26 protein-coding genes and 5 pseudogenes are annotated in these 40,739 nt (G+C 63.2%); 18 read left to right on the top strand and 13 right to left on the bottom strand.

Annotated features, from left to right (window positions below):
• The 5 genes and pseudogenes from V2S85_RS23145 to V2S85_RS23125 form a co-directional block, all read right to left on the bottom strand.
• Positions 1-125: pseudogene (locus tag V2S85_RS23145) on the bottom strand (5-dehydro-4-deoxy-D-glucuronate isomerase); the annotation flags it as partial.
• 52 nt (positions 126-177) lie between these two features.
• Positions 178-1,002: a class I mannose-6-phosphate isomerase gene (locus V2S85_RS23140; RefSeq protein ID WP_330705158.1), complete on the bottom strand. Its 825-nt coding sequence runs from the start codon at positions 1,000-1,002 to the stop codon at positions 178-180.
• Positions 999-2,420 carry a DUF1593 domain-containing protein gene (locus tag V2S85_RS23135; protein WP_330705157.1) on the bottom strand — a complete coding sequence of 474 codons (1,422 nt, stop codon included), beginning with the start codon at positions 2,418-2,420 and terminating at the stop codon, positions 999-1,001. Before V2S85_RS23135 ends, V2S85_RS23140 begins: the two co-directional genes overlap by 4 nt.
• 99 nt (positions 2,421-2,519) lie before the next feature.
• A complete protein-coding gene (locus V2S85_RS23130; protein ID WP_330705156.1) occupies positions 2,520-3,698 on the bottom strand; it encodes a glycoside hydrolase family 88 protein in 1,179 nt (392 codons plus the stop codon).
• Positions 3,698-4,990, bottom strand: a complete 1,293-nt coding sequence (locus tag V2S85_RS23125; protein WP_330705155.1) for an oligosaccharide MFS transporter — start codon at positions 4,988-4,990, stop codon at positions 3,698-3,700. Before V2S85_RS23125 ends, V2S85_RS23130 begins: the two co-directional genes overlap by 1 nt.
• A gap of 204 nt (positions 4,991-5,194) precedes the next feature.
• Between V2S85_RS23125 and V2S85_RS23120 the strand changes: the two genes are divergently transcribed.
• From V2S85_RS23120 to V2S85_RS23105, 4 genes are read left to right on the top strand one after another with little or no spacing between them, the layout of a single operon-like run.
• On the top strand, positions 5,195-6,259 hold the full coding sequence (locus V2S85_RS23120; protein ID WP_330705154.1) for a LacI family DNA-binding transcriptional regulator: 1,065 nt from the start codon (positions 5,195-5,197) through the stop codon (positions 6,257-6,259).
• A gap of 48 nt (positions 6,260-6,307) precedes the next feature.
• On the top strand, positions 6,308-7,195 hold the full coding sequence (locus tag V2S85_RS23115) for an ROK family protein (protein ID WP_330705153.1): 888 nt from the start codon (positions 6,308-6,310) through the stop codon (positions 7,193-7,195).
• Between the two features lie 14 nt (positions 7,196-7,209).
• A complete protein-coding gene (locus V2S85_RS23110) occupies positions 7,210-8,937 on the top strand; it encodes a glycoside hydrolase 43 family protein (protein ID WP_330705152.1) in 1,728 nt (575 codons plus the stop codon).
• Positions 8,934-10,346: a glycosyl hydrolase family 28 protein gene (locus V2S85_RS23105; protein ID WP_330705151.1), complete on the top strand. Its 1,413-nt coding sequence runs from the start codon at positions 8,934-8,936 to the stop codon at positions 10,344-10,346. The genes V2S85_RS23110 and V2S85_RS23105 overlap by 4 nt, the downstream gene beginning before the upstream one ends.
• Before the next feature lie 101 nt (positions 10,347-10,447).
• Here V2S85_RS23105 and V2S85_RS23100 read toward each other — a convergent pair whose 3' ends face one another.
• Complete coding sequence (locus V2S85_RS23100; protein WP_330705159.1) at positions 10,448-13,336, bottom strand: TonB-dependent receptor; 2,889 nt, start codon at positions 13,334-13,336, stop codon at positions 10,448-10,450.
• Between V2S85_RS23100 and V2S85_RS23095 the strand changes: the two genes are divergently transcribed.
• The 6 genes from V2S85_RS23095 to V2S85_RS23070 all read left to right on the top strand — a co-directional run bounded on the left by V2S85_RS23095 (position 13,320) and on the right by V2S85_RS23070 (position 25,115).
• The gene (locus V2S85_RS23095; RefSeq protein ID WP_330705160.1) at positions 13,320-13,580 is read left to right on the top strand and encodes a hypothetical protein; all 261 of its coding nucleotides are present in this window, start codon (positions 13,320-13,322) and stop codon (positions 13,578-13,580) included. The two genes, V2S85_RS23100 and V2S85_RS23095, sit on opposite strands and share 17 nt — an antisense overlap.
• 362 nt (positions 13,581-13,942) lie before the next feature.
• Positions 13,943-16,765, top strand: coding sequence for a TonB-dependent receptor domain-containing protein (locus V2S85_RS23090; protein ID WP_330705150.1), 2,823 nt, complete (start codon positions 13,943-13,945; stop codon positions 16,763-16,765).
• Between the two features lie 46 nt (positions 16,766-16,811).
• Positions 16,812-19,253 carry a hypothetical protein gene (locus tag V2S85_RS23085; RefSeq protein WP_330705149.1) on the top strand — a complete coding sequence of 814 codons (2,442 nt, stop codon included), beginning with the start codon at positions 16,812-16,814 and terminating at the stop codon, positions 19,251-19,253.
• Positions 19,254-19,715: 462 nt separating this feature from the next.
• The gene (locus V2S85_RS23080; protein ID WP_330705148.1) at positions 19,716-20,981 is read left to right on the top strand and encodes a TetR/AcrR family transcriptional regulator; all 1,266 of its coding nucleotides are present in this window, start codon (positions 19,716-19,718) and stop codon (positions 20,979-20,981) included.
• Between the two features lie 289 nt (positions 20,982-21,270).
• Positions 21,271-23,415 (top strand): TonB-dependent receptor, encoded by a 2,145-nt coding sequence (locus V2S85_RS23075; protein WP_330705147.1) that lies wholly within the window; start codon positions 21,271-21,273, stop codon positions 23,413-23,415.
• The gene (locus V2S85_RS23070; protein WP_330705146.1) at positions 23,415-25,115 is read left to right on the top strand and encodes an alkaline phosphatase D family protein; all 1,701 of its coding nucleotides are present in this window, start codon (positions 23,415-23,417) and stop codon (positions 25,113-25,115) included. The genes V2S85_RS23075 and V2S85_RS23070 overlap by 1 nt, the downstream gene beginning before the upstream one ends.
• Here V2S85_RS23070 and V2S85_RS23065 read toward each other — a convergent pair.
• The 4 genes and pseudogenes from V2S85_RS23065 to V2S85_RS23050 form a co-directional block, all read right to left on the bottom strand.
• Positions 25,108-26,339 (bottom strand): annotated as a pseudogene (locus tag V2S85_RS23065) (MFS transporter). The gene V2S85_RS23070 and the pseudogene V2S85_RS23065 sit on opposite strands and share 8 nt — an antisense overlap.
• Before the next feature lie 904 nt (positions 26,340-27,243).
• Positions 27,244-27,378, bottom strand: coding sequence for a hypothetical protein (locus tag V2S85_RS23060; protein ID WP_330705145.1), 135 nt, complete (start codon positions 27,376-27,378; stop codon positions 27,244-27,246).
• A gap of 442 nt (positions 27,379-27,820) precedes the next feature.
• Positions 27,821-29,179: a HAMP domain-containing sensor histidine kinase gene (locus V2S85_RS23055; protein ID WP_330705144.1), complete on the bottom strand. Its 1,359-nt coding sequence runs from the start codon at positions 29,177-29,179 to the stop codon at positions 27,821-27,823.
• Positions 29,176-29,841: a response regulator transcription factor gene (locus tag V2S85_RS23050; RefSeq protein WP_330705143.1), complete on the bottom strand. Its 666-nt coding sequence runs from the start codon at positions 29,839-29,841 to the stop codon at positions 29,176-29,178. Before V2S85_RS23050 ends, V2S85_RS23055 begins: the two co-directional genes overlap by 4 nt.
• 256 nt (positions 29,842-30,097) lie before the next feature.
• Between V2S85_RS23050 and V2S85_RS23045 the strand changes: the two genes are divergently transcribed.
• From V2S85_RS23045 to V2S85_RS23010, 8 genes and pseudogenes are all read left to right on the top strand, one after another.
• Positions 30,098-32,467 (top strand): TonB-dependent receptor, encoded by a 2,370-nt coding sequence (locus V2S85_RS23045; protein ID WP_330705142.1) that lies wholly within the window; start codon positions 30,098-30,100, stop codon positions 32,465-32,467.
• A gap of 67 nt (positions 32,468-32,534) precedes the next feature.
• On the top strand, positions 32,535-33,749 hold the full coding sequence (locus V2S85_RS23040; protein ID WP_330705141.1) for a PepSY-associated TM helix domain-containing protein: 1,215 nt from the start codon (positions 32,535-32,537) through the stop codon (positions 33,747-33,749).
• Positions 33,750-33,754: 5 nt separating this feature from the next.
• Entirely contained in the window at positions 33,755-34,222 is a 468-nt protein-coding gene (locus V2S85_RS23035) for a nuclear transport factor 2 family protein (protein ID WP_330705140.1), read from the top strand.
• Positions 34,223-34,252: 30 nt separating this feature from the next.
• Positions 34,253-35,455 carry a lactonase family protein gene (locus V2S85_RS23030; RefSeq protein WP_330705139.1) on the top strand — a complete coding sequence of 401 codons (1,203 nt, stop codon included), beginning with the start codon at positions 34,253-34,255 and terminating at the stop codon, positions 35,453-35,455.
• The gene (locus V2S85_RS23025) at positions 35,452-37,047 is read left to right on the top strand and encodes a tannase/feruloyl esterase family alpha/beta hydrolase (RefSeq protein ID WP_330705138.1); all 1,596 of its coding nucleotides are present in this window, start codon (positions 35,452-35,454) and stop codon (positions 37,045-37,047) included. The genes V2S85_RS23030 and V2S85_RS23025 overlap by 4 nt, the downstream gene beginning before the upstream one ends.
• 201 nt (positions 37,048-37,248) lie before the next feature.
• Positions 37,249-37,509, top strand: coding sequence for a hypothetical protein (locus V2S85_RS23020; protein ID WP_330705137.1), 261 nt, complete (start codon positions 37,249-37,251; stop codon positions 37,507-37,509).
• A 241-nt stretch (positions 37,510-37,750) separates the two neighbouring features.
• Positions 37,751-38,632, top strand: a pseudogene (locus V2S85_RS23015) (tyrosine-type recombinase/integrase); the annotation flags it as partial.
• Positions 38,633-38,652: 20 nt separating this feature from the next.
• Positions 38,653-39,062, top strand: a pseudogene (locus tag V2S85_RS23010) (transposase zinc-binding domain-containing protein); the annotation flags it as partial.
• A 161-nt stretch (positions 39,063-39,223) separates the two neighbouring features.
• Here the strand turns inward: V2S85_RS23010 and V2S85_RS27295 are convergent.
• The 3 genes and pseudogenes from V2S85_RS27295 to V2S85_RS23000 form a co-directional block, all read right to left on the bottom strand.
• Positions 39,224-39,355, bottom strand: a pseudogene (locus tag V2S85_RS27295) (IS3 family transposase); the annotation flags it as partial.
• Between the two features lie 9 nt (positions 39,356-39,364).
• The gene (locus V2S85_RS27290) at positions 39,365-39,559 is read right to left on the bottom strand and encodes an IS3 family transposase (protein ID WP_419198229.1); all 195 of its coding nucleotides are present in this window, start codon (positions 39,557-39,559) and stop codon (positions 39,365-39,367) included.
• 127 nt (positions 39,560-39,686) lie between these two features.
• Positions 39,687-40,085: a transposase gene (locus V2S85_RS23000; protein ID WP_330705136.1), complete on the bottom strand. Its 399-nt coding sequence runs from the start codon at positions 40,083-40,085 to the stop codon at positions 39,687-39,689.
• Positions 40,086-40,739: the final 654 nt, after the last annotated feature.

Raw genomic sequence — 40,739 nt, 5'->3', positions numbered from 1 at the left:
GAGTAGTTGAGGTTGACCTCGCCGGCCTTGAACATGCCGGTGACCAGATAACGGTCGCGCAGTTCCTCGTTGGAGACACACTCCATCATGTCAGGATGGGTGGCGTGATACGTCTTGCAGAACACTGGTTTCCCTCCTTGGGGTATCGGATTGTCTGACGTTGTTCGAATTCGTGGTCTAGTCTCGCCCCGGCGGCGACACGCGGGCGACAAGCGCATGCATTGGCCCTTCGGCAGCAATGTCGCAGTGGCCCTCGGAAACCCAGCACTCGCCCGCGGTCCAGCGATGTCCGTCGATGAGACCGTGACCCTTGATCGGCACGAACCAGGAGACGTCGTCGGCGAGGGTGAACGTATCGCCATCCGCCTCGACGATGCTGTCCACGCTGAAAGGCGCATTACCCGGCTCGACCAGGCATTCGTGCTCGTTTGCGGACACCGTCCGTTCGGGCATGCAATAGGGGCCCAGCTGCGCCACGGCGAGGCCGCGTTCGAGGTGGAGCTCGCGGGGGCGGCCATAGTCGTAGAGGCGATAGGTAACGTCGGCGCTCTGCTGGATTTCCACGATCTGCAGGCCCGCTCCAATGGCATGGATGGTTCCGGCCGGAATGTAGAAGAAGCTGCCGGCGCTGACCGGCTTCCAGTCGAGGAGATCCTGCAGCGATCCGTCCAGAGCCGCGGACCTGACCGCAGCGGCATCCATGGATGCGAGCAGGCCTATGCCCAGCCGCGCATCCGCCTCTGCTTCGACGACATACCAGCACTCCGACTTTCCGAGCGGCAGGCCTACGGCCTGGGCATCGGCATCGTTCGGGTGCACCTGGACCGACAGTTTCTCGCTCGTGAACAGATACTTCACGAGCAGCGTCGAGGCATTCATCGGTGCATCGGTGAACCAGACCTCGCCGACCCGGTCTCCGGACAGGGACGGGAATGCGGACGGGACATCGGTGATCCCCCAGGGCTTCGAAACACTGCGTGCAGTGAGGCGATGGACGGTCATTGACTGCTGCCTTCCACGGCTCTCGCCGGATTGATGATCACCCGGCGGTACCGGGTCAGCGATGGCGATCCATGGTCGGTGATCTGCAGGATGACGTGGATCGGCTTCGTGGTCCCGGATGGAACGGCAACGGTCGTGATCGCCTTGTGGCTGTCACGGATCTGGGGTGAGGCCTCGGGGAACGTCGATCCTGCTTCGGGATAGCTCGACCATGCGAAATCGAGCTGGTCCCCGTCGGGGTCCTGCGATCCGCTGGCATCGAGCGTGATCGTGGTTCCGGGCCTGGCGGCGAGCACGAGCGGGGAGGGCGAATGCGTCCCCTTCAGCGCGATCCGAGGCGCATTGTTGGCGCAGGTGTAGCATCCGGTCAGGGTCCAGGCGATGCGCGCCGCGAAGTCGTTCTGGTAGGCTTTTCGCCACCGCCAGATCGTGGCCTGTCCGCTGCGATAGGTTACGCCGTCCATGCCCACGACGGTATCGGTGGCGTCGGCAAAGAGGCCCTGCTCGGGCGACACGCGGCCGTAGCGGCCACCCCAGCCTCCCCATTCGGGGCGTTCCGGAAAGGACAGACCGTTGCACACGAGGTTCATGAACGAGGGGGTGTCACCCTCCATGGCGTAGAGCCAGGTCGGATACAAAGTGCCGAGAGGACCCTTGCGGATGTTGCGGGACAGCCAGTCGTTCGTCACCAGTCGACCGTCGGGTCCGGTCAGCGCGGGAGCGACGACGTCGGGCTGTCTGTAGAGATCGCCCGAGAACCCGCGCCAGGTCGCGGCCGAATAGTCGCCGAAGGCGTGGATGCTGCCGACCCAGAACAGCCCGGGGAAATTCGTCCTGATCCACGGACCGGCATCGTCCTGGTCGGAGATCGCATAGACCCGCAGCCGGGCGACTGCCTTGTCGACGGCCTCGGGCGCGCGAGTATCGCGCAAGTCTGTCAGCGCCTGAGCCAGGTCCACACCGCCGCCCCACAGGGCGACCCAGAGCGGTCTGGCATCGTCACGGTCAAGGGCGGCGATGATGGCGCGCGAGCCTTCGGTCGCCTTACCTGGTCCGACGCCGGCGAGGCCGTAGCGGGAGCTTCCTCGCTTGACCATGCGCGCAAGGGCGCTGGCTTCAGGGTATCGGCAGTCGTGGACGCGCAGGTTTCCGACGACTTTCGCGTAGGCGGCAATCCGCTCGTCCACGAGTTCCGGGCGAATCTGTTCGTGCTGCCACACCGAGGTCGATGCGACCACCGCCTCGAGGTCTATCTCGTTGGTATAGAGCAGCAGCCGGATGAGCGATTCCGAATCGTCCGGCTCGTTGCCGATGTCCGTCAGGACGATGAGCCGCGCGTTGTCGGGTTCGCGCGGGCAGGCGGCCGCACCGGCCGTAGCCGCGCAACTCGCTATCGTCGCGTAGCCCGCTATCGCCAACGCGCCAAGGCAAGCGGCCCAGCGGGCGGCCCTCGCTCGGAGCCGACCGGGCGGCGACTTCGGGGAGCGTCTGATCTTGTGGTTACGCCAGGCCATGCGTCACGCCCAGTAGGGCGACCAGGGACGACGCAGGCGCATCAGGCCCTCGAGATAGAAGTAATCGCCCCAGATGCAGGCTTCATCGACGCCAGCCTTGTTAGGCATGTGGTAGACGCCGTGAAGCAGCAGCGCGTTGGACCCGTCGACAGGCGCGAGATAGTCGTCCGAGAGCGTCTTCATGATCGCGACGGCCCAGGCCTCGTAAGTCTCGCGAAGGGCATCGGACAGCGGCAGTGCCTGGGCCAGCTCGAGCAGGCCGCAGGCGGCGATGGCGGCTGCCGAGCTGTCCCTGTCGACGCCCTCGTTCTCGGTGAAGATCAGGTCCCAGCAGCAGATGCCATCGTCGGGAAGACGGTTGAGGAAATGGTTCGCCAGCCGCGAGGCGAGGTCAAGGTAGTGCTGCTTGCCGGTATGCCGCCAGGCGAGAGCGAAGCCATAGATGCCCCAGGCCTGTCCGCGCGCCCAGCTGCTGTCGTCAGAGTAGCCCTGGTGCGTGCTGCCGTGGCGCGGTTCGCCGGTGACGGTGTCGATGTAATAGGTATGGAACGTCGAGGCATCGGGGCGCACCAGCAGGCGCGCGGCCTGCTCGAGATGCTGGTCGGCCGCGGCCGCGAAGCGAGGATCGCCGGTCTCGCGGGTCGCCCAGTAGAGCAGCGGCACGTTGAGGTTGCAGTCGATGATCATGCGGCCGCGTTCGGCGGGCACGTCCATGTCGCCCCATGCCTGGATGACCTTCGCCACCGGATCGAAGCGCGCCAGCAGCTGTGCCGCCGCGGCAACGCCGGCATCCCTCGCGTTGCGATCGCCCGTCAGGCGATGACCGGCACAGGAGGACAGGGTGTACAGGAAGCCGAGATCGTGATGGTCGACGTTGATGCGCTTGTCGATCCGGTTGGCGAACGAGACGAGGTTCTGCGCCGCGATCTTGCGGTACTTGTCCGCCCCCGTGAATTCCCACGAGAGCCACAGCATCCCGGTCCAGAAGCCGTTGGTCCACTCGACGTTGTCGATGGGGCCGTAGATGTTGCTTTCGCTAGAGGGCGCGGGAAAATGGGTGTCGAACTGCGGCAGCATGCGATCGACACGGGCCAGTGCTGCGGTGATCCACGCGTCGATCAGGTCCGGACGCGGGCGTTCGAGCGCGCGGTGAGACAGGACCTCGAAGGTAACTTCACTCATCAAAGAGCATCCTCGTAGCGGCGAACGTCCGGTGCGGATGCGATCGCGGCGGTGTCGGGCGCCTGTCCGGCCTTGCGGGGGACAGGCGTGTATTCGGGCGGGGTCGGGGCAAGGGAAATCGCCGACCAGATCCAGAAGAAGAACGCGAAGCCCGCGATCAGGAAGTACGTGTGCTGGAAGCCGAACAGGTCGTAGCCGGTGCCGGCAAGCGGCGAGAGGATGGCGAGGCCAAGCGAATGGCCGAAGCTGACGCCGACCATGTAGACCGTCGAGGCGAACCGGCTCTCGAAGTGGTAGGCGATGTAGCGGAAGATCGAGACGGCCAGGATCGGCAGTTCCACGGCATGCGCCATCTTGCACATAGAGATCGTGACCGGACCGATCGCGAAGCCCGACCCGGCGATGCGAATGATCATGATCATCGCCGCCAGCAGCAGCCCGCGGGTGGCGCCGATCCGGCGCACGATGAGCGGAGCCACGAACATTCCCCCGGCCTCCACGAAGATCTGCGCCGCGTTGAGGTAGCCGAACATCGCGTTGCCTTCCTCGGGCGAGGGGAAGAGCGAGGAGAAATAGAACGGGAACTGCTGGTCGTAGACGAGGTAGAGGTTGGTGACCCCGAGGATCAGGATCATGAACCGCCAGAAGCGCGCCTGGCCGAACAGGGCAAGCGTGTCGCGCAGCTTCAGCTGGTCGGCCGCATGCTGCGCCTCCTCGTCCGGTTCGATCCGGGCAAGGCGGATCAGCGGAATCAGCGCCAGGCCGGCGAGGCTGGCAAGGAAGAAGTTGATCGCCGGATCGAGGTTGTAGAGCCGGCCAGAGAATGCAGCAGCCGTCGCGAAGCCGATCGAGCCCCACAGTCTGGTGCGGCTGTATTCGAAGCCGTAGCGCCGGCCGACGCGGTCGACATAGCTCTCGAGGGCATAGCTGCCCGCCATGAAGGTGAACCCGAGATAGATCCCGCCCGTGGCCGCGCCGAGCGGCAGGCTCCATCGCAGCAGCGGCGCATAGACATACAGGAAGAACGGCCCGGCAAAAATCACCAGCGAGGCGATCATGACCGGCACCACTTTGCGAAAGCCCATGCGATCGGACAGAAAGCCGTAGGCCGGCTGAGCCAGCATTGCGCCGATCGAATTGACTGCGAAGACCGTCCCGGCCTGGGCCCCGTTCAAGTGCAGCGATCGGGTCAGCCAGATCGACAGCAACGACATCGCCATGGCCTGCGCGAAGAAGAACGCAAACAGGAAGGCGCTCAGAACCGCATAGTTTCTTTGTCGATTGGCAAGCACGGCATCCTCGTTCGCTGCGTGGCGGCTGCTTCGATCTCGCGAACGCTCCACATTATGTTATCGATATCATGTATGCAGCTGCGATTCCCGTTTGGCAAGAGCCTAACTTGACACATGGCCAAGAGAGGTTATCGATATCAGTAAGGGAAGTGCGTCACCGTATCAGGTGCTCGCTGGCCGTGACGGCCCTGGAGAGGCAATTTGATGGCAAATGAGTCGAAGCGCAAGGATAGCGGCGCGAAGAGTGCGCATCGCCCTGTCGTGACGATCCATGATGTGGCGCGCCATGCCGGCGTGTCGTCGATGACGGTGTCGCGGGTGATGACCGGCAAGCGGCATGTCAGCGAAGCGATGCGCGAACGGGTGAATGCCGCGATCGCCGAACTCGAGTATTCGCCCAATCTCAATGCGCGCAGTTTTTCGAGCGCGGTGCGGGTAGGCGCGATCTATTCCAATCCCTCCTCGTCGAACCTCGGCACCTTCCTCATGGGCGCGTTTCGCCAGAGCGGGGAGAGCGGCTGCCAGTTCCTCATCGAGCCGGGCGCGAACGAGGCGGAAGCCATCGCCAGCCTCCATCGCCTCGTTGAGGCGCGCATCGGCGGGGTCATCCTGCCGCCGCCGCTGTGCGACTCGCAGGCGCTCCTCGATCTCGCGGCCAGCGCGGACGTGATCCCGCTCGCCTTCGCGACGGCCATCCCCCGTGAAGGCATCTCGGCCATCATCGTCGACGACTACAAGGGTGCCTTCGACATGACTCGCTATCTCATCGGCAAGGGGCACCGCGCGATCGGCTTCATCCAGGGCGATCCGGCGCACTCGCCGTCCCAGCGCCGCGAGCAGGGCTACCGCGCGGCCATGGCGGGCGCATCGCTGACAATCCGCGACGAATGGATCGCGCCGGGTCTGTTCAACTACCGCTCGGGGCTCGATGCCGCGCACACGCTGCTCGACCAGCCCAACCGGCCGACCGCGATCTTCGCCAGCAACGACGACATGGCGGCGGCCGTCACCGCAGTCGCCCATGGCCTGGGTCTGCGGATTCCAGGCGATCTCAGCATCGCCGGCTTCGACGACGCGCAGATCGCCGCCACCATCTGGCCCGAGCTTACCACCATCCGCCAGCCGATCTCGGACATGGCGTCGCGCGCGGTCGCGCTGCTGAGCGACCAGGTGCGCGAGGCACGGACCGGCGCACGGCCGGAAGTGAAGCATGTGCGCGAGATGCTGACACTGGTCGAACGCGCCTCGACCGGCGCACCGATCGACTGAACCGGCTGCGCCTGCAGCCATCCAGACATTTCGCGAAAGGAAAATCGCATGACCATCTTCGGCGCGATCGAAGCGGGGGGCACCAAGTTCGTCTGCGCGGTGGGCAGTTCGGATGGTGGCTCGCTTCGCACCGTCACCATCCCGACGCGCGATCCCGATGCCACCTTCGCGGACGTGGAAGCGTTCTTCCGCTCGGCGACGGACCTCGGGCCCCTGGCGGGCTTGGGTATCGCCAGCTTCGGGCCCGTCGGCGTCGACCCAGCCCAACCCCAGTACGGCCACATCTTGGCGACTCCCAAGCCGGGCTGGGAGGGCACCGACATGATCGTTCGCGCGCGCAAGTTTCTCGACGTGCCGATCGGGCTTGATACCGATGTCAACGCCGCGGCCCTGGCGGAGATCGCGGCGATCGGCGGCGGGCTGCGCGATCTTGCCTATGTCACGGTCGGCACCGGGATCGGGGTCGGTCTCGTGAGTGCGGGCCGTACTGTCCATGGCATCGGGCATCCCGAGGCCGGGCATATTCCCGTCAGGCGTCATCCCGCACATGGCGATTTCGCCGGACTGTGCCCCTTCCACGGGGATTGCCTCGAGGGCCTTGCGGCAGGCCCCGCCGTGGCCGCTGCCTGGGATCTCACGCCTTCCCACGTCCCTCACGACCATCCGTTCTGGGACGTCGAAGCGAGCTATCTCGCGCAGTTGTGTGCCTCGCTGTTCCTGACCACCGGGCCGCAGCGCATCGTGCTCGGCGGAGGGGTGATGAAGCAGGAGCGCCTGCTGCCACTGATCCGGACGCGAACGCTCGAATTGCTGGGCGGCTATGTCCATGCGCTGCGCAGACACGAGGACATGGAGCGCACGATCGTGTCGCCCGCATGCAGGGAGCCGTCCGGGCTCGTCGGAGCCTTCCTGCTCGCCGAGGCCGCCGCAGCCTGACCTGGGAGAAGACCATGCTTCGCACTAGCTTGCTTTCGCTCGCGGCTCTTGCCGCATGTATGACCGCAGGCGCATCCGCTGGAGCAGGCGCCGGAGCAGGTGCCGGTGAGGGACGCTGGATCGCCGATCAGGGCGACGGCACCTATCGCAACCCGGTGCTGGCGGGCGACTATTCGGACCCCGATGCCGTTCGCGTCGGCGACGATTTCTATCTCGTGTCGTCCTCGTTCACGGATGTGCCGGGCCTGCCGATCCTCCACTCGCGCGACCTCGTCAACTGGACGCTGATTGGCCACGCCCTGCGCCGTATTCCCCCTGACGACCATTATCGTACCGCCCGGCGCGGGGGAGGGGTGTGGGCTCCCGCGATCCGTCATCGCGATGGTCGCTTCGTGATCTACTATCCCGACCCAGACCGCGGCATCTTCATGGTCTCGGCGATCGATCCGAAAGGACCATGGAGCGAGCCGGTGCTGGTCGACGGTACCACCGGCGCGATCGATCCGGCGCCGTTCTGGGACGATGACGGCACCGGCTGGCTCGCCTACGCCTTCGCGAAAAGCCGGGCGGGCAAGGGGAACCTCATCGCGCTCAAGCGGCTGAATGCGGCAGGCACCAGGACCGAAGGCCCCGAACGCATCATCATCGACGCCGGGCGAATGCCCGAGGTCGCGACGAGCCTCGGACCGCGTCCCTGGCAGACGACCGAAGGTCCCAAGCTCTACAAGCGCGGTGGATGGTATTACGTGTTCGTCCCCAGCGGCAGCGTCAAGGGCGGCTGGCAGGGCGTCTTCCGCAGTCGCAGGATCACGGGCCCCTATGAGGGGCGTAACGTCATGGATCAGGGCGGCACGGCGATCAACGGGCCGCACCAAGGCGCGTGGATCGATACGCCGGGCGGCGAGGACTGGTTCCTTCATTTCCAGGATCGCGATGCCTATGGGCGGATCGTCCACCTCCAGCCGATGCGCTGGAAGGACGGCTGGCCGGTGATCGGGACCGACGCCGATGGCGACGGCCGCGGTGAGCCGGTGCTCGTGCATCGCAAACCCGGCGTGGCGACTCAGCCGGTCGCGGCGCCGGTCGCCGATGACGAATTCGATCAAGGCTATTCTCTCGCCTGGCAGTTCGGCAGTAACCTGGGAGACGACTCGGCCAGCGTCCAGGACGGATGGCTGAAGCTCAAGTCGGTGACGGGATCCGCGGACCTGTACGAGACCGGGGCGGTGCTGTCGCAGAAGCTTCCGGGACCGGCGTTCTGCGCGAGCACGCTGATGCGCTTTGCGCCTCTGCGGATCGGCGAGCGGGCCGGGCTGGCGGTGCACGGGGTCAACTTTGCTTGGATTGGCCTGGAAAATAGGCCGGAGGGCATGCGGGTAGTGCAGGTGCGCAAGGACGACGAGCGTCCCGGCATGCCGATCGTCGATACGGCAGGGCCGGTGCTGAAGCAGGATCGTGTCTGGCTCAGGGCCTGCGCCAGGCCGGTCATGGTGGATGTGCCGCCCCCCGACTTTGCGCCCTACTGGCCCTCGATGCTGCGCGATACCCGCATGGCGGTGCGCTTCGCCTACAGTCTCGACGGCGCGCGGTACGAAGAGCTGGGATCGACGTTCGAAGCCAGGCAGGGGCGCTGGGTTGGCGCCCAGATCGGTCTCTTCGCGCAGGCTGCCCTCGGCACGCCGGCCGCGGTCGCGACGAGTGCCGGATACGCCCGGTACGACTGGTGGAGGATCGGGCAGTGAAGCCCCTGGCGGTCGTCGCGCTCGGCGCGCTTGCCGTTGGACTTCCCGCACAGGCCACGCCGGCCGCCGCGCCTGGTGTTCTCGAGGTCTACCCACCGCCGCCGGGCAGCGACTACTACACCTCGTTCGACGACACTTTCACCGTGCGGGTACGACAGCCCGGAGGGGAATGGCGGAACCTGTACGAATACCGCGTCATGGTCGATCTCGACAAGCCGCAGCCCGCCTCGATGGTCACCTTCGGGACCAGCGGCCCGGTCGAGGTGGCGATCCAGAAGAACAACGGCGCGGTTCGTCACGTTGCCGTGCGGCCCGCTTCGCGAGGCATCGAGGCCAGGCTCGTCGGCGCGATCGCCTACCTGAAGCTGGATGGCCCGGCGAACCTGTCGGTCGAGTTCGACGATGATCGCCTGCACAACCTCCATCTCTTCGCCAATCCGATCTATCCGGCCGCCGGGCCCGCGAAAGGGCGCACGCTCGTGGCATTCGGTGCCGGCATCCACGTCCCGCCGCCAGGGCAAGACAGCTTCCGTTTCGAATCGAATACCGACGTGCGTCTTGCCGGAGGCGCGATCCTCAAGGGGCAGGTCGATGTCGCCAACGCGCACGATGTGCGCATCGTTGGGCCCGGCATCGTCAAGGGCGGCAAGGAGGGGATAACCGTTCTCCATTCCCAAGCCATCGAGATCGAAGGTCCGATCGTGATCAACCCGGGCCATTATACCTTGATGTGCGGACAGTCGCGTGGGCTGACGATCCGCAACCTGCGTACCTTCAGTGCGGGCGGCTGGACCGACGGCATCGACCTGATGGCCTGCTCGGACGTCCACATCGACGGCGCATTCCTGCGGACTTCCGACGATGCCGTGGCGATCTATGCCGATCGCTGGGACTATCACGGCGATGCGCGCAACTACCTCGTGGAGAACTCGACGCTCTGGGCTGATGTCGCCCATCCGGTGAACATCGGGCTTCATGGCAGCAAGGACGAGCCGCGCACGATCGAGAACCTAGTGTTCCGCAACATCGATATTCTCGATCACGACGAGGACGACCGCGACTATCAGGGCGCGCTGGCGATCACCGATGGTGACAACAATCTGGTCCGCAACGTGGTGTTCGACGACATCCGCATAGACCGGATCGAGGAGGGCATGCTGTTCAATTTCCGGGTGGTCTTCAACCAGAAGTACAGCCTTGCTCCGGGGCGCGGGATCGAGAACATCGTGATGCGTAACGTCCGCTCGAGCAGCGGGAACGCGAACCGCCCCGTCATCGCCGGATTCGACGCTCACAGGACCGTGCGCGATGTCAGCCTTGTCGATGTCGGCGGACCGGATAGGGCTTTGTCACTCGAGGATATCGATGTCGGAGCCTACGCGGAACGGGTCTCGATCTTGCCGCCGTGAAGTGCGGGCACTGTTAAAAAAGGGTCGCCGGCGGAGGAGCCGGCGACCCATCAGGTTTGAGAGGGTTTCTTTGGGAGGAGTCCCCTCTCGTCGCGGAAGCGTCAGCTTCCGAAATTGTAGCGCAGCGTTGCGCCGAAGTTGCGGCCGTTCATGAAATGCTGACGCTCGATCCCGGTCGCGAGATCGGGTTCACCAACGAAGCGGTCGGCCGCCTGATTGGTGAGGTTCGAGGCCGTGATCGCGAGCGAGAAGTTATGTGCCAGGTTGAAGTTGATCGAGGCATCGAGCAGCCCGAAGCTGCGGATGTAGCGGCCGTCGATCGGGTTGGCCGCCAGGCCGAACAGAATCGCTTTGGAACGCCAAGTGTAGACGAGGCGTGCCGAGATCGTCTCGTCTTCGTAAAGCCCGGTCACTGAGTAAGAATACTTGGACGTCAGCGGCTGCATGGTGGTCACCCGCTGGTTGTTGAGCGTCAGCGGGTTCTTTGTCTCGACGTAGGTGAACGAGCCCTGCACGCCGAAGCGGTGCGCGAAGTCGGGAAGGAAGTCGTAGTCGAAGAAGGTCTGCCCTGCCAGTTCGATGCCCCTGGCGGTTCCCTTTTCCGCATTGATGGTCTGGGTGATGAAGTACTGGTCGCCCGAGCAGCTGGTATTGGTGGTCGGCGTTGGGGCGCCGGCGACGCTCTGGCACGAGGATACACCGCTGAAGAACCCGTCGATCTTCTTGTAGAAGAGCGCGGCGGAGACGTAGTTCACCGGCGAGAAGTAGTGTTCGAACGAGAGATCGAAGCTGTTGGCCGTCTGGGGCTTGAGGTTCGGGTTGCCGATCGTGCCCACACCGCTGACCGTGTTGATGATCAGCGAGGGGTTGAGTGCGGAGAACTCGGGACGGGTGATACCCTTGCCGTAGCCGAAGCGCACCAGCGTATCGGGCGTGATGTAGCCTGTCAGGTTGAAGCTGGGCAGTGCGTAGGTATACGACGAGGTACTCTCGCTCGGCACCACGTTGCCAGTATTGAGCGGATCGACCATAGCACGTACGAACGTGTCCGTCTTGACGACGCGAACACCGGCATTGCCCTTGATCCGGTCGTCGAGGAACCCGAAGTCGGCGACGGCGTAGCCGGCGTAGCTCTTCTCGCTGAAGTAGCGTCGGTTGAGCACGATTTCGGCCAGCGAGTCCTCGGGCAGGATTCCCGCGTTGGGGAAACGCGAGCGCACGTTGTCGCCCAGCAGGGCATCGGGTGAGAACGTCAGGTAGCCGCCCCGGTAGCCCGCCTCGCCATTCATGAAGTTGGTGGGGGATGTCGCGACGAGATCCGCCATCGAGGCCACCGATATCGCGTTCGAGCGATCGGCAGCGAGCGCTAGGCCATTGGTGGTCAGGTTGCGGTTGCTGAACGAGTAGTTGCGGTAGCGGTCCTTCTGGGTGGCATAGCGTACTCCGACCTTGATGTCCTTGAGGAAGGAATCGTCGAACTTGTAGACCAGATCGAGCGCGGCAGAGATACCGTCATCATGCCAGGCCTGGTTGGTCGCGTTCGAGTAGTTGTTGAATACCCAGGAACTCGCCGACGACAGGTCGGGGCCGGTGATCGAGACCTGTTGCGGACGGCCGAGATCGCGAGTGATGTCCCAGATCAACCCGGCCGCCGAGGCCAGCGTCACGGCTCGGTTGTCCTGTGTCTGGTCGGCCTTGACGTAGGAGAAGTCGAAATCGACGTCGAGGTGATCGCTGGCCGCCCACTTCGTGCCACCTGCGATCACGAAGGTTTCGTAGCGGCGATGCTCGTCGCCGCCGGTCGTCGACATCCCGGAATTGAGGAACGTGCCGCCGGTGATGCGCTGGCCGGACAGTAGGTCGTTCGACCCGCCGTTCGCGTTGCGGTTGGCCAGCATCTCATCGATCGTGAAGGCCTTTGTCGTAAGATCCTGCGCGTACCGGCTGTCGGTTGCGTTGAGGAAACGATAGTTCTGGTGGTAGAGGTACGAGTTGTAGTTGCCCTCCACGTAGAACTCGAGCCCTGGGCCCGGGCGCCATTGCAAGGCGCCGTTGAGACCCTTGCGGGTGCGGGTATAGTCTTCTTGGGCAATGTTGTTCTGGACGCCGACCGACGTCAGCAGGTTCTGGCGCTCGTCGACCGGGACGGTGGCCGGATTGACATCCGCTAGGTAGGTCACGTCAGAGCGGCCAAGATAGGCGCCGTTGAGATTTAGCCCGGTTCCGACATTGGCGGCATACTCGGCGCTGTCCCCGCGAATGGCCCTGCGGAACTGCGTGCCGCCGACCGAAGGCGTGTTGTCCCCCCGGTTGAAGCTCTTGGAATAGCTCGCCGCCAGCAGAACGCCGATCTCGCCGCCGCCCGGCAGGTCCCAGCGGTTCGACACCATCCCGAAGTATTCGGGCGTGAGCTTCTTGCCGAGATCGTTGTAGCGTCCACCCGCTGCGGCAGACACCGACAAACCCTTGAAATCGAAAGGTTTGCGGGTCCGGATGTCGACAAGACCGCCGATCGCGCCCTCGATGTGCTCGGCCGACGGGTTCTTGAATACGTCGAGCCCGGCCACCATGCCCGGGCTAGCTCCCTCGACATTGAATTCGCGGCTGCCGGCGGTGAAATAGGCGCGCCCATCGACGCGTGATCCGGTCTGGCCCGTAAGGCCGCGAATGGTCAGGCCCGAACCGTTGCCGACGGGCGAAGACGCCTCGCCACCGAAGCGATAGGCCTGCACACCCGGGACGCGGGTCAGGGTCTCGGCTACGTTTGGGTCTGGCAGCTTGCCGATGTCCTGGGCAGTAATGGAATCCACGATCTCCATCGTGTTTTTCTTTGTCTGGACGGCACTCTGCAGACTGGCGCGAATGCCGGTCACGACGATGTCGGCGTCAGCTTGCTCTACGGCCTGCGGCGACGTTGCCTGAGCAGCAGGCGTCTGAGCGAACGCAGGCAGCGCCGCGCAACTTGCGAGCAGAATGGGCGTCAGGCGCATCTTATTCATTGTGATCCCCTCCGTATACCGGGCGCATCTCGCGCCTCGAATTATTGATCCGGTCCTCAGCGTCGCTGCTGATATCGATACCCATTCTGATATCGATATCAGAATGGGTCATCAACCGATTTTTTTATCGGGCTGGTTCTTGGTAATTTTATTGGATGATTTCAGCATCATATGGTGGTTTATCGCCCGTTGGGCACAGATTGTGCGGATTGCCAGGTTGCTGGAATTGAGATGACGGCGCCTTGCAACCATCCTTGCGCAGGTGCTTGTGAGTCGGTGAAGCGACCAGACGCTTTAGTGACAGGACTTGTAGCTCTATTCTGAGAGCAGGCTGAGTGTGCAGTGTGGCAAATTCGCGCGTGCCCGAGGATGGGGAGCGCTCGGCTAGCGCAGCAAAACCGGTCTCGCTTGTCTGCTGATCGACCCGCTGAGACCATAGAATACTGCTGATTTGCAAGGCAATTACTGAGGCGGATAATACCTCGTCGAAGTTTTCGAACGGTAGGATAGCAAAAAACTATTGCCGAAAATTCTGATATCGATATCAGAAATAGCGACAGCACGGCTGCCGAAGAAAATTCAAAACAGGAGAGGATGATGACGCGCTCGCGCATCACTACGCTTGCCGCACTTTCTGCTGGGGTCGCATACGTTGCGATCGCTCCCGTGGCCGCCGCACAGGCTGTTTCAACGAGCGCCGTTGCGCCGCAGGAAGAGGCCACTACGGAGGAAATCATCGTTACGGGCGTTCTTCGCGATACTACGGCCTCCAAGGCCCCGGTTGCCGTCACCACAGTGAGTGAAGAGCGGATTCGCGATACGGTCCCCGTCAGTGCTGCCGACCTCCTCACGGAGATTCCCGGGGTCGTCGTCAACAGTGACGCCGGAGAGACGAAGAATACCGTGTATGCGCGCGGCCTTTCCAATGGCACGGCATCCGGAACATACGGGTACTACTGGACAACAATCCTCGAGGACGGGATGCCCGTCGTCCCTGCGCCTTATTCGAATTTCCAGCCCGACATGTTCCTACGTGCCGACGCGACCATCAGGCGGGTCCAGGCTGTGCGCGGCGGATCTGCCGCCGTAACTGGACCGAACGCCCCGGGCGGCTTGTTCAACTATATCTCGAAGACCGGGCTCTCGGACCCCGGCGGACTGGCGATCGTGCGCCTCGGCATCGAGGGTGAGGACAATCCCTACCAAAAGTTCGATCTCTACTATGGCTGGCGCAACGAGGAACGTGATCTCGGCTTCTCGATTGGTGGCAATTATCGTCGCAGTTTCGGCTATCGCGACATTCCCTACCCGCTCAATCGCGGGGGGCAGATCAAGGCCAATGCCAACGTCAATTACGTTTCAGGCCTTGGATCGGGCGGTTTCCTTGTGAGTTTCAAGTACCTGAACGACCACACCGGCAACCTCGACAATTATCGCCCACTTGCCTACGGCTTCGACAATCCGCAGTTTACCGAGCAATTCGGCAACTCCGTCAATTTTCTGCCCACCGGCGATCTGTCGCATACCGTGCCGTTCGGCGGCAATGGTGACACGCGCGAATGGAATCCGAGCGACTTCAGCCATGAGAAATCGATCGCTGGAGGTATCAAATGGGATCATGAATTCGGTGGCGGCTGGTCGTTCACGAACAATTTCAGAATCCAGCGCAATCAGGTCAACCACACATACGCCACCGATATCGGCTACCAGAGCCTGCTGAATGCCGACACGTTCCGCCTGCTCGGGACTCAGGCCGCGGGGCTCGCGAACACGCCCGGCTTCTTCACGCTGAGCGACCGGTCCACCGGACAGGTTCTGGCCCGCGTTTATCGAATCACTGCCACAAGCCAGAACGGGGTCTGCGTCACGCCGGTAAGCAATGGCTACTGTATCGATCGCAACACGCCCAATATCCTGCCGAATCAGAGCATCGTCAACCAGGCGCCGATCGACAGTACAAATCTTATCCTGACCGTGGGATCGTCCAACTCGAGCGGCGTGATCCGCAGCCGCGACATCACCGACCAGTTTACCCTGACCAAGGACTTCGGTCCGGTCACGGTGACTGCGGGCAGCTACTTCAACCTGACCCGCTTCTCCAGGGACTTCGCCTATGCGGGGCGCGGGATCATGCCGCTGCAGAACAATCCGACCACGCTGGACGTCGACTTCCAGACCACGACGACGACTGCGGCCGGCGGCGCCGCCGGCACCGTCTACCAGCTGACCGATCCGACCGGCTTCGGCGCGCTGGGAAGCAGCACCGGCCTCACGCTTCGCGACCGGGCCAATGTCCGCGAGATTTCGCCGATGTTCGGGATTACCTGGGAGCCGACCAGCCGCCTGCTGTTCGATTTCGGCGCGCGCTACACGTTCTACCGGGGCTGGGGCGTCAACCAGCGCTATTCGACCAATCCGAATGCGGCGTCGCGCACCTTCGGCGGCATCGATGGCGATCCACTGACCCTGTACGACAATCTCTACGCGATCGAATCGGCAGCGACGACGTTCCGCTACGACAAGAGCACCAGGTTCCTGCAGTACAGCGGTGCTGTCAGCTACATGATCAGCAACCAGGCCGCGCTCTATGCCCGTTATACCAAGGGAAGAAAGAACAACGATGCATTCTGGGACGGATTCAATGTCTCCCAAACCCTCGCCGACCAGTTCTCGCTCGACCCGTTGCCTACGATCGAGCAGTACGAGCTGTCGCTGCAGTTCCGCAATAAATGGCTGACCTTCAATCCGGTGGTGTTCTACACCGACCTGACGAATGTGGCGGTGCGCAACAACGGTGGTCTGCTTGCCGATGGCGTCACGCGCTATACTACGCGGCCCTTCTTCAGCCATTATCGCTCGTACGGCCTGGAGCTGGACAATACGATCCGCTTCACGCGCTGGTTCGACATCCGCAATGTGTTGACCCTGAACAAGGGCAAGACCGTCTCGTTCGCCTCGATCAGCCTTGGAACCTGCAACGGGGTGCCTACGCCCGAGAAGTGCCCCAACGGTATCCTGCCTCCCGACGACGATACCGCCACTTATCTGTCCGGGCCGCAGGAGCGCGCGGCCGTCGTAACCTACAACGGAACCGCGAACGTCCATTTCGGCCCCTTCGCGGCGTACTACCGCTTCCGCTACATCAGTTCGCGCCCGGTGACCGTTCGCGACACCTTCCGCCTGCCTGCGCAGAAGCTTTCGGACATCGGCCTGCGCTACAACCTGAGCAAGGCGGTCACCCTCAACCTCAACGTCAACAACCTGTTCAACGACATGAACCCAACCCAGCTGAGCCAGGTCGGCACGCGCCCGCCGGAGCTTACGGAAGAACAGTTCCTGGAAATGTACCCCAATGCGCTGTCGCAAGTGCAGACGAACGCACCGCGATCCTACTTCCTGACCGTCTCCGCCCGCTTCTGATCCTTTGCGGCTACCGTCACGCCGCTGGTGCCGGTGCGCCGGTGGCGTGACCGCCCGCGTCGCAAGACAACGAGACACCGCAATGCACTCAGCGCGTATCATGGCCTCGACCTCCCTTCATTCCCTCGGCCCCGCCTTGTGCTGCGTCCTGGCCTGTCCCGCCTCGGCGCACGATGCGCAAACCCCAATTGATCGCATCGTGTTTGCCGACGCGCGCGATCGTGATGCGCATCATGTCGATCTGCGCGACGGCGCGATCGTGGCGGGGGGACTGGGGCAGAACGGCGTCCAGTTGCATGCGCCGCCGTCGGGCTGGCGCGGCGGGTCGATCGCCTTCCGCCTCAAGGTCAACCCGGATGAATTGAACTATCTCACTGTGCGCCTGTGGGGCGGCGAGACGGTGGACGGCAACCTGATCCTGTCGTGCGACGGCAAGCAGGTCGGGGACCGGGTCCTGAGCGATCACGATGCCCTCGACTTCGGATCGCACGCGCCGCAGTTTCCCGGCGCGTTCTTCTATCGCACGACCGCCTTGCCAATGTCCGTGACCCGCGGGCGCAACGAGATTTCGTGCGAGGTCGAGGCAACCGGCCCGATATTCTCCTACGGCGCGACCTTCGACAAGTTCCAGCGGCCGATGAGCGTGCCCTCGCGCATCATCTACGCTCTGGAGACCCATGCCTCGGCATGGGCGCCCGCCATTTCCGGACTGCCCGATGGCCGGACCGATGTGGCGCCCAGGCGTCCCGGGCCGGGCAGGATCGTGCCTCAGGCCGCGGGAAGCGAGGTGCTGTCGCAAATCCGCGCGCGCATCGAGAGTTCTGCGGAAGGACTGGTCAAGGCGCAGAGGCCGCTTGGCCAGCACGAAATTCTGTTCCTCGCCCAGCTCAGGCACAAGTCCTGGACACGGCTGGCGACAGATCCCCAGCTCCAGCGGGCGATCGTCAGGGGCATCGACCACTTCATCGCCGCCTATGCCGCCAACCCGGACATCGTACGCGACGAGAAGAGCACCTGGAACCCCGACTGGTTCGGGTTCGGTCCGATCGGCCAGACCCTCGCACTCGATCCTGCTTCGTTCGCACCTTATCTGGACGAGCAGGTGGCGTGGACGGGCGCAACGCGCATTTCGCGCCGCGCCGCGCTGACCCGGATGCTAATGGCGAGCCGGGATTGGCTGCGCACGCACCGGCGTTTCTACACCAATCAGTCGATGATCGTCGATTGCTACGGAATCTATCTCGCGAATCGGGGGTTGGCGGTGGTCTCGCCCCAGTCGGCTTTCTCCGAGGAGCGGGCACGGCGCTATCTCTACGAGGCGGTCGGCATCGAGGAATGGCGCGGCGACGATCTGCCCGACGGCGGGCACAGTTACGACGCAGGTGGTCCCGATGGCACCAAGGCGCAGCCCTACCGGGTTCCGCACGGCTACCATCTGGTGTCGCGCACCGGCCTTACGCGCGAATTGGGGTACGTCGGCAATTATGGCGAGGTGCAGGACTGGGTCGGCGCGATCTACGATGCGACGCGCAGCAAGCCCGGCGCGCCCGGCGACGAGAGGATCCGTGCCCAGCTTGCGAAGATCGCGCGTGCCCGCGCGCCGTTCCGTTACCCCGGGATCGATGACGATGGCTTCCTGGCCATGCGTATGATGAGCGATGTCGGCTGGCGCGATCTCAAGTCGCCTGGGGAAGTGACGTATCTGCAGCGGCCCCGGCCCGGTGCCGGAAGTCCGTTCGAGGCCGCGGTCTTCACGGACGATCCGCAACTCGTCGGCTATGCCCAGCAGATGATCGGCGACAACGCGCTGTGGCCGAGCCTCGCGGCAACGCTGGCCGACAGGAGCTTTCGCACCACGTACGGCCTGCTCAACGTCATCGATGACGTCGCGGATATCGCCAGCCACGCGTTGCAGGACGTTAAGCTTCCGATGGCGGCCGGTCAGCCCGATTTCGCGTTTGCGGATCCCGAAACCGGTGTCGTGGCGCTAAAGCGCGGCGAGGAGCGTTTCTACGCCTCGTTGTACTGGCGGGCGAATCGGGGCGTGAATAATCTGGGGCGGGTATGGCTCGGGTCACCTTCGGCGAACCGCATCGCGACCGTCGCGGTGGAGACTGGATTCGTTCCCGGCGGGGCTTTCTGGACGAGACCCGACAAGGTCGTTTTGGTGAAGGGAGAGGCCATCAATCGGGCCTATGGTAAGGCGCTCGCGGAAGCCGGCGAGCGCTTGCCGCTGGTACGCGCGCCCGAGGGGTTGACGGTCGTTCCCGGCGAGGACAGCGTCTTCGCGGGGCGCGGTGAAAGCTATGTGCTGCGCTATGGTGGCTATTTCGTCGCAATCAATATGAGCGAGACAAAGCCGCTTTCGATCACCGTGCCCCGGCATGAGGGTCCGGAGCTGCTGTCCCGCGCGAGCATGCCGCAGGGGCGCAAGATGACCCTTGAGCCATTGTCGAGCGTGATTTTCTTTGATCCAGCCGAACGATGACCACATGCCGGATCTGTCCGGCCCAACCAGTCAGATCGGTACGCCTTCGTCGCTGCGCGTACGCACGGCAAGCTGCTAGCGGACCGCTGTCCAGTGCAAGTTGAATGCAACATCTCCAGGCAGGGTGGGCCGGCAATTCAAATTTTCTGGCGGTTAGCTTTATTATCGATAACCCAACGGGGTATCGCGGTACGAGCGATGCCGGGGTCCGCATTCTTGGTGGTCAAGGCATGCGAGACGCCGCGCCGGGACGTCACCTGCCCCCGCAGCCACTGGCGACACGGTGCGCACGTCTCTGGTGCAACGGGTAATGAGTCTACGCCATAACGTCCGCACCTGGCCGTTTCCCACAACGCAGTGCAGAATTGGCGCAATCACTTGTCCATCTCCCGCATAGATACTGCATAAGAGCTGCGGCGCTTTGCTCTTGAGGCAGCACGCGCCGGAAGGCATGAGGCTTGGATGCCCATGAACCCGCGCAGTGACAATACCCCACCCACCGTGGCTGACCCGCAGGTGTCGCTTCGATCTGCTTTGCTCGAAGCTACGGTGGGCCTGGCCTATACGGAGGGCTTTGACGGTATCAGCCTGCGGTCGGTCAGCGGCAAGATCAGCAAGAGCACGACCGTGATTTTCCAGCACTTCGGCGGACGGCAGGGGTTGATCGACGCCGCGTTGGATCATGCACTTGCGCATGAGCGTCTACGCCATGATGCCTTGCTGGCCGAGATCGATGGGTTTCCAAATGAGCCGATGGCTCTAGCGGAGCTTGTGGCCTACTACGTAAAGGCTGCTGATCGGGATGCGAACGCCCGGTTCTGCCTGGAAGCCATGCTCCACCCGGAAACTCTGACCGATCCCTCCGCCCGGTTGCAGCAGTGGAGTGATGTGCGCGGCGCATTCTGGAAGACGGTGACGCAGTCCGCGTCCTCCATCATCCGCCTGCTGGCCGATTACACCGTGATGGAGCAGGCCTTCTGCACGGCGTTGCGTGGCGAACCGGCATACGATCAGTTGTTGCGCACCACTGCCCGCGCTGCCTGCCTGGGCAGAATTCCGTTCGACCCTGAAGCCGACGATCCCATTCTAGGCTGGGCGCGACAGAGGGCCTTTCCTGCGTTGGGAGAGAGTACGGCGAAGGACGCTCCGATGGAGCCCCTCGTGGTGACCGTCGCACAGCGGATCGCGAACGAAGGAATCAACGCCATCAATCTGCGCCGCATCGCTCTGGACGAAGGGGTTCCCCCGTCGCTCATCATCTATCACTACGGCGATTTTGCGGCCTTTCTGTCTGCTGCGATCTGGCGGGCGATGATGCATGAATTGCCAGCCTATCTGGACCAGACCGACCCGACGGATGACGAAGGTCGTGCAAACTGGCTGGCCGGATTGCGGGCGGCGGTCACGCCAGGCCCGACTGGCGCATCTAACGGGTTCTACGTGCGCTATGCCCGCATTCTGGGGCAGGTCTGCCTTCTGGCCCGCCAACGACCCGAGCTTGTGCCGCTGGTGCGGCAGTTGCGCGCGATCGAGGGCATGGGGATACATCGTGCCAGCCTCAACGCATGGCCGCGCGAGTTCCGCCTCGACCCTGCAGCCGCTTCTACCTTCTCGATTTGGATCAAGTCCCATGCTCTGTCGCGAATCAGCGCACCGGCCTCTTCCGGTTCCGAAGACGATATGGCGATGATCCTTCGCGCCCTGATTGGAAATGTGTCAAAAAACTGAACTGATGTTTTTATTCGCCCGCCAAACGTATGGATTTAAGCCGAAAAATCATCTGTTCTTCAGGATCTCAGCCCAGTTAGCCTCGATCAGAAATTTGAACTGATGTCACCGAACTGACGCAAAGCCCGTTTATCCGCGCCCTCATTGAATTGTCGTTACCTCTTCTTGTGGCGGTAATGCAGGGGCAGCGCTGATTCCTATAATTTTAAAGGGATATCGGGCATAAACAGGGAACTGTCAGTTGAACCACCGTTATATGAATGCAGTCCGTGCCGTATCGGGCACTTCCGTGATCGCCCTCTTGCTGGCGAACGCGATGCCGGCGATCGCGCAAGAAGCCGCTGGCGCTGAAGTAAGCGGCGACATCATCGTCACTGCCAACAAGCGCGAACAGACCTTGCTCGAAGTGCCCTCTTCCGTCCTTGTGATCGACGGCGAGGCCCTGCGCGAGCGCGGCGTGAAGACCTTCATCGACATGGCGCAGCAGACCCCGGGCGTCATTGTCTCGACATCGCTGGTCGGCGGCCCGACGGTTCAGAACTTCACCATTCGCGGCATCGGGTTCGATGACTTCCGCCCTAACGGCAATCCGTCCGCTGCCGTGCACTTCGATGGTATTTACCAGGGTTCAGGCGCGCTGATCGGCGGCCAGATGTTCGACGTCCAGCGCGTCGAAATCCTCAAAGGGCCGCAGGGCACGCTTTATGGCCGCAACACCACCGCCGGTGCAGTCAATGTGATTTCCAACAAGCCGAGCGACAAGACCGAAGGGTTCGCTACCCTCGACTATTCCAGCTTCAAGACCGTGCGCGGCGAAGCGGCCGTCAACGTGCCGCTGGCCGATACCGTGGCGCTGCGCGTCTCGGGCCTGTATGATCGCACCGATGGTTATCTGACCCTGCTCGGCGCCAACGGTGCCGGCGGCAACACCGCGCTGCCGGGCGTGATCCCCGGTAACACCGATCCCGGCCGTGACGACAAGACTGCTCATTCCGAATTTTATGGCGCCCGCGCGCTGCTGTCGGTCGGGATGGGCACCGGCACCGAGGTGTTGCTCAATCTGCACGGCTTCAAGGATCACGGCGGACAGGCGCAAGGCCAGCCGACCAATGGCAGCGCACCGCCCTACAGCTATTATGGCAACATCGACCCGTCGCGCAGCCGCAAGAACGCGGGCGGCTCGATCACGTTGCAGCAGGACATCGGTGACGACATCCTACTGACGGTTCTAGGTGGCTACGAGTGGATGAAGAGCCAGTTCTCCTGGGACGACGGGTCGACCGCGCGCACCTTCGACATCGATTATCGCGACAAGGTCCAGCAGGGCTCGATCGAAGCGCGACTGCAGAACCGCGAACAGGGCGACATCAACTGGACTGTCGGAGGCGCCTGGTTCAAGGACAAGATCCGCCTGTTCAGCACGCTCGACGGTTCGGACACGTTCCGCACCGTGTTTGAAGCCAATTATCTGCAGCAGCGCCAAAGCTTCGCCGGGTTTGCCGATGTGGACTTCAAGGTCGCCCCGCGCGTGCGTCTCGACCTGGGCGTTCGCGTCAGCCATGAGAAGAACCAGTTCAGCGGCTACACGCACGACCTCAATCCCTATGGCGTCTCGATCGGCTCGCTGGTCTTCGCGCTGCCCGCCGAATTCGACAACACGCTCAGCGAAACAAGCCCTTCGGGCCGCGCCACGGCCACGTATGAGCTGAGCGACAGCGCCCGGATCTACGCCTCGGTGGGCCGCGGCTTCCGGGCTGGCGGGTTCGATGGCAGCACGATCTGGTCGACGCCGGAGGCCGATGCCTTCAAGTCGGAACGAGTCTGGGCGTATGAAGGCGGCGTGAAGTTCATGCCCGCAAACGGCCCGGTGCAGTTCGAGGTCGCAGGCTTCTACTACGACTTCTCGAACATCCAGGCGAGCTCGTACCGCACTTATGACGGTGCCACCACGAGCGTGCGCACGAACGTGGGCAAGTCGCGCAACTATGGCGGTGAAGCCAACTTCACCGTGCGCCCAGTGCGCCCGATGACGATGACCTTCGGCGTTGCGCTGCTCGACACCAAGATCACCCAGATCGACGCGATCACCGCTGCCGAGCAGGCGCGCTTGGGCAACGACCTGCCGTTCGCACCGAAGATGACGCTGAATGGTTCGGTGCGCTACGAATTCGTCCTGAGCGATCGCATGACGCTGACGCCGCAGGTCGATGCCCGCTATGTCGACTCCTACTATGGCGATCTCGACAATACCGCGCCGGTCGGAGACTTCGCCCTGGTCAATGCCCGCATCGATCTAAAGATCGATGACCGCTGGATGGTCGCCGGCTTTGTGCGCAACATTGCCGATGTCGACTATACGACCGGTGGCTCCGCCACGCAGGCCTTCAGCGGGACGCCCCGCACGTGGGGCGTCTCTCTCGGGGCCCGCTTCTGATGGCGCTTACGCGGCGCACAATGCTTGCAGGTTCGGCGGCGGGCGGGTTTCTGCTCGCCGCCACCTCGGCGGCGGCGCGGACCGAAGGCGTGTTCGCTCACGGCGTTGCCAGCGGCGATCCGCATGCGGACAGCGTGCTGCTCTGGACACGGATCACCGACCCGGCGCGAAAGCCCGTGCATGGCACGTGGGAGATCGCGGAGGACGAGGTCTTCACCATAATCGCATCGCGCGGAACCTTCACGACCTCGGCGACGCGCGATCATACGGTGAAGGTCATCGCCGAAGGTCTGAAGCCCGGCCGGGACTACTTCTACCGTTTCAGCGCGTTGGACACGGTTTCCGCCACTGGCCGAACAAAGACGCTCCCGACAGGGCGGATCGAGAAACTCGACATCGTGCTTGCCTGCTGTGCGATGTACATGTTCGGCGAATTCCACGCCTACCGTGCGATCGCTGATCGTGAAGCGGTGGATGTCGTCCTGTTCGTCGGGGATTACATCTACGAATATGGCGCCAATTCGATGCCGGGGGTCATGGACCTGCGGCCGATCGAACCCTCGCACGACACGGTGACCCTTGCAGATTATCGCGCCCGGTACGCGCAATGGCGCCGTGATCCGGCCTTGCGGGAAGCCCATGCCCGTGCGCCGTGGATCTGCATGTGGGACGATCACGAGATTGCCAACGACGACTGGATGCACGGCGCCCAGCACCATGACCCTGCGGTCAACGGTGATTGGGAACAGCGCAAGTCGGCCGCCGTCCAAGCCTATCTCGAATGGATGCCGATCCGCGATCCGGCGCGCGCCGATCCTTATGGCATCACCCGCAGCTTCGCCTTCGGCGATCTTGCGACACTCGCCTTGCCGGAAACCCGCCTCATGGCGCGGCAGAAGCAGTTGTCCCTGGGCAGCGATCTCGACTGGCACCTGGTCGACCGTCGCGGTGCGGCCCCTCGCGTCATCACCGATCCGGTGGAGATGAAAGGACTGGACCCGAAGGCCCTTCCGCAGGGTGTGACCCGCGAGCCCGACATTGATGGCTTCCGCAAGAAGCTTGCCGATCCGGAACGCGAGATGATCGGTGCCGGGCAGCGGCAATGGCTGGCAGAGGAACTTGCCACGCACAAGGACGCAAAGCGCGCCTGGTTCCTGTTCGGGAGCGCCACGATCCTGTCGAGCTATGTCTATCCCGACCTCACCCGTTTCCCAGGAGGAAAGGCCGCGCTTGCGCCGATGTACAAGTCGACGCGCTACGGCCTACCCCTGCTCAACCTCGATTCATGGGACGGCTATGCCGGCGAGCGCGCTAAGGTCTACGACCTGTTCGACAGGAGCGGCGCCAACCTCCTCGTCCTTTCGGGCGACAGTCATATGGCCTGGATCAACGAGCCGCATCATGGCGGCAGGCGTATCGGCCTTGAACTCTCCGCATCGACGCTGACAGGCCCCTCCATCGGCGAACTGCTGCTGCCGCCCGGCCCGGTCGGTCGGGCCTTCGCCGATGACAACCGCGATGTTCGCTGGTGTGACACTAATGCCGTTGGCTTCGTGACGGTATCGCTCACTCACAATAGAGTGGATGCCGATTTCGTCCGCGTTCTCAACCCCCGGCAGGCTGCGGGCAAACTGGACGTCGTCCGGCGCGCCAGCGCTGAGATCGCGCAGGACGGCCCTAGCGCTTGGAACATCAGTTGACGATCTGATCTGATTGGCGCCGCAGCACCGGATTCATCCGGTTCACGGCGACCAGTCCGATCAGCCCGGCCGCGGAGGAGGGCAAGGCGTAGATCATACGCAGCAACGTATCGTCGCCCACCTGCACGCCTGCTTCGGGGACGAAGCCCTGCTCGCCAAGAGTCGCCAATGCGACCGCAACGCCGAAGGCACCCGCCAGCTTGTTGGCGACATTGAAGATGGCGTAATGCGTGGCGGCATAGCCATTCGCACCGCTGTCGCTTTCGGCCCCGCTTCCGGATCGCACCAGATCGGACACCATGGCGCGCAATATGAGGTAGTCGGCACCCCAGGCGAGACTGCGCGCCATAAGATACGCCACTAGCAGCAATGGCTGCCCGTCCGGCAGAAAGAGCGCAAGCGGAGCGACAATGGCGCGAATCCCCAGCGTAACCGCAAGCATACGGTGCCTGCCGAACCGTATCGCAAGGGCAGTCCAGACGGGAATCGCAAACAACCCCAGAACAGCGGGTACCAGCAGCAGGGTTCCCGTCCACGCCTGGATACCCAGGCCCCGTTCTATGAAGAACAGCATGGCCGCACCTTCGGCGGCATCGGCCGCGCCGAGCATCGCATAGAGCAGCAAAATAAACGCAAGATCGCGGCGAAGCAGCAGGCCGACCAATGATCGCCGTGCCGAGCGCCAAGGCTCCGCTGTTCGCGGCCCACCCGTTTCCGGCACTCTTGCGAGCACGGCAGTGATCGCAAGCGGAGCGATGACGATTACCAGAATGCCCATGGCGGCGATCTGCAACGGCAGGCCGCCTCCGACCGTCCACTCCACTGTTGCCGGAACGGCCAAAGTCAACGGCAGACCCAGCGCAAAGGCCCACATCTTGGCGCCCATGATCCGCGTGCATCGCTGGCATTGACCGCCAATTCGAGGCTCCAGCCGCCATGCGGCGTTACCAGCATAACGTGCCCGACATGAAGAAGCATCGCCGCGAACAGAATGTATCCGAACGAGGATTCTGGCCTGAGGAAGAACACTTGCATCGCGCCGGCCATCAGCAACGGTACACCAGCAGCCATCCAGGGCCTTCGGCGACCGAACGGACCGTGAAGATGATCGCTGGCAATGCCCAGGAGCGGCTCCAGAAAAGTGTCGAGCAGCCTGATCCAGAACATCAACCCTGCAGTCGCCGCAAGCGAAAGCCCTACGCTGGTGGTCAGGAAAGCGGGCATATACAGCCGCCAAGGTGTTTCAATCGCCTGATAGACCAGCATCGGTGATGAGAAGATTGCAAGATCGGCACCGCTTACCGGTCCATTTCTCACGCCGCGCATTGGCACCTCGTCTTCAAATCACGGTTAGCGCCTTGCAGTAATTTATGACATAGAGGTGACGCTTATGGGTGAGTTACAGTAGATTTTCCACGTCCATTTTAGATCGCTGACTAATGAAGTGCAAAACAGCACCTTGTGCTAATTCTACTAGCGTATGATATCTCAAAGCTAGATGGTTCGTCATTGAAGATGGGGCCTGTTCATGCGGGGTGCCATATCGATGTATGACGATTGAGCGGACTATCTGCACGTTATTCTACTTCGGCGCGTTTTACGTCATCTCGGTGGCGCAGTTCTCTTTCAATAGCGTGAACGCATAATTCGGCGGAGTTGTTTTGTAAAACCGTCAACGCAATAGGGCCATAGGCTTCTGCGACAATCCAGGCGTGCGTGAGCGGCATGGCACGCGTAAACTTCTGTCCCAGTGCGGGAGTGACGTTTGCGTCTGTACGCATCAACAGGAGATCGCCGATCCGCAACAAGCTCAAGTGGAGTGCGATAGGTGCGCTTGCTCGGTCTTTGAATTCGCATGGGGGTAGAATTGAGCCTGCCGAGTAGGCACAGCGTTGGACAGACAAGACTTCGCGCCGCCGCGACGATTCGGATGGCACTGGGCGAGGTCTGTAAATCTGCCGGGACGGCGAGTGCTTCCTCTGCCAGGATAGTGCTCATCGCATTCATCAGTGAGACTGCCCGCGCCCTCAAGTCGACACCAGCGCCCGCGTCTTCCGCGCGGTAGAGGAGGGGGCGGCGGCGCCCACCATGAATAGCGCGACCGCATCGTTGCCGAGCCGCGCTTCGATCATGCGCGTGGCACTCTGGCAAGCACCGCGACCTTGTCGACGATCTGGGCAAGGGTTCTGTCGCCGATGGTGGGGACGTCGGCGATGATCACGATTGCCTGGACGCTGCCGCTCTCGATCGCGACCGCGCGCACGTAGAGAGGGTGGCCACCGACTTGAACGGCGCCATCAGTTCATGCGCAGGCGGCGTGATGTCGATCCGGGCGGCGCCAACGCGAAGGCCTGGCGCCGCCGAGGCGGGGGGCGGCGCCCAGAGGTGACGCCAGAAAGCCGGCCACGAGCAGCAGCCCGCCCTGCAGTCGCATTACTTTCATGCCTGTTCTCTCTACGATGTTTTTCAGAACAGTCACTGCCGTGGGGCGATCGAGGTCGATTGCCAGGAGAGCACCAGCCAATGGCCCGGGCGCTTGACGTAGACGCCGGTGTAGCGAACCTCGATGCAGCGATCGCCGCCGACGTTTATGGAATGATATGAATGGCAATTCGGCCCATGCGCTGTTCAGGTAGCTGCTGCACCGTGTCCAATGACAACGAGGCAAGGGGAACCGCCTGCGTCCGCGCGGCACCTGTGTTCGATCAGGCGGCCGTGTCATGCACGGGCTGGTCGCCGGCCTGCGGCAGGCGTAGGCGGACGGCGAGCCCGCGCCGATGTTCCGACTGCGCCAGCGACATTTCGCCGCCGTAAAGTTCGGTCAGTTCCTTGGCGATCGCAAGGCCCAGGCCATAGCCCTTCTGCGTTTCGTCAAGGCGCCGTCCGGGCAGCATTGCCTGGGCAACGTCGTGTTCCGCGATGCCGGCGCCGTCGTCCTCGATGAGGAACTTCCACGAGCGGCCCTGACCAACGACGGCGCTCACCTGCACCATCGATTGGGTGTGCCGAAACGCGTTCTCGAGTAGATTGCCCAGGATTTCGCTGAAATCCTCCGCATCGACCGCAAGCTGGCAATCGCGCGGAATGCCGTTTTCGCAGCGCAGCGGCCGCCCCCCGTGCAGATTGCCGAGTACCGCGAACAAGTCTGTGACGATCTGCCAGGCATCGCACTTGAGTCGCCCTCCGCCGGCAACGGCGGCGCTGCGCGCGCGGCGCAGGTGGTGCGATACCCGGTTGTCGATGGATGCAACCAGTTCCCGAATCTCCGCGCTGCCTTCGGCATCGCGCATTGTCATGAGGGAAAGGGACGCCAGCGGCGTCTTCAGGCCGTGCGCCAGGTTGGCGAGATGCTGGCGGGCTTGGTGCAAGGTTGTCGAATTTTGGGAGATAAGAGCATTGATCTCGGCGGCAAGGGGCCGCAGTTCGCCCGGCTGGTTTTCTGGTAGCGCTGCCAACGATCCGGCGCGCACCCGGGCGATATCGCTCCGTAGCAGGCGAACTGGCCGGAGGCCTAGGCGGACCTGGAACAACGCGGTCGCAGCGAGGATCACGGCCAGCAGCACAAGTGCCACGCTGGTCGGGATGAGCGCATGCCGGATCGGCGATTTGATGAGCGAATCGGGAGCGATCACAGTAACGATCACCGGCCTGTCGTCGGGTCCGCTGCGTCTCTGACGCAGATGCACGCGATCCCCCTGCTTCGTCCAGCCGCGCCCGCTGTAGGCGCCGTGCCCGACCTGAAGCGTGCCGTTGGCATAGGCCATCCGCGTCGCTACTGGCCCGACATGCCAGTGACCGGCGACGGTGCGCACATCCCAGCCCCATCCGCTGCCGGGTGTGTCGTAGTCCGGCAGGAACAGGATGCGCGAGCGGTCAAGGCGGCCTCGGGCGTCGATCGCCCGCTCGATCCCGCTCAGTTGCGCGTCCATCTTGTCGTTGAGACTGCTGCTGATGACGATATCGAGCACACTCTTGTTAGCCTGCCAGGAAACCCCCAGCGCGACGATGCCGGCGATGCCGGCGATCGCGATCTGACGCGCATGGATCGAAAGCGGCAGCTTCACGACGCGCAGCCGACGAGGCGATAGCCATACCCGCGTATGGGCTCGATCACATGCGGACTGATCTTGCGGCGAAGGCGGCTCATGATCACTTCGAGCGAACCGGGCTCGGCATCTTCGGCGTAACCGTAGACGCTGCCGATAAGGTGATCCCGGCTCACCGCGATGCCCTTGCGAGTGATCAGGGCGGTCAACAGTCGCAGTTCGAAGGCTGTGAGTTTCAATTCTTGCCCGCCCAGCGTGACGCTGCCGATCGTGCTGTCGTAGACTAGGTTCCCGCAGACGACCCTGGCGCCCGCATTGGGACCCGCCCGGCGGATCAGGGCTCTCAAGCGCAGGACCGCTTCCTCGGGGTGGAACGGCTTGACGAGGTAGTCGTCGGCACCGGCCTTGAAGCCGGCGATCTTGTCCAGCCAGGTGGTGCGGGCGGTGAGGATCAGCACGGGCAGGTCGCGCCGGCTCTGCCGCCATGCTTCCAGTATGGCCATCCCGCCCAGCGACGGCAGGCCCAGATCGAGAACCGCCGCGGCGTAATCCTGCGTGAGTCCTAGATGCAGCGCGTCCTCTCCGTCTGGGACGACATCGACCGCGAACCCTTCGCTCATGAGGAAGCGAGAGAACTTTTCGGCAAGACGGGTGTCGTCTTCCACCAGCAGCAGGCGCACTTTCCTCTCCTCGGGCCGGCTAGTATCCGGCTGGCCGGTTTAGCCGGCAAGCTCACTTATCGGGTCGAACCTGTAACAGGGTCTATATCATCGGCGAAAAACTTATAGCCCACGCCGAATTAATGGCGATCTCGTTCGTCTTCGGTTTAGGTTGCCCATCTAGGCCTGCTCCAGTCGATCGGCGAAGCGCCGTGACGATCAAGAAAGCGCTCAAAACCGGCTCGAGCCGGTAAGCGATTTGGAGGGGAAACGGGCCATGAGATTCATCGAACACGCCTTATGCGGCGGCAGCATCCTGGCATTTGCGATCTCGGCGCCGGCATCGGCCCAGGAGCAGGCCGAGCCCCAGGAAATCATCGTCACCGCCATGAAGCGCGAATCGACAGTGCTGAAGACGCCGGCGGCGCTTTCGGTGCTGGCTGGCGATGCGCTCAAGGATCAGGGCGTGAACAGCGCGGCCGATCTCCAGAACGTGGTCCCCAACGTGAACATCTCGACCGGCCGCGACGGGTTGCAGGTGGCCATCCGCGGCGTGTCCTCCACCGACACCTCCAGCAAGGGCTCGCAAGACATCGCCTACAATATCGATGGCGCGTATGTCGGGCGCGGCTTTGCCCGTTCGGGTGCGTTCTTCGATATCGGCCGCGTCGAGGTACTGCGCGGGCCGCAGGGTACGCTCTACGGCCGCAGTTCGACCGGCGGCGCGGTGAACGTCGTGACCAACGCGCCCAAGCTCGACGCGATCGAAGGCTATGCCCGGCTCGAATACGGTAATTTCGATGCAAAGCGCGGCGAGGCGGCATTCAACCTGCCGCTCAGCGACATCGCCGCCCTGCGCGTCTCGGGTACTTTCAATGACCGCGACGGCTACTCAAAGCCGATGGACACCACGATCGTCGATGGCGGGCAGACATACAGCTTCGACAAGTCGCAGGCGCGTGCACGCAACGACCAGAAGGACGCCGCAGGCCGCGTCTCGCTGCTGATCGCCCCAGGCGATGCCTTCGAGGCGCGCCTCACCGCGACGGTCGGGCATCAGGGCGGTGCCGGAAGTACATATGCGCTGGAAAGCCAACTCCAGGCCCATAACGACACCGGCACGGCGGCGCTGCGCACCTTGACCAATCCCGTTCCGGCCTATCTCGACGCCGATTTCCAGATTTACGACGCCAGCATCAAGGCGCGGGCCGGTGGTATCCAGTTCGACCTGCTGGGATCGTACCAGAACTTCCGCTTTCGGCAACAGGGCACGCAGACCAACGATGTCGCGGCCAATGCGAATTCCAAGGTCGAGCCGACGTTCTCTCCGACCGCCTTCGGCCCGGCTTTCCAGTTCTATCTCCAGCGCAGCCGCTCGGTTACCAAGCAGATCGAACTGCGAGCGTCGAACGAGAACCCCGGGTTCATCGACTATGTCGTCGGCGCCAACCTGTACGAGGAAAAGAACGACGAAAGTGGGCTGACCTGGAACGCGCAGATAGATGCGCCGCTCGATCAGTCGCAGTATTACTATTACGCCGGTCCGGTAAACACGACGACGCAGAAATCTTACGGTGTGTTCGGTCAGGCGACCGTCAACGTATCAGACCGTCTGGGCGTCGTGGGCGGGCTGCGCTACACCGGAAACAAGCTGGTGCGGGTGGGCACTTTTACGCTGCCGTTCAACTTCGGCGCCGGATTCCCGCCGCCGCCCTATCCTGACGACGCGGGCAACGCGATCTGCACCTACCCCAACGATTGCGTGGGCGGCCTCAACAATGGCCGAGAAAAGGACCACAAGCTCACCTGGCGACTGGGCGTCAACTTTCAGGCTACCCCTACCGATCTCGTCTACGCCTCCGTCTCGACCGGCTTCAAGCCGGGGGGCTTCAACGACTATGATCCCACGGTCGGCGGTATCGGCAACTACAAGCCGGCTTACCTGACCGCCTACGAAATCGGTTACAAGGGGCGTCCGCTGTCCGGACTGACGCTGTCGTCCTCGGCGTTCTACTACGACTACTCGGATTACCAGGTGAACAGCATCGCGCTGTTCCCCAACGGGCAGCAGGCGTTGTTCACCGATGTAGTGCCGGTGCAGATCTACGGACTGGAGAACGAGGCCAGCTATGCGCTCGGTCCGCAGACGACGCTCTCAACTTCCTTCTCACTGCTTCACAGCGAGTACAAGAACTTCGTGACCGGCGTGAACCGGTTCGTCGGCAACGGCATCGATTTCTCGGGAGCAGCGGTCGACCTCGCACCCAAGGTCTTCGTGACTGCGGCATTCGATCATGCCTTCGACGTGGGAAGCGATGCGCGGATCAAGCTTCACGGCGGCATAAAGTACAGCGGCGCGTACTATCTCAGCGATTTTGGCGATGGGGTGCGTTACAGGCAGAAGGGCTATACCCGCAGCGACGCCAACATCACGTACGAGGTCGATGGCGGTCGCTACTCGCTGCAGGCCTTCGTCGAGAACATCGAGAACAAGGTGCAGCGTACCAGCTTCGTCACCGGCTCGTACTTCGGGGGAAGCTACGGGGGCGTCGGCAACAATGCACCGGGAGCACTGCCGGATAACTACCTGGCCTTCTACACCACGGCCCCGCGCATGTACGGCGTGCGGCTCGCGTACAAGTTCTGATGCTTCCCATGGTTCTGCTCGCGCTCCTCCCGGCGGGCGGAGCCGCCCTTTTTCCTGAGTGAACAGGATGAGCATGCTTAAACTCAAGTCGATCCATCGGTTTGTCACGGTCTTCTTCCTGGTGTTGCTGCTGTTCCTGGGTGTCACTGGCACCCTGATCCAGGGGCTGGACATCTTCAAACTGCAGACCGGGGCACCCGCCAGCGACCTCGATGTGCAGGCGATCCGCGAGAGCTTCGACGGTCCTGCCGACTTTCAGGTGCGCCAGACGCGCGACTATCTGGCGCGGGCGCTCCCGGCGAACTTTGATTATGCCGCAAACCTGCGAAAAGGTCTGGCCGCCGTGCGCCGGACAGTCGGCAACGTTCCGCTGGTCTACGCCGAATTCCGCATGATCGGCGACCGGCCCGTAGTCCGCTTTGGGGAAGGGCGCGGCCATGTTACGATGGACCTCGCCGATGGTCGGATGATCGATCGTACCACTGCGGACAGGATCGACCAGGCTCCAGAGGGCGCACCGCGCAATTTCATCAAGCACCTGCATCGGATGACCTCGTTCGGCGACTGGGCGCTGGTTTTCAACCTGCTGGCGCCGGCTGCGCTGGGCACGCTGATCGTCACCGGCCTGCTGATCTATTTCCGGTTGCTGGGCGCGCGTCGGCGCATGGCGAAGGGCAGCCTGTTCTGGAAAGGCGGCGACAAGTGGCGGCAGGTCCACCGCTGGCATTCGATCGTGATGGCCCTGCCGCTGATGGTGGTGACGTTCAGCGGCATGTGGCTGGCGATCGAAAGTGCCGGGCTGGCGATGGTCATCGGAAAGCTCGGCCCGCAGATGGGGGATCCGCTTCGCCCCGGCGCGCTGACGCCGCTCGACGATGCGCGCCTGCCCGGGATGCTCGTCGTCACCCTCGCCGCAGCCGAGCGGGAAACCGAAGGGCACCCGGTCAAGGTCGTGCGGCTGCGCGACTATGCCGGATATCACCAGGGAGTGGTGGTGACCGGCGGCCCGGATTCGCGCCAGCTGGTGTTCAATGCGCAGACCGGAGCGACGATGGCGCTGACCGAGCCGGGCTATCCGCCGGTACCGTTCCCCTTCGGTTGGCAGGCCCACGAAACCGCCAAGCTGATCCACCGCGGCGATATCCTTGGCATGACCGGCCGCTGGCTGGATCTGCTGGCCGGCGCGGCGCTCGTCTATTTCTCCATCTCGGGCGCGGTGATGTACCTCGACCTGTGGCGCCGCCGCGCGAGGGGTGGGCGCCGGGCCCTGTTCTGGAAGTGAGGCCGATGATACGCATGATCTCCTTTCGCGCGTTGCCGGCCTGGCTGCTCTTGGTGAGCGCCGGCCTCGCCTCCCCGGCCATCGCCAGGCCCGCTTCCGCGGTGGCGAAGATGCATGACGAGGCATCGCTGATCGCCGCCGAGGACGCGCGCTTCGCAGCCCAGGTCCACCGCGACTTCGCGGCGATCGAGGCGGGGCTGGGGGATGAGCTGGTCTATTCGCATGCCACGGGACGCAGGCAGACGCGCGCGGAATACCTCGGAGCGTTGCGGTCCGGCGGGGCCGATTATCGCCGCATCGATCCTTCCCAGCGCAGTTCGCGCGTCTACGGCGATATCGGCGTCACGCGTGCCGTGCTGGCGATGCAGGTTGGAGAGCGGACTATGCTCAGCAGTGTGCTGGGCGTCTATGTCTGGCGCGATGCGCGCTGGCAGCTCGTCTCCTGGCAAACCACACCGCTTCCCGGCGCCTGAGCTCGCGCTGACACGACAAGGACACGAAACTTGCCCACTCGATATTCCCGCCCCGCGGCTTTGCTGCCCGCATGGTCCCGGCGCACGCTGCTTGGCACTCTGGCGCTTGGCGGACTTGCCGCCTGTGCAGGCGGCCGCTCGCTGGCAACGCCAGGTCCGGGCCGGCAGGCGCTCGTCTATTTCGGCATGCACGGCAGCCAGATCCATGCGGCACGCTTCAATTCCGCCACCGGCGCCCTGACGATGATCGGCGCGGTGGCGGAACAGTCCGCACCTACCTGGGGCATTCGCCATCCCGCGGCGGATCTCGTCTATTACGTCCGTGAGGACGGCAACGACGGTAGCCGAAGCGGCGCCGTTGCCGCCTATCGCATCGACCGTGCGACCGGCGGCCTTGGCCTAGTAGGGGAGACGATCGCGCAGGGCGGGGGCACCACGCATCTTCACCTCGACGTGCCTTCGATGACCCTCATCGCTGCTAACTTCGGCGGCAGCACCGTCTGCACCATCCCCGTTTTGACGAACGGGGCGCTCGGGGAGGTGTCCTCCGTCCTCGTCGAACACGGGTCCGGGCCGATGAAGCGACAGAGCTATTCGCATCCGCACGGCGTCGTCGTTGATCCCACTGGCAACTTCGTGCTCGTGCCAGACCTCGGCGCCGACCGGATTTTCGTTCATCGCTTCGACCGGGCGGGGCGGGCCTTGCGCTATGATCGCCCCGACGAGGAACTCGATTACATCGCAGCGCCGGGAAGTGGCCCGCGCCATGTACTGTTTCACCCGAACGGCAGGATTATGTTCGCGCTCACCGAACTGACCGGCGAACTCCTGACGTTCCAGTGGGACGGGGCGACCGGCGCCTTGCGGCTGACCGACGCACGCTCGACCTCGTCGTCCGGCTTCGCGGGAGAAAGGAGCGCATCCGAGCTTGCGATCAGTGCCGACGGAACCATTCTCTACCTCACCGACCGGGGCGAGAACACGATCGTCGTTCACGCCATCGACCCGGAGACCGGCAAGCTGACCTTCCTTCAGCGGATCGCCTGCGGCGGCGAATTTCCCTGGCACTTCGCCATCGCCCCATCAGGTTCTTGGATGCTGGTCGCCAACGAGCGGTCCAACCGCATCGAGGTCTTCAGCATCGATGCCGCCACCGGCCATGTCGCTCCCACCCGCAACGGTCTGGACATGCCCCGGCCCGTTCATATCCTCTTCGCTGGAGAGATCGCATGACGAAGACATCAGGTATGACACGCCTATGCGCGATCGCCCTGTCGCTGGCCGGCGCGGTGATGGCAGCCGCGGCGTCCGCCCCGGCGCAGGCCGCTTCGGCTTCGGACTGTGCCGGTGTTCTTCAAACGTTGAGCGCGCGGGCGGAAGGTGCGCAGGCGAAGCTGGTCGGGGCATCGGAGCTTCAGCTCAAGGGAACGGACTGGGAGCGCGCGCCCGGGATGAACATTGCCGGGCTTGCGACCCAGGCTCCCAACCCGTCCTTCTGCCGGGTCTCCTTCGTGCTCAAGCCGACCCCGGCATCGGCGATCCGCACAGAGGTCTGGCTGCCGGCGAACGGCTGGAACGGCAAGTTCCTGGGCCTCGGCAACTTCGGTTGGGGCGGCTCCATCCCGTTCGGGACGATGATGACTGGTCTCGCGCAAGGCTATGCGGTTGCTGCGAACGATACCGGTCACGACGAAACCACCGGGCATGGGGGACGTTTCGCGCTGGGACAGCCGGAAAAGCTCGAAGACTACGCGGGGCGCGCCAATCATCTGATGACTGTGCAGGCAAAGCGGCTCGTCGCGCGCTATTTCGGCCGGGCAGCAAGCCGATCATACTTCATCGGGTGTTCGCTTGGCGGCCTGCAGGCGCTCATCGAAGCGCAGCGCTATCCCGAAGACTACGACGGCATAGTCGCCGGGGCGCCGCCGAACCCGCTGGCCGCCTTCAACGCCGCACAGATCTGGCCGCAATGGCTTCTCGCCCAGGATCCCGGGAGGTTCATTCCGAAGGAAAGCTATGCCTCGATCACGGCTGCAGCGATCGCCGCATGCGCCGGGCCAGTCGGCAAGGCGCAGGGCTTCATCGACAATCCCGCGACCTGCGGCTTCCGGCCAAGCCAGCTTCTCTGCAGGGACGGTGCCATCGCCGGGTGCCTCAACCCCGGACAGGTCGAGTTCCTCGACCTGATGTACCGCGGACCGGTCGATCCCAAGAGCGGGCACCTGATCTTCGCGGGCCCCGCACTCGGCTCCGAGGGGCAACTCGGTATGTTCGCCAGCGGCAAGGAATTTACCAACGCCGCCGATTTCTTCCGTTACGCTGCATTCCAGTCCGCCCAGTGGTCGCCGCTCACGATGGATTGGTCCAAAGACATCATCGCAGCCGAAGTTAGCACCAAGGGAAAGTTCGCCGTGGCGCCCGATCTCGGTGCCTTCTTGCGGCGGGGTGGCAAGTTGCTCCTTTACGTCGGCTGGAACGATTACCACCACCCCGGTGACCTGATGGGTTGGCACGACGCCGTGATGGCTAGGGGCACAGCCGGTGGCATCGATGCCCGTAGCGGCCTGCGCCTGTTCGTTCTGCCAGGCATGGATCACTGCCAGGGAGGGCCCGGCTGCGACACGTTCGACAAGCTGGGTATCATGGATGCCTGGTCGAGCGGACGGAAGGCACCGGAATCCTTTGTCGCCAGCAAGTTCGAAAACGGCAAACTGGTCAGGCAGCGGCTGACCTGCGCCTATCCGCTGGTCGCCAGGTATCGCGGGACCGGCTCCATGGACAAGGCATCGAGCTTTTCGTGTGAACAGGCAGGCGAAGCGAAATAAGCCGCCGCGGCGGAATGCGATAAGGGATGAGCCGCGCCAGGCCGTGTACCGACAGGTTCCGGTGTCGGGGTGATTGTATCCGGTCGCCAAGGGGGGGTGTCGCCACGTGCAAAGCGCCTACGCTGGGCCGTGGAAGCGCGGAAAACCAAGACCTGGCTGGCCTTCGGCATCGCGGGTCTCACCTTGGCCGGCTGCCAGACGTTGCCTGACGTAGACTCGGACCGGACTCTGGCGTTCGGATACGATCCCGCAAGCGGGGTGCTGACGGCCGAGGGGCATGCGGCGTCGAGTGGTGGCGGGCCGACGCATCTGGCGCTCGGCGCTGCGGGCGGTCCGCTGGCACCGGGCTGGGCAGCGGCACACGAAGGTTCCGGACCGCATCAGCGGGAGAAGGGGCCGCACGCGCACGGCGTGACCGTCGATTCCTCGGGGCGCTGGGCTGATCCACCCTACCCGGACTGACTGAGACTGTACTGTTATCCCTTCCGGAGGTGCGGACTTTTTCACTGAGCTAGCGCGCGGGGATAAATTGCACAATGTGACTTGGGTGGGAAATGGCTAACCGAGCTACGCCGCACGACGTCTGCTTAGCGCCCATGCACGAACCCCCTTCGCGGGAGGGGCGCGGGGGCGGCCTAGCGTGTTAAATGTAGCCCTTTAGTGGGGAGAGGTTGGCAGTTCCTTCAACGAAGAGGCACTTGCCATGAATGTCTCGATCAACACGGCTCCGATCAGCCCGTTGCGCCAACGGATGCAGCACGGCATGATGATGCGGGGGCTCGGGCCTCGCACCCAGAAGGATTACTTGCGCCATGTGAAGTGCCTGGCAGCTTCATCGGTCGCCATCAGGGCACGGCAACGGAAGAAGATCTTCGCCGCTTCTAGATTATGTAGCACGGTCGGGCCAACGACCATCAACTCCGCGGTGTCCGTGCTGCGATTTCTGTTCAACGACACGCTCAGGCGCTACGATCTGGCGCGGGCTTTGGTTGTCTCCCGCATCGTGTCCCCGCTGCCGGAAGTGCTGAGTATCGAGGAGACCGCGCGGTTACTTCAGGCGGCGCCGGGGATAAAGTACAAGGCGGCGTTGGGCGCGGCCTATGGCGCGGGCCTGCGCGTGTCGGAGGTCGCCCACATCAATGTCGATGACATCGACAGCACGCGCATGCTGATCCGCGTCAAACAGAGCAAGGGTGGCAAGGATCGCAACGGTATGCTCTCACCGGAGTTGCTCGAACTGCTGCGGATATGGTGGCGCAAGGGCAGGAAGCGCTGGGTGCTGATCGCGGACGGCTGGCTGTTCCCGGGCCAGAACATCCCCGATCCGATCTCGACCCGGCAGTCGCACCGCGCGTTCCAGGAGGCGGCCGAGGTGGCCGGTATCCGCAAGAGCTTCAGCCCGCACACCCTGCGCCATTCCTTCGCCACGCATCTGCTGGAGTAGGATGTCGATATCCAAGTAATCCAGGTCTTGTTGGGGCACAGCAAGCTGGCGACCACCGCGCTTTACACTAAGGTGTGCACCCGCACGATCTACGCCGTGTCGAGCCTGCTCGACCAGTCGATGGCGCTGATGGAAGGCAAGGCCCAGCGCCGGATTAGCCGGTGTGTCCCAATCTCGAACTCGCGGACATCTTCCGCTCGGCCGGGCCGACCTATCGGGCAGCCCATGCCGGGCCCTGAGCCTCGCCCAGTTCAAGGTGATGTCCGCAATCGAGACCTGCCGCACGGCTCCCCCGGGGCAGTCACGTTGAGGCCTGCCGGGATTGCGGGCTCTGGCGGATCGCCTACAACAGTTGCCGCAACCGGCACTGCCCTAATGCCGGGGCCCCGCCGCGTACCTGGCTGGCCGAACGGAAGGCCGGCCTGTTACTTCCACGACGTCTTCACGCTGCCGGCCGAGGTCAGCCGACATCGCCTGGCAGAACAAGGCGCTGCTCTACGGTCTGCTGTTCAAGGCGGCGCCGGAGACGATGCTGACTCTCACCGCCAATCTCCGGCATCTGGGCGCCCGAGCATCACCGCCTTGCTCCACACCAAGTGGACGCCCCCCAAAAGCATCGGATGTGCCAGAATGAGTTGTCGACGCTCAAACGAGGGAGCTGTCCATAAAGCATCTTGAATAGCCCCTAGTTTTCTAGACGCCCTCTCCGTTCAAAATCTACTGGCGTTCGAACTAGGCGGGCGACAGCATCCCGTTCCTGACGTGCTTGCGTACCGGGTTGTCGAACATCTCTATATAATCGAACACGTCCTGCCGGGGTTCCTCGCGTGTTTTGTAGGTGCGGCGCGGGATGCGCTCACGCTTATAGCCGATCTACCCCTTGATCCCCGCCAGCCGGGGCAACCGGGCAACACGGCGCGGGCAGCAGGTCTCGCCCTGATCCAGTAGGTCGCCGTGCAAATTGTGGCAGCCATAGACCTTGCCGCTGTCGTTCCAGGCTTGCCGGATCAACTTGGTCTTCCAACATCTTCCCGGGCTCGCTGGCTCAGGGGTTCTTCTGCCAGACATAGAAACAGCTGTCTTTGGCTCCGGCGGCAGTTCCTGGAGCGCGAAGCCGAAAGCCTTGGCGCGGCGCTGGAGATTACCAATTATCCTGCTGCGATACCGCTCCTCATATTGAGCCGCACCGGGGTCACTATACGCCATACCATGCCCCAAAGCGTTCTAGAACAGCACGGCGAGCTTGCGCACGGTGGCCATCACAGCCTTGGCTTTTCGACAGCCGGCGGTAAGACGCACCGAGCACCGTATCAGTCCGACCTATCGTGGTTGGTGCAAGGTGCAGCAGTGGCGCCGCCCGGTTCGAAGATCGGCGCGTTTTCGATGACAGCAGTTTGCCACCCGATATCTTGTTGTCTGGCGCCAGGCCAAGCCATGATGTGAAGTGCTTCGAGCTTGGCCACGCCGCAAGATCGGTGCCGCATTCCTCGACCAGCTTGAGGGCCAGCGATGGTCGAATGCCGTGGACCTGGGTCAGGTCTACTCCCAGCACGCGATAGAGCGCCGAGCGAACTTCAAAATGCGGCGCGTTCACTTGTTTGGTCTGGTCCGAACCTTGGGCAAACGCGCAATGTCGTCCCCATCATCACCTTCGAGGTTCCGGAGCGCAATCTCCAGCTTTCGGTCGCACTCCACGATCTTTACCTTAGTAGAAGTCAAACAGCACAAGCGATTGGCACAGCGCGAAGATGTGTTCTTCGCGCCAGTTGCCGGTCAAGGCTGAACAGATTATCTTGGCGCCGGCCTTGCCCGGGGATTACTTATTACAACATATTGAGGCCGCACTCGGGTTTGCCCGGACAAACCCCAGCAGAGGTCTATGGATGGGCCGCGCAATCAGATGATGGGGGCATGAACGATAAACGGATTAGCGTAACTCAGCCGCGAGACTGTGGAACAGCGGGACGAACTCAGAACATCAACGGTCCCCAAAAGGTAAGCGTCCGCTGAAGACCGTCCTACGGCGCAACGCTGCGCCGGGAATCCAGGCTGTGAAGCTGGCCCGAAACTGAAGCCTATTGCTTCCGTTTCTCTTCGATCTACCCATTGCAGAATGACCTCCACAACGACGCCAACTCTGGCTGTTTTCCCTCGCCGTTGGCTATGGCCGTTCGCATTTCTCACGGCGGGGCTGATGGTAACAGCGCCTTTTGCCCTGATTTTTGCAGGAATCGTGTACTTTGCGGTG

Source organism: Novosphingobium resinovorum, assembly GCF_036352595.1.
Taxonomy (GTDB): domain Bacteria; phylum Pseudomonadota; class Alphaproteobacteria; order Sphingomonadales; family Sphingomonadaceae; genus Novosphingobium; species Novosphingobium resinovorum_B.
Note: the sequence above shows the minus strand (reverse complement) of the source record. Positions and strands in the feature narration are given on the sequence as shown.

Excerpts from the sequence above, each read along its gene's own strand:
- V2S85_RS23140 (WP_330705158.1), bottom strand. The coding sequence starts at position 1,002 with ATGACCGTCCATCGCCTCACTGCACGCAGTGTTTCGAAGCCCTGGGGG.
- V2S85_RS23130 (WP_330705156.1), bottom strand. The coding sequence starts at position 3,698 with ATGAGTGAAGTTACCTTCGAGGTCCTGTCTCACCGCGCGCTCGAACGC.
- V2S85_RS23120 (WP_330705154.1), top strand. The coding sequence starts at position 5,195 with ATGGCAAATGAGTCGAAGCGCAAGGATAGCGGCGCGAAGAGTGCGCAT.
- V2S85_RS23115 (WP_330705153.1), top strand. The coding sequence starts at position 6,308 with ATGACCATCTTCGGCGCGATCGAAGCGGGGGGCACCAAGTTCGTCTGC.
- V2S85_RS23110 (WP_330705152.1), top strand. The coding sequence starts at position 7,210 with ATGCTTCGCACTAGCTTGCTTTCGCTCGCGGCTCTTGCCGCATGTATG.
- V2S85_RS23095 (WP_330705160.1), top strand. The coding sequence starts at position 13,320 with ATGGGCGTCAGGCGCATCTTATTCATTGTGATCCCCTCCGTATACCGG.
- V2S85_RS23100 (WP_330705159.1), bottom strand. The coding sequence starts at position 13,336 with ATGCGCCTGACGCCCATTCTGCTCGCAAGTTGCGCGGCGCTGCCTGCG.
- V2S85_RS23090 (WP_330705150.1), top strand. The coding sequence starts at position 13,943 with ATGACGCGCTCGCGCATCACTACGCTTGCCGCACTTTCTGCTGGGGTC.
- V2S85_RS23080 (WP_330705148.1), top strand. The coding sequence starts at position 19,716 with ATGCCCATGAACCCGCGCAGTGACAATACCCCACCCACCGTGGCTGAC.
- V2S85_RS23070 (WP_330705146.1), top strand. The coding sequence starts at position 23,415 with ATGGCGCTTACGCGGCGCACAATGCTTGCAGGTTCGGCGGCGGGCGGG.
- V2S85_RS23045 (WP_330705142.1), top strand. The coding sequence starts at position 30,098 with ATGAGATTCATCGAACACGCCTTATGCGGCGGCAGCATCCTGGCATTT.
- V2S85_RS23040 (WP_330705141.1), top strand. The coding sequence starts at position 32,535 with ATGAGCATGCTTAAACTCAAGTCGATCCATCGGTTTGTCACGGTCTTC.
- V2S85_RS23035 (WP_330705140.1), top strand. The coding sequence starts at position 33,755 with ATGATACGCATGATCTCCTTTCGCGCGTTGCCGGCCTGGCTGCTCTTG.
- V2S85_RS23025 (WP_330705138.1), top strand. The coding sequence starts at position 35,452 with ATGACGAAGACATCAGGTATGACACGCCTATGCGCGATCGCCCTGTCG.
- V2S85_RS27290 (WP_419198229.1), bottom strand. The coding sequence starts at position 39,559 with ATGTCTGGCAGAAGAACCCCTGAGCCAGCGAGCCCGGGAAGATGTTGG.